Annotated in this window: 55 protein-coding genes, 1 tRNA gene and 1 pseudogene (1 of these 57 running past the window's edge); 17 read left to right on the forward strand and 40 right to left on the reverse strand. The window is 56.8% G+C overall.

The window, feature by feature from the left end; all coding sequences use genetic code 11:
- Positions 1–276 (forward strand): acyl-ACP thioesterase domain-containing protein (locus HEQ34_RS00410; protein WP_296195923.1); only part of this gene is annotated, 276 nt, incomplete at its 5' end.
- A gap of 139 nt (positions 277–415) precedes the next feature.
- Here HEQ34_RS00410 and HEQ34_RS00415 read toward each other — a convergent pair.
- Positions 416–580 (reverse strand): DUF1674 domain-containing protein, encoded by a 165-nt coding sequence (locus tag HEQ34_RS00415; RefSeq protein ID WP_296195926.1) that lies wholly within the window; start codon positions 578–580, stop codon positions 416–418.
- A gap of 138 nt (positions 581–718) precedes the next feature.
- Between HEQ34_RS00415 and HEQ34_RS00420 the strand changes: the two genes are divergently transcribed.
- The 5 genes from HEQ34_RS00420 to purH all read left to right on the forward strand — a co-directional run bounded on the left by HEQ34_RS00420 (position 719) and on the right by purH (position 6,578).
- Entirely contained in the window at positions 719–1,996 is a 1,278-nt protein-coding gene (locus HEQ34_RS00420) for a transcription antitermination factor NusB (RefSeq protein ID WP_296195929.1), read from the forward strand.
- Between the two features lie 16 nt (positions 1,997–2,012).
- Entirely contained in the window at positions 2,013–2,528 is a 516-nt protein-coding gene (locus HEQ34_RS00425) for a GNAT family N-acetyltransferase (protein ID WP_296195931.1), read from the forward strand.
- 78 nt (positions 2,529–2,606) lie between these two features.
- Positions 2,607–3,269 carry a ribulose-phosphate 3-epimerase gene (rpe, locus tag HEQ34_RS00430; protein WP_296195934.1) on the forward strand — a complete coding sequence of 221 codons (663 nt, stop codon included), beginning with the start codon at positions 2,607–2,609 and terminating at the stop codon, positions 3,267–3,269.
- On the forward strand, positions 3,266–4,984 hold the full coding sequence (locus HEQ34_RS00435) for a heparinase II/III family protein (protein ID WP_296195938.1): 1,719 nt from the start codon (positions 3,266–3,268) through the stop codon (positions 4,982–4,984). Before rpe ends, HEQ34_RS00435 begins: the two co-directional genes overlap by 4 nt.
- A gap of 4 nt (positions 4,985–4,988) precedes the next feature.
- Entirely contained in the window at positions 4,989–6,578 is a 1,590-nt protein-coding gene (gene purH, locus HEQ34_RS00440; protein ID WP_296195940.1) for a bifunctional phosphoribosylaminoimidazolecarboxamide formyltransferase/IMP cyclohydrolase, read from the forward strand.
- A 116-nt stretch (positions 6,579–6,694) separates the two neighbouring features.
- Here the strand turns inward: purH and HEQ34_RS00445 are convergent, their stop codons facing one another.
- The 17 genes from HEQ34_RS00445 to pyrE all read right to left on the reverse strand — a co-directional run bounded on the left by HEQ34_RS00445 (position 6,695) and on the right by pyrE (position 23,276).
- Positions 6,695–8,248 (reverse strand): DEAD/DEAH box helicase, encoded by a 1,554-nt coding sequence (locus HEQ34_RS00445; protein WP_296195943.1) that lies wholly within the window; start codon positions 8,246–8,248, stop codon positions 6,695–6,697.
- A gap of 306 nt (positions 8,249–8,554) precedes the next feature.
- Positions 8,555–9,310, reverse strand: a complete 756-nt coding sequence (locus HEQ34_RS00450) for an SDR family oxidoreductase (RefSeq protein ID WP_296195945.1) — start codon at positions 9,308–9,310, stop codon at positions 8,555–8,557.
- Positions 9,307–9,675, reverse strand: coding sequence for a dihydroneopterin aldolase (locus HEQ34_RS00455; RefSeq protein ID WP_296195948.1), 369 nt, complete (start codon positions 9,673–9,675; stop codon positions 9,307–9,309). The genes HEQ34_RS00450 and HEQ34_RS00455 overlap by 4 nt, the downstream gene beginning before the upstream one ends.
- Before the next feature lie 8 nt (positions 9,676–9,683).
- Entirely contained in the window at positions 9,684–10,562 is an 879-nt protein-coding gene (locus HEQ34_RS00460) for a class I SAM-dependent methyltransferase (RefSeq protein ID WP_296195950.1), read from the reverse strand.
- A 2-nt stretch (positions 10,563–10,564) separates the two neighbouring features.
- Positions 10,565–11,971 (reverse strand): threonine synthase, encoded by a 1,407-nt coding sequence (gene thrC, locus HEQ34_RS00465; protein ID WP_296195953.1) that lies wholly within the window; start codon positions 11,969–11,971, stop codon positions 10,565–10,567.
- Between the two features lie 41 nt (positions 11,972–12,012).
- On the reverse strand, positions 12,013–13,596 hold the full coding sequence (locus tag HEQ34_RS00470; RefSeq protein WP_296195955.1) for a GMC family oxidoreductase N-terminal domain-containing protein: 1,584 nt from the start codon (positions 13,594–13,596) through the stop codon (positions 12,013–12,015).
- 67 nt (positions 13,597–13,663) lie between these two features.
- The gene (locus HEQ34_RS00475; protein ID WP_296195958.1) at positions 13,664–14,575 is read right to left on the reverse strand and encodes a sterol desaturase family protein; all 912 of its coding nucleotides are present in this window, start codon (positions 14,573–14,575) and stop codon (positions 13,664–13,666) included.
- On the reverse strand, positions 14,568–14,984 hold the full coding sequence (locus tag HEQ34_RS00480; RefSeq protein ID WP_296195961.1) for a hypothetical protein: 417 nt from the start codon (positions 14,982–14,984) through the stop codon (positions 14,568–14,570). Before HEQ34_RS00480 ends, HEQ34_RS00475 begins: the two co-directional genes overlap by 8 nt.
- Positions 14,981–15,412: a TIGR01244 family sulfur transferase gene (locus HEQ34_RS00485; RefSeq protein ID WP_296195964.1), complete on the reverse strand. Its 432-nt coding sequence runs from the start codon at positions 15,410–15,412 to the stop codon at positions 14,981–14,983. Before HEQ34_RS00485 ends, HEQ34_RS00480 begins: the two co-directional genes overlap by 4 nt.
- A 106-nt stretch (positions 15,413–15,518) precedes the next feature.
- Positions 15,519–17,285: a DNA helicase RecQ gene (gene recQ, locus HEQ34_RS00490; protein WP_296195970.1), complete on the reverse strand. Its 1,767-nt coding sequence runs from the start codon at positions 17,283–17,285 to the stop codon at positions 15,519–15,521.
- An 82-nt stretch (positions 17,286–17,367) separates the two neighbouring features.
- A complete protein-coding gene (locus HEQ34_RS00495) occupies positions 17,368–19,179 on the reverse strand; it encodes an ABC transporter ATP-binding protein/permease (protein ID WP_296195973.1) in 1,812 nt (603 codons plus the stop codon).
- A gap of 41 nt (positions 19,180–19,220) precedes the next feature.
- On the reverse strand, positions 19,221–19,490 hold the full coding sequence (locus HEQ34_RS00500) for a hypothetical protein (protein ID WP_296195975.1): 270 nt from the start codon (positions 19,488–19,490) through the stop codon (positions 19,221–19,223).
- Entirely contained in the window at positions 19,487–20,494 is a 1,008-nt protein-coding gene (locus HEQ34_RS00505) for an AI-2E family transporter (RefSeq protein WP_296196558.1), read from the reverse strand. The genes HEQ34_RS00500 and HEQ34_RS00505 overlap by 4 nt, the downstream gene beginning before the upstream one ends.
- A gap of 112 nt (positions 20,495–20,606) precedes the next feature.
- On the reverse strand, positions 20,607–21,551 hold the full coding sequence (lepB, locus tag HEQ34_RS00510) for a signal peptidase I (protein WP_296195978.1): 945 nt from the start codon (positions 21,549–21,551) through the stop codon (positions 20,607–20,609).
- On the reverse strand, positions 21,548–21,958 hold the full coding sequence (gene acpS / locus HEQ34_RS00515) for a holo-ACP synthase (protein WP_296195980.1): 411 nt from the start codon (positions 21,956–21,958) through the stop codon (positions 21,548–21,550). Before acpS ends, lepB begins: the two co-directional genes overlap by 4 nt.
- Positions 21,955–22,698 carry a pyridoxine 5'-phosphate synthase gene (locus tag HEQ34_RS00520; protein ID WP_296195982.1) on the reverse strand — a complete coding sequence of 248 codons (744 nt, stop codon included), beginning with the start codon at positions 22,696–22,698 and terminating at the stop codon, positions 21,955–21,957. Before HEQ34_RS00520 ends, acpS begins: the two co-directional genes overlap by 4 nt.
- Positions 22,695–23,276 carry an orotate phosphoribosyltransferase gene (gene pyrE / locus HEQ34_RS00525; RefSeq protein WP_296195984.1) on the reverse strand — a complete coding sequence of 194 codons (582 nt, stop codon included), beginning with the start codon at positions 23,274–23,276 and terminating at the stop codon, positions 22,695–22,697. Before pyrE ends, HEQ34_RS00520 begins: the two co-directional genes overlap by 4 nt.
- 228 nt (positions 23,277–23,504) lie before the next feature.
- On the opposite strand from pyrE, the gene coxB reads away from it, so the two are divergent.
- From coxB to HEQ34_RS00565, 8 genes are all read left to right on the forward strand, one after another.
- Positions 23,505–24,602 carry a cytochrome c oxidase subunit II gene (gene coxB / locus HEQ34_RS00530; RefSeq protein WP_296195986.1) on the forward strand — a complete coding sequence of 366 codons (1,098 nt, stop codon included), beginning with the start codon at positions 23,505–23,507 and terminating at the stop codon, positions 24,600–24,602.
- A gap of 13 nt (positions 24,603–24,615) precedes the next feature.
- Entirely contained in the window at positions 24,616–26,283 is a 1,668-nt protein-coding gene (gene ctaD / locus HEQ34_RS00535) for a cytochrome c oxidase subunit I (RefSeq protein ID WP_296195990.1), read from the forward strand.
- Between the two features lie 48 nt (positions 26,284–26,331).
- Positions 26,332–27,237 (forward strand): heme o synthase, encoded by a 906-nt coding sequence (locus HEQ34_RS00540; RefSeq protein WP_296195992.1) that lies wholly within the window; start codon positions 26,332–26,334, stop codon positions 27,235–27,237.
- The gene (locus HEQ34_RS00545; protein ID WP_296195994.1) at positions 27,234–27,389 is read left to right on the forward strand and encodes a hypothetical protein; all 156 of its coding nucleotides are present in this window, start codon (positions 27,234–27,236) and stop codon (positions 27,387–27,389) included. The genes HEQ34_RS00540 and HEQ34_RS00545 overlap by 4 nt, the downstream gene beginning before the upstream one ends.
- Positions 27,389–27,955 (forward strand): cytochrome c oxidase assembly protein, encoded by a 567-nt coding sequence (locus tag HEQ34_RS00550; RefSeq protein ID WP_296195997.1) that lies wholly within the window; start codon positions 27,389–27,391, stop codon positions 27,953–27,955. Before HEQ34_RS00545 ends, HEQ34_RS00550 begins: the two co-directional genes overlap by 1 nt.
- A gap of 37 nt (positions 27,956–27,992) precedes the next feature.
- Positions 27,993–28,880 carry a cytochrome c oxidase subunit 3 gene (locus HEQ34_RS00555; protein WP_296196000.1) on the forward strand — a complete coding sequence of 296 codons (888 nt, stop codon included), beginning with the start codon at positions 27,993–27,995 and terminating at the stop codon, positions 28,878–28,880.
- 87 nt (positions 28,881–28,967) lie between these two features.
- Positions 28,968–29,267 (forward strand): DUF983 domain-containing protein, encoded by a 300-nt coding sequence (locus tag HEQ34_RS00560; protein ID WP_366934828.1) that lies wholly within the window; start codon positions 28,968–28,970, stop codon positions 29,265–29,267.
- Entirely contained in the window at positions 29,264–29,845 is a 582-nt protein-coding gene (locus HEQ34_RS00565; protein ID WP_296196006.1) for an SURF1 family protein, read from the forward strand. The genes HEQ34_RS00560 and HEQ34_RS00565 overlap by 4 nt, the downstream gene beginning before the upstream one ends.
- 74 nt (positions 29,846–29,919) lie before the next feature.
- Here the strand turns inward: HEQ34_RS00565 and infC are convergent, their stop codons facing one another.
- From infC to HEQ34_RS00615, 10 genes are all read right to left on the reverse strand, one after another.
- A complete protein-coding gene (gene infC, locus HEQ34_RS00570) occupies positions 29,920–30,438 on the reverse strand; it encodes a translation initiation factor IF-3 (RefSeq protein WP_295496558.1) in 519 nt (172 codons plus the stop codon).
- A 179-nt stretch (positions 30,439–30,617) separates the two neighbouring features.
- Entirely contained in the window at positions 30,618–32,732 is a 2,115-nt protein-coding gene (locus HEQ34_RS00575) for a thioredoxin family protein (protein WP_296196009.1), read from the reverse strand.
- A 42-nt stretch (positions 32,733–32,774) separates the two neighbouring features.
- Positions 32,775–34,184: an MATE family efflux transporter gene (locus HEQ34_RS00580; protein WP_296196013.1), complete on the reverse strand. Its 1,410-nt coding sequence runs from the start codon at positions 34,182–34,184 to the stop codon at positions 32,775–32,777.
- Positions 34,185–34,413: 229 nt separating this feature from the next.
- Entirely contained in the window at positions 34,414–37,296 is a 2,883-nt protein-coding gene (locus tag HEQ34_RS00585) for a valine--tRNA ligase (RefSeq protein ID WP_296196015.1), read from the reverse strand.
- A gap of 111 nt (positions 37,297–37,407) precedes the next feature.
- The gene (locus HEQ34_RS00590) at positions 37,408–38,790 is read right to left on the reverse strand and encodes an amino acid permease (protein WP_296196018.1); all 1,383 of its coding nucleotides are present in this window, start codon (positions 38,788–38,790) and stop codon (positions 37,408–37,410) included.
- 142 nt (positions 38,791–38,932) lie between these two features.
- Positions 38,933–40,996, reverse strand: coding sequence for a S9 family peptidase (locus HEQ34_RS00595; RefSeq protein ID WP_296196021.1), 2,064 nt, complete (start codon positions 40,994–40,996; stop codon positions 38,933–38,935).
- Positions 40,997–41,060: 64 nt separating this feature from the next.
- Positions 41,061–42,371, reverse strand: coding sequence for an amidohydrolase family protein (locus HEQ34_RS00600; protein WP_296196023.1), 1,311 nt, complete (start codon positions 42,369–42,371; stop codon positions 41,061–41,063).
- Positions 42,368–42,784, reverse strand: a complete 417-nt coding sequence (locus HEQ34_RS00605) for a DUF2497 domain-containing protein (RefSeq protein ID WP_296196025.1) — start codon at positions 42,782–42,784, stop codon at positions 42,368–42,370. Before HEQ34_RS00605 ends, HEQ34_RS00600 begins: the two co-directional genes overlap by 4 nt.
- A gap of 20 nt (positions 42,785–42,804) precedes the next feature.
- Positions 42,805–44,271 (reverse strand): TolC family outer membrane protein, encoded by a 1,467-nt coding sequence (locus HEQ34_RS00610; RefSeq protein ID WP_296196029.1) that lies wholly within the window; start codon positions 44,269–44,271, stop codon positions 42,805–42,807.
- Positions 44,268–44,852 (reverse strand): protein-L-isoaspartate O-methyltransferase, encoded by a 585-nt coding sequence (locus tag HEQ34_RS00615; RefSeq protein WP_296196034.1) that lies wholly within the window; start codon positions 44,850–44,852, stop codon positions 44,268–44,270. Before HEQ34_RS00615 ends, HEQ34_RS00610 begins: the two co-directional genes overlap by 4 nt.
- A gap of 273 nt (positions 44,853–45,125) precedes the next feature.
- On the opposite strand from HEQ34_RS00615, the gene HEQ34_RS00620 reads away from it, so the two are divergent.
- A tRNA-Cys gene (locus HEQ34_RS00620) sits at positions 45,126–45,199 on the forward strand.
- Between the two features lie 38 nt (positions 45,200–45,237).
- Here HEQ34_RS00620 and HEQ34_RS00625 read toward each other — a convergent pair.
- Positions 45,238–45,944: pseudogene (locus tag HEQ34_RS00625) on the reverse strand (IS5 family transposase).
- Positions 45,945–46,671: 727 nt separating this feature from the next.
- A complete protein-coding gene (locus tag HEQ34_RS00630) occupies positions 46,672–47,547 on the reverse strand; it encodes an alpha/beta hydrolase (protein ID WP_296196037.1) in 876 nt (291 codons plus the stop codon).
- A 73-nt stretch (positions 47,548–47,620) separates the two neighbouring features.
- Between HEQ34_RS00630 and HEQ34_RS00635 the strand changes: the two genes are divergently transcribed.
- On the forward strand, positions 47,621–48,160 hold the full coding sequence (locus HEQ34_RS00635) for a TetR/AcrR family transcriptional regulator (protein WP_296196039.1): 540 nt from the start codon (positions 47,621–47,623) through the stop codon (positions 48,158–48,160).
- Positions 48,161–48,414: 254 nt separating this feature from the next.
- Here the strand turns inward: HEQ34_RS00635 and HEQ34_RS00640 are convergent, their stop codons facing one another.
- From HEQ34_RS00640 to HEQ34_RS00650, 3 genes are all read right to left on the reverse strand, one after another.
- Positions 48,415–49,155 (reverse strand): methyltransferase, encoded by a 741-nt coding sequence (locus tag HEQ34_RS00640; RefSeq protein WP_296196041.1) that lies wholly within the window; start codon positions 49,153–49,155, stop codon positions 48,415–48,417.
- 46 nt (positions 49,156–49,201) lie between these two features.
- Entirely contained in the window at positions 49,202–49,570 is a 369-nt protein-coding gene (locus HEQ34_RS00645; protein ID WP_296196043.1) for a DoxX family protein, read from the reverse strand.
- Between the two features lie 296 nt (positions 49,571–49,866).
- Entirely contained in the window at positions 49,867–50,271 is a 405-nt protein-coding gene (locus HEQ34_RS00650) for a beta-galactosidase (protein ID WP_296196045.1), read from the reverse strand.
- 97 nt (positions 50,272–50,368) lie between these two features.
- Here HEQ34_RS00650 and HEQ34_RS00655 point away from each other — a divergent pair, with 97 nt between their 5' ends.
- Positions 50,369–51,040, forward strand: a complete 672-nt coding sequence (locus tag HEQ34_RS00655) for a TetR/AcrR family transcriptional regulator (RefSeq protein WP_296196047.1) — start codon at positions 50,369–50,371, stop codon at positions 51,038–51,040.
- A gap of 26 nt (positions 51,041–51,066) precedes the next feature.
- Here HEQ34_RS00655 and HEQ34_RS00660 read toward each other — a convergent pair whose 3' ends face one another.
- The 7 genes from HEQ34_RS00660 to HEQ34_RS00690 form a co-directional block, all read right to left on the reverse strand.
- Entirely contained in the window at positions 51,067–51,804 is a 738-nt protein-coding gene (locus HEQ34_RS00660; RefSeq protein WP_296196050.1) for a Coq4 family protein, read from the reverse strand.
- A gap of 18 nt (positions 51,805–51,822) precedes the next feature.
- The gene (locus HEQ34_RS00665; RefSeq protein ID WP_296196053.1) at positions 51,823–52,587 is read right to left on the reverse strand and encodes an SDR family oxidoreductase; all 765 of its coding nucleotides are present in this window, start codon (positions 52,585–52,587) and stop codon (positions 51,823–51,825) included.
- Positions 52,584–53,525 (reverse strand): alpha/beta hydrolase, encoded by a 942-nt coding sequence (locus tag HEQ34_RS00670; protein WP_296196056.1) that lies wholly within the window; start codon positions 53,523–53,525, stop codon positions 52,584–52,586. Before HEQ34_RS00670 ends, HEQ34_RS00665 begins: the two co-directional genes overlap by 4 nt.
- Before the next feature lie 5 nt (positions 53,526–53,530).
- Positions 53,531–54,511 (reverse strand): VOC family protein, encoded by a 981-nt coding sequence (locus HEQ34_RS00675; RefSeq protein WP_296196059.1) that lies wholly within the window; start codon positions 54,509–54,511, stop codon positions 53,531–53,533.
- Positions 54,508–55,878, reverse strand: coding sequence for an MFS transporter (locus tag HEQ34_RS00680; RefSeq protein ID WP_366934829.1), 1,371 nt, complete (start codon positions 55,876–55,878; stop codon positions 54,508–54,510). Before HEQ34_RS00680 ends, HEQ34_RS00675 begins: the two co-directional genes overlap by 4 nt.
- A 92-nt stretch (positions 55,879–55,970) precedes the next feature.
- On the reverse strand, positions 55,971–56,747 hold the full coding sequence (locus HEQ34_RS00685; protein ID WP_296196061.1) for an SDR family oxidoreductase: 777 nt from the start codon (positions 56,745–56,747) through the stop codon (positions 55,971–55,973).
- On the reverse strand, positions 56,744–57,671 hold the 3' portion of the coding sequence (locus tag HEQ34_RS00690; RefSeq protein ID WP_296196064.1) for an alpha/beta hydrolase. Its footprint extends 356 nt past the window's final position; the window shows 928 of its 1,284 coding nt (coding positions 357–1,284); its start codon lies beyond the right edge, outside the window; the stop codon is at positions 56,744–56,746. The genes HEQ34_RS00685 and HEQ34_RS00690 overlap by 4 nt, the downstream gene beginning before the upstream one ends.

Genomic DNA, 57,671 nt, shown 5'->3' on the forward strand with positions numbered 1-57,671 from the left:
GCGGTTGCCGCGCCTGAACATATCGCGGCTTATCATTGGGTCGTGACGCGGCACGAGATTGACTATCGCGGTAATATTGCGGCGGGTGAAAGCGTTACGGCCCGCACGTGGATTGAGAGTGCACCCCAGGGTGCGCAGTTTGACCGGCGGGTCGATTTTGTTGATGCCAAGGGCAAGGTGATCGTGCGGGCGAATACAACCTGGGCGATGATTGATACAAAAACGGGGCGGCTGGTCCGTGTCCGGCCAGAGGTTTCTGCGCCGTTTATGGGGTGAGAGCATTGGCCCCATTGATGTGCGGGGAATTGGTTCGCACGAAGACACGAAGATGTTGGCAAATACCATCATGCTGAAACAAGTTCATTGTGACGGGTTCTTTTTGACGCCTCAAGGATTAAAGCAAGTGGCCCTAACCCTAAAAATCAATCGCAACGCCCTTTAATTCCCAATCGCCATAGCGGACGGGATCTGGTCGTTCGGCGTCGGGTTCAGGCGCGCGGCCGACCTCTTTGGCTTGCGGGATTGGCGGGCTTTTGGAAAGATATTCCGGCGCTTTGACATGTGGTGGACGTGTGCCCATGTTTCGAATTTCCTTGAGCGAAATGGCTTGTATGAAATATCGGCTTTCATCGCAGCATTTGCAAGGTCTGGCGTCGCAAGTTGGACCGCGCAGAACCGCTCTTCACTTGTGTGCCGCAGACGCCTAGTGCTTTTTTCTATGACTGAAGAAATTTCTGGCTTGCCCACTCGCCGCGCTGCCTTGCGGTTGCTTGATACCGTGATGCGCATGGGCACGCCGATGGACCAAGCCACCGCCAATGCGACCAAGGGCCTTTCGCCACCGGATCGCGCCTTGGCGATTGCCATCGCGCAAGAAACTTTGCGCTGGTCGGTGGATCTGGATACTCTCATCGACAGCAAGACCAAACAAGTTCTGCCAGATGACTCCAAGGCGCGGATGGTGCTGCGCCTTGCACTGGCGCAGATTTTGCGCTTGGGCACGCCTGCCCATGCGGCCATCGCAACGGCATTACCCTTGGTCGATGGCGGCCCAAGGCGGCTGGTGCATGGCGTGCTGGGATCATTGTTACGCGCCGAAGTCGCTTTGCCCGAATTGCCGTCGCTGCCTGAGGCGGTGATGATGCGCTGGCACCCGGCATGGGGCGACGACATGATCGCGGGCGCACAAAAGGCGTTGTCCGAACCGCCGCCATTGGACCTTGCCCTGCGCACGCCAGCAGAGACAAATGCGTGGGCCGAGCGGCTAAATGGGGTTAGCCTGATGCCCGGCCATGTGCGTTTGCCGCGTGGTACGGCGGTCGAAGAACTGGACGGCTATGATGCAGGCGCTTGGTGGGTTCAGGATCTCGCCGCCAGCCTGCCCGCACGGCTTTTGGGCGATGGCACGGGTAAGCGCGCACTTGACCTATGCGCTGCGCCGGGGGGTAAGACGATGCAACTGTCGGCGGCTGGTTTTGCGGTCACGGCGCTTGATAACAGCGCGCGGCGCATGGACCGGCTGATGTCCAATTTGGAACGCACGCAGTTGAATGCGGAGCGGGTAAACGCCGATGTCATGGATTGGAAACCATCGCAGCCGTTCGATGCGATTCTATTGGACGCACCTTGCAGCGCCACGGGCACGATGCGGCGCCACCCCGATGTGTTGCAGCGTATCGACATGAAAGCGATCAATAATTTGGCCGCGATTCAAAGCGCGATGTTGGACCGTGCGGCGGGATGGGTGAAGCCCGGCGGCACTTTGGTATTTGCCACCTGCTCGCTCGAACCGCATGAGGGCGAGGCGCAGGCAGAGGCATTTCTGGCGCGGCATCCCGAATATGCAACGATGCCCGTGACCGCCGACGAGTTGCCCGCTGGAGTTGTCCCCAATGCTCAGGGGCATGTCCGCACTATGCCGCCAATGCTGGCTGAGCAGGGCGGTTTGGACGGGTTCTTTGTGGCGCGGTTTGCCCGCCGGGCTACGGTAAAGTGAGGCGACGGGGGGATATATGAAAACCACGGCCCCCACGCTCACGACCGAACGCTTATCCATCGAGCCGATATCGCTTGATCATTGGGAGGATTATGCCGCGGCATGGGCCGACCCGCGCATGACCGCGTTCATTGGCGGCGAACCACGCAGCCGCAACGTCAGTTGGGGCAAAATGCTTCAGGGCATCGGCATGTGGCCGTTGCTTGGCTATGGCTATTGGTCATTTGTGGAACGGGCCAGCGGGCGCTTTGTCGGCAATGGCGGGCTGGCGCAGTTTGAACGCGGCATAGAGGAGCTGGAAGGCTTTCCAGAGGCCGGGTGGGCATTTATTCCCGACGCATGGGGCAAAGGCTATGCTACAGAGGCCATGACCGCGATATTATTATGGGCGGACGGGCAAGGACTGGGCGAAATACGGTGCATCATTGAACCCGGCAACACGGCATCACGCAATGTCGCGGGCAAGCTTGGTTTCACCAAATGTGCAGAATCGCATGATGTCATGGGCGACATGTTTATCTATCGGCGCTAACCGCGTTTATTGCGATAAGCTGTGTATAACGCCCGCCGCCGCCTTGCCCGCGCGGAGCCTAGCGTCTAAGCGCGTCATATGTCCAACGCCGTCCGCATTGCGCCATCAATCTTGTCCGCCGATTTTGCGCGGCTGGGTGAAGAAGTGCGCGCCATTGATGCCGCTGGATGCGACTGGATTCATGTCGATGTCATGGACGGGCATTTTGTCCCCAATATCACCATCGGCCCCGCGGTCGTAAAGGCGCTCCGCCCGCATAGCGATAAGCCATTCGACGTGCATTTGATGATCGCGCCGGTTGACCAATATATTCAGGATTTTGCCGACGCTGGCGCGGATATCATCTCGTTTCATCCCGAGGCTGGGCCGCACCCGCATCGCACGGTGCAGTTGATCAAGTCATTTGGCAAAATGGCGGGCATCGTGCTCAATCCGCATACGCCTGCGAAGATGCTCGATTACCTTATCGACGACATTGACCTTGTCTTGGTGATGAGCGTGAACCCCGGCTTTGGTGGGCAGAGTTTTATCTCAAGCCAGTTGCGCAAAATCGAAGCCATTCGCAAGATGATCGAGAAAACGGGGCGCGATATCCGGCTTGAAGTCGATGGCGGCATTACGACCGACACGGCACCGCTCGCAATATCGGCTGGCGCGGACACGCTGGTGGCCGGCACTGCCACATTCAAGGGCGGCGAGAGCCATTATGCCGCAAATATCCGGGCGCTGAGGGGTGAATGACCGGTAATTTTGAGGACGGTACGGATCAACGGCAGACGGCCTTAATCGTCAGGCCCAAGGGCGCGGGCCAAAATATTCTCGAGCGCCTCGCTCTCGAATTCTACAAGCTGACATGGCGCACGCCGCTGCACAATGGGCGGTTGAAGGGCAAGGTGCCTTTGCGCCTTCTGGCGGTGCCGAAGGACCCTTTGGAGGGCGATTCTGCACGTGGCCAAGCACTGCGAATGGGCAAATTCCATTATCAGGGCTTACAACAAGCGTTTGATGCGCTGGATTATGACCAGCTTGATCTATCGCCATCGCTGACCGATTATATCCACCGTTTTGACTGGCTGCGCGATCTTTCGGCCGCAACCAATCGCGGGGAAGGCGCGCCTGTCGCGGCGCGTATCGCCGATGCCTGGTTGCTGGCCAATGGCATGAAGACGCGCGAGCCGGCTTGGCGCGTCGACAATTGTGCTTGGCGGCTGTTGAACATGGCCGCTGGATCGCCGTTTTTGCTGAGCAGTTCGGACCCGATTTACCGTTCGCGCGTCATCAACCATTTTGCGCGGGTGGCACGCCACCTGGACCAGTCCGCACCCAGGGCGCAAAGCCATTTTGCCAAGACCATGGGTTGGGCGGGCGTCGTTGCCGCGTCGTTATTATTGCCCGAAGGCAAAATCCGCCGCGCAGTGGGTGAAGACGGATTGGCCGAATCCTTGCGCGCCACAATTTTCCCCGATGGCGGCGTTGTGTCGCGCTCGCCCATCCAGTTGATGGAGCTTATCGGCTTATTGAGCCTGTTGAAGCAATGCTATGTTGCGCAAGGCGAGCTGGTGCCGGATTTCCTCATAGAGGCGCTGGGCCGTGCGGTGCCTGCCTTGTTGGGGCTGACACATTCCGATGGCGGCCTTGGTGCGTGGCAGGGGTCGGCGCATATGACCGCCGACCGGATTGACGCGCTTGTTACCGCCAGCGAAGTTCGCGCCCGCCCGCATCGCCAAGCACTTGATTGGGGCTATCAGCGTGTGTCGGCTGGCAAATCCGTGCTTTTGCTGGATGCGGGGCCGCCGCCGCTCGCGCGCCAGTCGGCGTCGGGCTGCGCTTCGACCCTAGCGTTCGAATTGTCGCATAATGGGCAGCGGATCATCGTCAATTGTGGCGGTGCGGCACTTGTCGGCGCGACCATATCGGCGGCGCTTGCACGCGGCCTGAGGACCACGGCGGCGCATTCAACGCTTTGCCTGAATGACACCAATTCGACGGCAATTCTGCCGGGCGGTCAGTTGGGCAAGGGCGTGACTGAAGTCGGCCTTGAACGCCGCGATATTGATCAGGCGACACGGATTGAGGCAAGCCATGATGGCTATGCGAAAAGCTTTGGCTATAATCACGCCCGCCTGCTCATCTTGCGGTCCGACGGCATGGAATTGCGGGGCGAAGATACGCTGTTGCCGCAGGAAAAGCCGAGGGACGATGTGGCAGCGCATGTCCGCTTTCATCTGGGGCCAGATATTGAGATCGCACCCACAGACCAACCGCAGACCGCTTTGCTGCGCATGGCCGACGGCAGCAACTGGGCGTTTATCACCTCCGGTGGCCTATTGTCGGTCGATGATAGCTTATGGGTTGACCAAAATGGTCGGCCGCACCCGACCCAACAACTTGTGATCGCCGCTGATACGGGTAAAGGCGCTCTCCACATTAGCTGGCAACTGCGCCATTTAGGATGAAATTATGCACGACGTCGTCATTAAACGGGCCCTATTGTCAGTATCTGACAAGGCTGGATTGGTGGAGCTTGGCCATGCGCTGGCGGCGCGGCATGTTGAATTGGTGTCGACGGGCGGGACGGCCAAAACGCTGCGCGCCGCTGGCCTTATGGTGAAGGACATTAGCGAGCTGACGGGCTTTCCCGAGATGATGGACGGCCGCGTTAAGACGTTGCACCCGATGGTGCATGGCGGCCTGCTCGCGGTGCGCGATAATCCCGAACATGCCGCCGCGATGGCCGAGCACCATATTGGCGCAATCGACCTTGTGGTGGTCAACCTCTATCCCTTTGCGCAGACGGTGGCCAAAGGCGCGACGCGCGACGAGATCATTGAGAATATTGATATTGGCGGACCATCAATGGTGCGCAGCGCGGCCAAAAACCATGCCTTTGTGACGATCCTGACCGATCCAGCCGATTATGATGACTTGATTGCCGAGCTTGAGGAAAGCGACGGTAAAACCAGCTATGACTTCCGCCGCAAATGCGCGGCGAAAGCCTATTCGGCGACCGCTGCTTATGACAGCATGATCAGCCAGTGGTTTGCCTTTGCCGACCAGCAGCAACCGTTTCCGGACATGCTTGCCGTCAATGGCAACCGCACGGCCGAATTGCGCTATGGCGAAAACCCACATCAGCGTGCGGCGCTGTATGTGCCTGTGGCGCCGCATATTGCGGGCATCGCCCAGGCCGAGCAAGTGCAGGGTAAGGAATTGTCCTATAACAATTACAATGACGCGGATGCCGCGCTTGAGCTGGTCGCTGAGTTTCGCGATGGCCCGCCGACGGTCGTTATCGTCAAGCACGCCAACCCATGCGGCGTTGCAACGGGGGCGACATTGATCGACGCCTATCGCGCAGCGCTGGAATGCGACAGCGTCTCGGCCTTTGGCGGTATCGTTGCCGTCAACCGCCCGCTGGATGCAGCGACGGCAGAAGCGATTACCGAGATTTTTACCGAAGTCGTGGCTGCCCCGTCCGCCGATGATGCGGCCAAGGCGGTATTTGCCAAGAAGAAGAATTTGCGATTGTTGCTAACCGGCGATTTGCCCGACCCAAAACGCGGTGGCCTGTCGATCAAACCGATTACAGGCGGGTTGCTCGTGCAGTCACGTGACAATGGCCATGTTGCCGATGATGCATTCACTGTCGTTACAAAACGTAGCCCGAGCGCGCAGGAACTGGCGGATTGCCGCTTTGCATGGACGATCGCCAAGCATGTGAAGTCCAATGCGATTGTCTATGCCAAGGATGGCGCAACCGCTGGCATTGGCGCCGGTCAAATGAACCGGCGTGACAGCGCGCGTATCGCCGCGCTTAAGGCGAAGGAGGCCGCTGAAACCTATGGTTGGGCCGCCCCGCGCACCTTGGGTTCCGCCGTTGCCTCCGACGCGTTTTTCCCCTTCGCTGACGGTTTACTCGCCGCCGCCGAAGCTGGCGCAACTGCGGTCATTCAACCGGGCGGGTCGATGCGCGACGACGAAGTGATTGCCGCCGCCGATGACGCTGGCCTCGCCATGGTCTTCACCGGCATGCGGCATTTCAGGCATTGATAGCTCCCCTCCCGCAAGCGGGAGGGGCTGGGGGTGGGCAGCGACGGCGCGTGGAAAAGCGAGCCTGCGGCTCGACCCTCCCCTGACCCCTCCCGTAAACGGGAGGGGAATTAGATTTACCCAGCCCGCTTCACCGTGCCCTTATAGTTGCCATTTTCGCCCTTTTTCGGACCGTAATTGCGGGCAGGTGCGCCGGGGTCGCGGCGGTTTTCGCTGCGCGCGGCAAATGCGCGGTCGGCGGTGGGGCGACGATCACCGGCAGGGGCATTGTCGTTGCGTGGACGTGCGTCCCGGCTGCCTTCACGGCTGCCTTCACGGCTGCCGTCGCGTGGACCAATGGCGGGTTGCCAGCCACCTTGCGGCGCGTGCGTGCGGTTACGGCTCTCGCCGTTCAAGCCAGTGCCGCCATTATTGCCGCCAAGCTTCTTGCCAGCATAATTGGTGCGTCCGCCGCCGGGTTGACCACCACCGCGACCGCCACGTGCCTGTTGCGGCTTCTTATCGGCAACAGGGGGCGGCAGTGCTGCGACTGCGGCACGGAAACCTTCGGGAAGGCCAAGCGTCATGGCGCGGATGCCAGTTAAACGCTCGATGTCTTTCATATAGCCACGCTCATCGCCCGCAACAAAGCTCATGGCGATACCTTCACGGCCTGCGCGCGCGGTGCGGCCAATGCGGTGGACATATTGTTCTGGCACATTGGGCAATTCGAAGTTGAACACATGGCTGACGCCGGGGACGTCAATGCCGCGCGCCGCAATGTCGGTCGCCACGAGTATTTTGATCTTGCCATCGCGGAATGCTTGCAGCGCAGCCGTACGCTGGCCCTGCGATTTGTTGCCATGGATCGCGGCGGATTGGATACCGGCTCCCGCAAGCCCACGCACAACGCGGTCGGCGCCATGCTTTGTGCGGGTGAAGACCAACGCCCGGTCAATCTCTTCGCTTTGCAATTTGAGCGTCAGCAATGTCTGCTTTTCGCGCTGCTCGACAAAGGTCACGAATTGTTCAACGCGCTCTGCTGTGGTCGCGGCGGGCGCAACCGAAACACGCACAGGGTTGTTCAGAAAACGGTTGCCAAGCTCGGCAATCGCCTTTGGCATGGTCGCCGAAAAGAACAATGTCTGACGCTGTTTTGGCAATAATTGGTCGATACGCTTCAACGCGTGAATAAAGCCCAAGTCCATCATCTGGTCGGCTTCATCAAGGACGAAGATTTCAACGTCCTTCAACGTGACCGCGCGTTGCTCAATCAGGTCGATCAAGCGGCCCGGCGTAGCGACAAGAATATCGACGCCACCGGCAAGACGCTTTTTCTGGCTGAAAATCGGCATGCCGCCGAACACGCAATCGACCTTCAGGCCCAAAAACTTGCCATAAGTGCGGAAGCTGTCGGCGATTTGCGCCGCGAGTTCGCGCGTTGGCGACAGGACAAGCATCCGGCAGCTATATTGCTGACGCGCCTTTGGCTTTGTGGCGAAATGGTGCAGGGACGGCAACGCAAATGCAGCAGTCTTGCCCGTTCCGGTCTGCGCAATACCGCATAGATCGCGGCCTTCAAGCAAGGGTGGAATGGCCTGTTGCTGAATGGGTGTTGGCGTATCATAGCCAGCCGCCTCAAGCGCCTTAAGGATAGGTTGGGCAAGGCCCAGGTCTTGGAAAAAAGACATATTTATACTTTCAAAATAGTCGTCGCGGCCCACGAAGCGTATCCTTTCATCAGGACCGCACAGGCGCAACAGCAGGTGTTCGGGAGCAGCTTATGCTGACCCGTTGGAAACAACCCTGCGTGATATGGGAAGCCTCTAAGCTTACGCATCTTGTTCGTTTGGCGGAGCCGTTATTTGGGCCCTCACGCTGCCAAAACTGCGGCGGAATTGTCCGCTCGCCTCATGCGCTTGGGATGCCTATGGCGAAACCATCGTCAAAACGCAAGTTATTTGTGCGTCGGCGCAATAATCGGTCGCAGACGCGCGCTAAAGATGCATGAAGTCGCGGTCGAAACTTTTGAGATGCGCGCCGCCGTCGACGAAAATGACTTGCCCGGTAACATCCTGCGCTTGGGCGAGATAGACTACAGCGTCCGCCACAGCCGATGGCGATGGCAATGCGCCCAAGGGCATCCTATCGGCCAGCCGCGTTTCTTGCTGTGCGGTATAATCATCGGTTGCAATGACCAAGCCAGGCGCGACGCCATTGTAACGGGCACGACCAGCAAAGGATGCCGCCATGGAGCGCACCGATGCCGCGAGCGCCTGTTTAGACAAGGTGTAGCTCATCTGGTCACGGTGTGGATTGACCACGCGTTGATCGAGGATATTGACGATGGCGGGGCGCGCCTGTGCGCCAGAGGTTTGGACAAGGGCCTTTGCAAGCAATAATGGCGCAAACAGGTTCAAACGAAAATGCGCCTCCAGCGTTTCCAGCGTCATCGTCTGCCAGTCGTCTTGCCCGAACATGGCCGCATTGTTCACCAATAGGTCGGGCGTGCGACCAAAATGGGCGGTGATCATGTCCAGTAGTCTGGCGGGATCGCCGGTGCTGAGGTCGAAGGTGAATGCGTGCCATTCGCGCGCGTTCGCCTGCAGCGCCGCTGCCAGAGCAGCCTCCGGCGGGGTATCCATATGGCTAACCAACGCCAGCGCATAGCCTGCGCCTGCAAGTTTCGCCGCAATCGCTGCGCCCAGCCTGCGTTTGCCACCTGTCACAATTGCAAGCGGCTTAGCGGTCACGTGCGGCCCCGCGACATGGTGATGCCAATCGCCTCATTATCCTCGGCAATCGCCAGCTTGACGATCTTGACGACGATGTTGCTGATACGTGGGTCGTCGGCGAACAGAGTGTCCATGATATGATCGGCCACCGCCTCAATCAGCGTGAAGTGCACGCCCTCAGGCAATTTTGTCGCCGCTTCTTTCAACGTCATATAATTTTTGGAAGCCGACAATGGTGTATCCGGCGCGTAATGCGGGGCCATATCGAGCGTGGTGCTGATCGATATGCGCAGCGGTTGCGGCAGATGCGTTTCCTGGCTGTAAATCCCCGTCAGGACATTGACGACAAGATCGTGCACTTCAAGAATTAAACTGTCGCTCATATCACTCCTTAACGCGACCAGCGGGCGAAAATGGCGGTGGGCAAAAGCATGCCCCTGCCTTGTTCGCGTACCGCCAGCTCGCCAAATTCAACCTTGCCACCAAGGTCCGCAAATTGCGATTCCAATAGCCCGCCCAATGCCAGCGCGGACATGCGCACGGCGTAGACGGTTAAAAACAAAAATTTCGATTCCGCATCCAACAGCTTGCGGCAATTGGCGATCAGTTCAGGCAAGTCTTCCTCAAGCCGCCACACTTCGCCTTCGGGGCCACGGCCATATTTGGGAGGGTCCAACAATATGCCGTCATAGCGTTTTTCGCGGCGTACTTCGCGGGCAACGAATTTGGCGGCGTCATCGACGATCCAGCGGATGGGGCGGTCTGCCATGCCCGACATTTCGGCATTGGCCCGCGCTTGCCCAACCGATTTCTTTGACGCATCAACATGCACCATCTGCGCGCCTGCCGCAGACAAAGCGAGCGTGCCAACGCCGGTATAGCCGAACAGGTTCATAGCAACCGGGTCGGCAACGCCCGCCAATTGCTCCCGCATCCAGCGCCACACCGGGTCCATATCTGGGAAGAAGCCCAAATGGCGAAACGGTGTGCAGGACGCGGTAAAATGCACTTCGTCATTCCACGACAGTGGCCATCCATCCATGGGGACGGGTTTGTTGTTATACCAACGACCGCCGCCATCATCGTCTGATCCGGGAACAAATTCGGCGTCAGCGGGCCATTCGTCTAATGCCGGGGCCCACATCGCTTGCGGTTCAGGCCGGATGAAGCGGCGGTCGCCATAGGATTCATATTTGCGCCCATGACCTGAATCGATCAGCGTATAATCGCTGCGCGGTTCGCTGATCAGGGTGACGAAATCCGGTTCCATATTCAACGCGTGGCGCGCGCCAACACATAATCACGCACCGCATCATATTCACCGGGCAGAACATCAAAGCGTTCTTCGCGGTCAAATAATTGCGATACCCGCGCAGGCAAAGCGGGGCGCACGCCGGTGGCATTTTCAACGGCGTCGGGGAATTTGGCGGGATGCGCTGTCGCCAATGTTACCACCGGCACCTCGGGGCGAATACCAGCATTGCGCGCAGCATGCAAAGCGATCGCGGTGTGCGGGTCGATGATTTGATCGGTCGCGCCATAGGCCCAACGCATGGCGGCCGACATCTGTTCGGCATCGGTGCGTGCGCTGGTGAGTAACGTCGCCTTTTTACGCATTTCGGGCGACAGCACCATCTTGCCCATTTTTTCGAACCACTTCATCCGCGCGCCCGTGGTGGTGCCATCACGGCCCTCCAGATCGAACAATAAGCGTTCAAAATTGCTCGACACCTGAATATCCATAGATGGCGATGCCGTCGGGGTCACGCCAAGCACCGAATAGTCCCCTTTTGACAAGGCGCGGTGCAAAATATCGTTGATGTTGGTGGCAACAATCAGGCGCTCAATGGGAAGACCCATTTGCGCGGCAACATAGCCAGCAAACACATCGCCAAAATTTCCGGTAGGTACCGAAAATGCGACCTTGCGCTCGGGGCCGCCCAAGCGAAGCGCGGCGTAGAAATAATAGACCACTTGCGCCATCAGGCGGGCCCAATTGATCGAATTGACCGCAGATAAGGTTAGCGGACCGTTGACATCGCTGTCGTTGAACATCCGCTTCACCATCGCTTGGGCGTCATCAAAGCTGCCACCAATGGCGATGTTATGGACATTTGGCGCAAGGATGGTTGTCATCTGCCGCCGCTGCACATCGGACACGCGGTTGTGCGGATGCAACATGAAAATCTCAATCTGCGCACGTCCGGCAACGGCATCAATCGCGGCTGAGCCGGTGTCACCAGAGGTTGCGCCGACAATCGTCAGTTTTGTGTCAGTACCCGACAGAAAGCGCACAAAAAACTGCCCCAGCAATTGCAGCGCCACATCCTTGAACGCCAAGGTCGGGCCGTGGAACAGCTCAAGTAACCAATGCTGGCCATCCAACTGCACCAAAGGCGTAACCGCTGTATGGGCAAAGGAGCCATAAGCCTTGGCGCACAGGCCCTTCAGCTCCGCCTCGTCCAATACGCCCACGGTAAAAGGTGCCATGACACGCGCGGCGAGATCCACATAAGACAGCCCGCGCATCGCGGCGATTTCTTGCGATGAAAATTGCGGCCAGTGCCGGGGCACATATAGCCCGCCGTCGCTTGCCAGCCCTGTCAGCGTGACGCCTGCAAAATCAAGATTGTCTGCGTTGCCGCGCGTGCTGATATATTCTGTTCTATTAATCGCCATAACGCGCACGCGGTTAACCGCAGCGCCGCATTTACGCAAGATTATTGCAAGTCAGCGCGGACGAATTCGGCACATCTTTCCCCAATCATGATGCTTGGCGCATTGGTGTTTCCAGAAACAAGACGGGGCATGATGCTGGCATCGGCCACATATAACCCTTCTATGCCCCGATATTTCAGGCACGAGTCAACAACATCATCGGCATTCGGCCCCATGCGGCAGGTGCCAACCGGGTGGTATACGGTGTCGGCGCGGCTGCGGATCAGGTCGTCCAAGGCCGCGTCGTCATTGATATCAACCGGATGCCGGTTCTTACCATTATAAGCGGCAAGCGCAGGCGCTTCGAATATACGATGCATCGCGCGCACACCGGCGCGCAGTGTTGCCATGTCGCGGTCATCGCTTAAAAAGGCCGGGTCAATAACCGGAGCGACTTTGGCGTCCGCTGATGCCAAACGCACGGTCCCACGGCTTTCAGGGCGCAGAACGCAGGCATGGCAGCTAAAGCCATGGCCTTTCACTTTGGAACGGCCATGGTCTTCCAGCATGGCGGGCACGAAATGATATTGGATGTCGGGCGCGGGCAAGCTTGGGTCCGAACGCCAAAATCCGCCTGCCTCGGCAAAGCAGGTGGTCATCACGCCCGTGCGCTTGCGGCGATGTTCGATGATAGCCATGACCATCTTGGCCGTGCCAGCCAGCGAATCGCCGAAGAAATCATCCTTGGATTGGGTTTCAAAGCTGGAGACATAATCGATATGGTCTTGCAGGTCGGAACCAATTGCGGCCTTGTCATCAACAACGTCGATGCCACGCTCTCGCAAATGTTCGGCTGGTCCCATTCCGGATAGCATCAGGATCTGCGGCGAACCAAATGCGCCTGCCGATAATATGACGGCCCCGCGCGCCTTGATCGTCCGGCGTTTGCGGCCCTGACGGATGACAACGCCCGTCGCGCGGCCATTTTCGACGATGATCTTTTCGGTCAGTGCGCCAGTCAGCACCGCCATACGGTCACGCGCCGGCTCAACATAAGCGCGCGCAGCGGTCCAGCGTTCGCCGCCCTTTTGCGTGACTTGATACAGGCCAAAGCCGTCCTGCGTCGCGCCGTTGAAATCCGCATTTACGGGCAATTGCAATTCGGCTGCGGCTTCAACAAAGGCAAGGCTGCCCGCTTGGGGCCAGCGTTGATTGGAAACCGAAAGTGGCCCGCCCGATCCGTGAAATGCGTCTGCGCCGCGTTCATTATCTTCACAGCGTTTAAAAAACGGCAACACATCGTCATAGGACCAACCATCGCAGCCCAAGGCGGCCCAATTGTCATAGTCATATTTATGGCCACGAATGTAGACCATCGCGTTGATCGCGCTCGACCCGCCAAGGCCCTTGCCGCGCGGTTGATAGCCTGTGCGGCCATTCAGGCCCTTTTGCGGAACGGTTTCATATTTATAATTGGACGCATTGCGGATGAACGGCATGAAGCCGGGCGTCTTGATCAACATATTATTGTTGGTGCCGCCTGCCTCAATCAAGCAGACCTTATATTTGCCACCTTCGGACAGCCGTCCGGCGGCTGCGCTGCCTGCGGAACCTCCGCCGATAACAATGATGTCGAATTCGTCCATATCGCCTGCTCCCTCTTAATGAGAGGGTTTAAGCGGACGATTAATTACTGGCAAGGGTGTAAATCGGCTATGCGTTTACGACCGGCTCAGCCTCGGCTTGCTGGCTCTCCAGCCATTGCGCACGAATGCTGTCCGATGTGTCCCGGCTGCCGTCATGGCTCCAGCCCGGAGGACGCCATATATAAGAAAATTTATGCCGCCATGGTGCGGACCATAGGTCCTGGGCGATGCCGATCCATTCATGAAACACGCTCCACAACAGGTTGAACGTGCCCAATTGCTTGACGATGCCATAGCGGATCTTTTCGCCTTCGACTTCCTCTGTAAAGGTGCCGAAGATGCGGTCCCAGATGATGAAGGTCCCTGCGTAATTCCGGTCCAGATAGCGCGGGTTGGTCGCATGGTGGACGCGGTGATGGCTTGGCGTGTTCATGACATATTCGACCCAGCGCGGGAATTTGTAAATTGCCTCGGTGTGGATCCAGAATTGATAAATGAGATTGAACGCGCCGACGAACAACAGCATCGCAGGATGAAAACCCAAAAATGCCAAAGGTATGCGAAAGATAAAGCCAAGCGCGATAAAGCCAGTCCATGTTTGGCGCAAAGCCGTCGATAGATTATAATGCTGGCTACTGTGATGGTTCACATGGCTTGCCCAGAACCAGCGCACGCGGTGCCCCGAACGATGCGCCCAATAATATGCAAGATCATCGAGTACAAAGCATAAGGGCCACGCCCACCAGACCCAGCCGATATCGAAAAAGCGTTGTTCGTATATCCACATGGCAAGGCTGAACACCAACGCGCCCGACAATGCGCCGGCAACGGTGCTGCCCGTGCCCAAGGCGAGCGATGTCAGCGTATCGCGCGGTTCATATTTCTCTGGCGCGCGGCGCCGCGCCCATAACATCTCTGCGACGATCAGGATGATGAACGCCGGAACCGCATAATCAATTGGGCTGAACAGTTCAGGCATATGGGCGTCCTATATTCAAATGGCGCAGGCCAGCCGCCCAATGCGACGCTTGCGCGCCCAGATTGAGTGTCACCGAGCCAAAGGTTTTTTCGCCTGTGCCGACGGTGAGGAAATTGTGGTCAAGCCGCGCTTCATTATGGTGGTCGAGAAGCCGCCCTACCCATTGCACGCCATGCCGCCGCACCAAAAGGTGCCGACCATCGGCATCGCGCATCAACGCGGCGATACCGGCCTTGTCGATGGCAATTTCGACGGGTTCGAACCCGCATAAAGACTCACGGGCAATCTCGCGCGCTTGTTCTTCGCTGCGGATGCGGACGTCGCCGCCGAGTTTCCAGAATCGCGCAAGCCAAGCGATGAACACAATTGCGGCGATGGACCCCGCTAGCTTGAGCAATTCTGCTGTCACGAAGCCCGCCCGCGCAGCATATCCATCATCGCGGTCACTGGCGTTACATCATAACCGGCATCCGCTGCCTTTTCGGCCAATACGGCAGGATGATCGCCCTTGGACGCCTGCGCCAAGGCCCATAACAAGGTCGAGCGCGTGCCGGATCGGCAATAGGCCAGCACTTTGCCGTCGGCCTTGTCCAATGCATCGGCCATTGCGCTGACTTGCCATTCGGCAAAGCCCGCATGCGTGACTGGAATGGCGACATAGTCCAACCCGGCGGCCCGCGCGGCGCATTCAATTTCTGCACCGGGCGTTTGATCGGCGGATTCATCTTCGGGGCGGTTGTTGATGATAAGCGTTACGCCCGCTTGCGCAGCGGCCATGACATCAGCGACGTCAATTTGCGGCGCTACCAGAATATGGTCAGTGAGTTTGCGAAACATTCAAAAAATCCCATCATATAATCGCCTTAGCCGACGACAATCAAACCGCCATATTTTAATCCGCAATCGATAACAAGGAAGGACAATGCCGCGATGTCCTTCGGTCCTAAAATTGCGCGATTACCGAGAGAAATTCTGCGCCATAAGCCTCTAGCTTACGCGCACCGACGCCGCTGATCCGGCCCAAGGCACGGATATCGGCTGGCCGGGTCAGCGCCATTTCGCGCAAGGTCGCGTCATGGAAAATGACATAAGGCGGTACGCCGACATTTTCGGCCAATGCCCGGCGTTTGGCGCGCAAGGCCTCAAATAACGGGTTGCCAATGGGGTTGTCGGGTCGGCCCGGGCGCCGTGTGTTGCCGGGTTTTACCACAGCGATCTCAATCTTTTGGTCGCCGCGCATGATGATGCGGGCATCGCCGCCTAGTTTCAGGCCGCCATGTTCGTTAGCGACCAACGCGCCGCGCGCCTGCAAGGCACGCGACAAGGGCTTCAGCATAGCTGCCTCGGTCCGGTTCACTATGCCAAACACCGAAAGCTGGTCATGCCCGAATTGCGTAATCCGCTCGTCTATATTCCCCAGCAGGACCTTTTCCAAATGGCCCATGCCGAATCTCTGACCCGTCCGATAGGCGGCGGACAGCAATTTGCGGGACAGCTCGGTCGCGTCGTGCACGTCGGGCGCATGCAAGCAATTGTCGCAATTGCCGCATGTTTCGGCCGGGCTTTCGCCAAAGTGGCGCAGCAACACCGCGCGGCGGCAGCCAGGGGTTTCCACCAAATGCGACAAGGCGGCAACGCGCGCCAATTCCGCTTCACGCCGCTCAGGTGGTAACTCGCTCAAGCGTCCACGCGCGCGGGTGAAGTCGCCTGCTGACCACAGCATATGCGCCACCGCCGGGTCCCCATCGCGCCCCGCCCGCCCGCTTTCCTGATAGTAAGATTCAATAGATTTCGGCAGGCCAGCATGCACGACAAAGCGGACATCGGGCTTGTCGATACCCATGCCGAAGGCGACCGTTGCGACCATGACCATGTCTTCGGAGGACACAAATTCGGCCTGTGCCCGGGCGCGCGTTTGTGGTTCCATGCCGGCATGATAAAATAAAGCCCTGCGGCCCGTCTCGGCAATCTGGGCTGCGATTTTTTCGGTGCGGTCGCGGGTTTGGGCGTAGACAATGCCTGCGCCCTGCAAGCCCTTGACCAATGACGCAATGCCGCTGTTCGGTGCGGCTTCGGCTATGTAGCGGATGTTGGGGCGGTCAAAACCCGCCACCATGACGCCATCTTTGGCTATGCCCAATTGTTCGGCAATATCGTCGCGTGTATGGGTGTCGGCAGTGGCGGTCAGCGCGAGGCGCGGCACATGCGCAAAGTCATCAAGCAATGGCCGCAACAAACGATAATCGGGCCGGAAATCATGGCCCCATTCGGACACGCAATGCGCCTCATCAATCGCAAAGAGGGATATCTTCGTTTCACGCAGCAGGCTGCGAAACTCCTGACCCGATGCTCGTTCCGGCGCGACATATAATAGGTCCAACTCGCCCGCACGGAATCGCTTTATGGTTTCGGCGCGATTGTCGTCGGCGGAGGTCAGTGTCGCGGCGCGAATGCCCACGGCATCGGCCGCGCGCATTTGGTCATGCATGAGCGCGATCAGCGGCGATATGACGATACAGGTGCCATCCATGATCACGGCGGGCAATTGATAGCAAAGCGACTTGCCCGCGCCCGTTGGCATGATCGCGAGCGTGCGCTGACCCGCCAGAACGCGCGTAACCACTTGTTCCTGTTGCCCGCGAAAGCCGGCAAAGCCGAACAAGCGGTGCAAAACATCGGCTGGCGTAGGGGAGGGAACGACGGAGGCCATCGGAACGCCCTAGCGTGACCGAAGTGCCAATGACAGAGCCGACATGTATTTGTTCTAAGTCGCTTGTGGATAGTGCGTGATTTTACGCGGCGGGAACGGCCTCTTCTTCGGCTTCGCTTTGCTGGCGCGCCCACATGTCGGCATACAGGCCATTTTTGCGCAGCAATTGCAGATGCGTTCCCTTCTCCGCCACACGCCCCGCCTCAAGCACGATAATCTGATCCGCGTTCACGACGGTCGAAAGCCGGTGTGCGATGATGATGGTGGTGCGGCGTTCCGAAATACGTTCGAGCGTTGCTTGAATTTCCGACTCAGTCCGGCTGTCCAAGGCGCTGGTGGCTTCATCGAGGATCAACACCGGCGGATTTTTGAGCAAAGTGCGGGCAATCGCCACGCGCTGCTTTTCACCGCCGGATAGTTTTAACCCGCGCTCGCCAACCTTGGCGGCATATTGGTCGGGCAGCGAATCGATGAAGCCGTGGATCGATGCGCCGCGCGCGGCCTCTTCGATTTCGGCTTGATTGGCACCTTCGCGGCCATAGCCGATATTATAGCCGATGGTGTCGTTGAACAAAACGGTATCCTGCGGAACGATACCGATTGCGCTGCGCAGGCTGGATTGCGTAACATCGCGCACATCCTGCCCATCAATGGTGATACGACCGCCGGTAATATCGTAAAAACGATAGAGCAGGCGCGCGATGGTCGACTTGCCCGCACCCGATGGGCCAACCACGGCGAGCGTATGGCCGGGCTTTATGTCGAAGCTGACGCCGTTTAATATTTGCCGCTCCGCGTCATAAGCGAAATATACATCGTCAAACACCAGCGCGCCGCCATGGACTACCAATGCGGGTGCGTTTGGTTTGTCGGTGATTTCGGCTTGGGTATCGATAAGCGCAAACATTGCGGCCATATCAGTCAGGCCTTGGCGTATTGTGCGATACACCATGCCCAGCATGTCCAAGGGCCGGAAAAGCTGCGCCAGCAAGGTATTCACCGTCACCACGTCGCCTGTGGTAAATTGCCCGCGTGACCAGCCCCAAACGACATAACCCATGGCCCCAGCCATCATGAGGTTGGTGATCAGCGATTGCCCAATGTTCAGCGCGGCGAGCGAGTTTTCAGATTTGACGGCGGCATTGGCATAATGTTGCACCACCTCGGCATAACGGCGGGTCTCGCGCTTTTCTGCGTTAAAATATTTGACCGTTTCGTAGTTCAAAAGGCTGTCGACGGACTTGGCAACGGTCTGCGTGTCGAGCTCGTTCATTTCCTCGCGCAATTTGTTGCGCCAGTTGGTGATTAGGGTCGTGTAAACAATGTAGCTGACGACCATGATCAGCGTGGCAATGACCATGCCCCAACCAAATGAAATCTTGAAATAAACGGAGACTAAAAACAGCTCTAGCAAGGTAGGCGCGATGTTGAACAAAAGGAAATAGAGCATGATGTCGATGCTCTTGGTCCCGCGTTCAATCACCTTGGTAACCGCGCCTGTCCGCCGGTTCATGTGGAACCGCATCGACAGATTATGCAAATGGCTGAAGACATTTTCAGCCAGACGCCGCGTTGCTTCTTGACCGACGCGTTCAAAGACGATGTTGCGCAAATTGTCGAATAATACCCCGCCGAAACGCGCACCGGCATAAGCGGCGACCAATGCGATGGCGATGGCGACGCTGTCTTCCATGCCCGGCACCATGCGGTCGATAGCCCGGCCGTAGAGCCATGCCATGCTGAGCTGGATGAGTTTTGAGACAACCACCAGCAGTAAGGCAAAGACAATGCGGACGCGCAAACCCGCTTCGTTCTTCGGCCATAAATACGGCAAGAATCGCCGCATGACGGCGAAATCTGGCTTAGTATCGTTGGTGGGAGTTAATGGTGGCACAAGGGCCATATAGGTATTTTAGCGCAAAGCACAAAGGCCCATCAGGCCTTGTTCGACAGCAGCAGCCAACTCGCAACGCCGTTTATGGCGGTGTAGGCGGCGTAGAGGAGCACTACCACCAAGGATTGCGCATTGGCCAACCACATGGCACCGATGAGCAAAGCCAGTTCAATAGCGTAGCTTCCATAAGGACCGAAATGCCGACCGAAATAGCGCTTTGTCTCTTCGACAAAAGGGTGCCCAGATTCCGCCACCGCTTTGTGCATACAAAAATTGGCGATGCCCAATATAAAGCAGACGGTTAGGGTCACGGCCCTTCGCGGATACCACGCGCTTCATTGCGCTCTGATTGCCGCTCCAGCGCGACCTTGATCATCGCGATGATTGGATCGGCCAGCGCAAGCCCCAAAATGCCGAAAAGCGCACCGAAAAGAATCTGCGCGCCGAGCACTAAAGCAGGTGCCAAATCGACCGCACGCTTTGCGACCATCGGGACGATCAAATAACCGTCCACCGTTTGCACGACAAAATACACGAAAATGGCGTAGAGTCCGACATCAACCCCGGCAGAAAACCCAACGAGGATGATAAGGGCCCCAGATACAATTGCGCCGATATTAGGCAAGAATGCCAGCAGGCCCGTGAGCACACCCAGCAACGCCGCCATCGGCACGCCGCCAAGGCTGAGCAGCACCCATGTGCCCACGCCTTCAACCGCCATGCCAAGCAGGCGACCCGCCATCAGACGGCGCAGGACGCTGCCCATTTTTTCGGCGGTGCCATAAAAATGCGCGCGCTCTGCCAAGGGCAGCATCCACGCGACACCGCGTTCATATAAGCGGGGCTCGGCTGCGATAAATATGCCGAGAACCAGCATCATCGCAAGGTTTGTGACGGTGCCCAAAACGGACGATACCGCTTCCGTGACGCGGCCCACAGAGTTCAACATCTGCGAACCAAGGCCCTTCACATCCTCAGCAGAAATGTTGAACCCTGCTGCTTCAATCCGATTGCCGATTGTTTCAATTTGCCTTTCGACAATGGCCTGAAGGCTTGCGGCTTGCGCGGCGAGTTCAGAGCCTGTGAAAACAAACGTCCAATAGATAAAACCAAACACGGCGAGCACGACAATGGTCAGGCGGAAGCCGCGCGGGATGGGCAGCACCCGGCCAAGAAGCCGCGCGCCGCCGTCGAACATCGCGGCAAGAACGATGCCGCCAATGATAAGAAGAATGGGCTGCGCAAGCCAGATGAATGCAACAACGAGGCTGGCCATGCCAATCCATACCGCAGCGCGCTTTATCTCTGAACGAATGAGGGGGTCGTAAAGCTCGGTTGGGCCGACCTCTTCGCGAAAGCTATCCTTTACCTGTGTTTCAGGTTTTTTCCGCGTCCGGCGCGGCTTGCGTGGCGCAAGGGGCGCGGCCTCACTCACCTTGGCTGACCTTTTTAGGACGCAAGCTGTCGCCAGCGCGATCACCGCGCAGCGAACTGAACCATGATGCAGGATTAAGGCTGGTGCTGCCATCAACCGAGAATGTGATAATTTCCGCGCGGCCGCCGATGCGATCCCATGATACAGGACCACCAAGGCCGCCAAACTCTTCCGCCACGCGGCTGTCGGAGCTGTTATCGCGGTTATCACCCATCAGGAAAACATGACCGGCAGGGATCTTCACTGGCGCCATGTCATCGGTATCGCGCTGACGCGCGTCAATCGTATCATATTGCACGCCATTGGGCAGGGTTTCGCGAATGATTGGCAAATGGCAGGTCAGCACGCCGTCATCACCGCGTGTCAATGCGCCTGGAAAGTCATAATCATTGCAAGGATTGTTGGCATCGACTGGTAAGATGAGGTTTGGCTGGGTTTCCTGCTTCACGGGCTTGCCGTTGAGGAAAATCTGCCCTGCGCGCAGTTCGATGGTGTCGCCGGGCAAGCCGATAACGCGCTTGATCCAATCCTGATATTTGCCCTTTGGCGTCAATATGACGATATCGCCACGTTCGGGCAGTGTGCCCCAGACGCGCGTGTTGCTCTCCGGCAAAGGCACGGCCAAGGCGTCTACCTCTTCGCGCAACACCAGCCAGCGAAATATCGCTACAGGATTCGGTATCGTCGGCGAAACATGGCTCCATCCATACGGATATTTGCTGACGAACAGCCGGTCACCCACCAATAAGGTCGGCATCATCGAAATAGACGGAATGTAAAAGGGCTTCGCAATGAAGCTGTGGAATACAAGCACGGCGAGCAGAAGCCAGAACATGCCTTTTAATTCGGCCCAAGCCGCTGCGGCCCAGCCCTTCTTTTCAGGTGCCGGCGCGGGCGGTGTTGCCTCGCTATTGTTGTCGGTGGTCAAACTGGTCATGCCTTTTGCGATCTCAACGCTTCTATAATGACAAATGCCTGTGCCCATGGGTGGTCATCCGTCAACGTCAAATGAATATGGGCTTCATAGCCCGAAGGAATCATTGCGTCGAGCCGCGCTTTTGCGCCGCCCGTAAGCGACAGGGTCGGCGCACCCGAAGGTGCATTGACGACGCCAATATCCTTCATAAATACGCCATGTTTGAAACCGGTTCCCACGGCCTTTGAAAAGGCTTCCTTGGCGGCAAAGCGCTTCGCATAGGTGCCCGCTTTGGTAAACGGTCGCTTCATTGCCTTGGCACGTTCCACGTCGGTGAAAACACGATTTTCAAATCGCGCGCCAAATCGCGCAATCGATTTGGCGATGCGTTCGATATTACACAGGTCAGAGCCAAGCCCGATGATCACCGGGCAAGGTCCATCAGTTCGCGCATTTTACGCACGCTTTCTTCCAAACCGATGAAGATGGCCTCACCGATCAGATAATGCCCGATGTTGAGTTCGGCAAATTGCGGAATGGCGGCAATGGGCTGAACATTATCAAAAGTAAGCCCATGGCCCGCATGGGGCTCGATCCCGTTCTTCGCCGCGAGAGCGGCGGCATCGGCAATCCGGCGCAGCTCGGTTTCGCGTTCCTCGCCTTGCGCATGGGCATATTTGCCCGTGTGAAATTCTACGATCGGCACGCGCAAGCGGATTGCGGCTTCGATCTGACGGGCATCGGGTTCAATAAACAGGCTGACGCGGATATTGGCGTCGGTGAGCCGCGTGACCATGGGCGCAAGATGATTGTGCTGCCCCGCCGCGTCCAATCCGCCCTCGGTCGTCCGCTCCTCGCGTCGTTCAGGGACGATGCACGCGGCATGCGGCTTGTGCCGCAAAGCGATCTCCAGCATCTCCTCGGTCGCTGCCATTTCAAGGTTCAGCGGCAAATTTGTCGCGGCCATGATACGTTCGATGTCGGCATCGCGAATATGACGCCGGTCCTCCCGCAGATGCGCCGTGATGCCGTCGCCACCGACCGCCGCCACAATCTGCGCCGCACGCACCGGGTCTGGATGACCACCGCCCCGCGCATTGCGAATGGTCGCGACATGGTCAATGTTAACGCCCAAACGCAAGCGGGGCGGCGCGGGCGCTTGCGTCATACCTTCCGGCTACCGGGCTTGACCGCTTGCGTCACGGCTAGCTCCGGCGGCAGTTCGTCGGGCGCGTAGGTCGGAAAGTTCAGCTGAATCAGCGGGAAAAAGGGAACGCCAAGCTCAGCGGTCCCCGCCGAACGATCGACCACAGCCGCCGCGGCGATAACAACGCCGCCAGCCGCTTCGATCGCGGCAATCGCTTCACGTGAAGATAGGCCGGTGGTCACGACATCTTCCACCATGAGGACTTTAGTGCCCGGCGTGAGTGTAAATCCCCGGCGCAACCCAAAAACACCTTCGGGGCGTTCCACAAACATGGCATCAACGCCAAGCGCGCGACCCATTTCGTGGCCGATGATTAGGCCACCCATGGCGGGCGAAATCACCGCCTGAACCTCAGTCCGCAGTTCGCGCGGCATTTTTTGACTGATCGCAAGCGCAATGCGTCCAGCGCGCTCTGGGTTCATCAACAGCCGAGCGCATTGCAAATAATAAGCGCTGTGACGGCCGGACGACAGCAGGAAATGCCCTTCAAGCAGCGCGTCGACGCTACGGAATTCGGACAGTATTTCATCTTCGGTCATGATGGGGAGAATGTTCCTTGTTAGCCAATGTCGTCTTTTGCATGTCCGGTTTAACGGATTGCAACGCAAATGGGTAGAAGAGTGGTGCATTTAAATGCTAAAAATAATAAATCGACCGCTTGAGGGTTCAGGTTAGCGCGACTATAGGTCGCGCAAGTCCGGCCACCTTGGGGTGAGCAAGACATGCGCAAAGTTCCTGCGCCGCACCAAGAACACGGGGCCAAGTAGATGAATATGTTGAAGAAATTACTGGTTGTCTTCGCTGCAATGGCCATGCCGTCATTGGTGATGGCGCAGTCAGCGAATCCCGCGCCGGCGCCAATGACGAAAGAAGTGGCCGCGCCTGTTGTTGCGACGCCTGCTGCGGCAACGACCGCTGCACCCGCCGCCGACACGGCCGCGCCAGCCGAAGCTGCGCCGAAGGCGATGGATGGTTCGTTACCCGGCTACACGCCAATGCGCCCCAATTATGAAGATAGCGTTGGCATGCCAAAGCCGAAGGAAGTGGATTTTCAGGAACAATTCACCGAAAATGGCCAATATGCAAAATGGATCAACAACGCGATCCTGTTGCCGATCATCACCATCATCTCGTTATTTGTCCTTGGCCTTCTGCTGTGGGTGATCGTGCGTTTCAACCGCCGCGCCAATCCAGTACCATCAAAGACGACGCACAATACTTTTATCGAAGTCGTATGGACTCTGATTCCTGTGCTCATCCTTTTGGGTATCGCTTATCCATCGCTTGATTTGTTGGCCAAGCAATTTAAGCCAGCACCAGCAGACGCCGTTACCATTAAGGCCACTGGTTATCAGTGGTATTGGGGCTACACTTATCCCGACCATGGCGGGTTCGAAGTTGTTTCAAACATGCTGAAAGAAGAAGGCGATGCCGCCAAGGGCGAGCGTTTCCGTACCGAAAACGACGGGCCAAAATTGTTGGCGGCCGACAATCGCATGGTTGTGCCTGCGGGCGTACCTTTGCGCATCCAAACGACTGCCGCGGACGTGATTCACGCATTTGCGGTGCCGTCGCTTTGGTTCAAGCTTGATGCGGTTCCCGGTCGTCTGAACGAAAAATCTGTCACGATCACCAAGCCCGGCGTGTATTTCGGGCAATGCTCCGAACTATGCGGGGCACGCCACGCGTTCATGCCAATCGTTGTGGAGGCACTTCCGCCAGCGCAATTTGCGGCTTGGGTAAAGGCGCAGGGCGGCACGATGCCTAGCGAAGAAAAGCCGGCACCTGCGGCCGCTGCGCCAGCCGCTGTAACCGCGACCCCCATAGACACACCTGCTGCACCTGCTGCGGCGCCAACTAAGTAAAAGGGCCAGACGGATGACAACCATTGCTGCCACAGGCACCGACCTTCACGCGCATGACCATCATGATGCGGACCACAAGCCGGGCTTTTTCGCCCGCTGGTTCATGTCGACCAACCATAAAGACATCGGAACATTGTATCTGATCTTTGCAATTTTCGCAGGGATTGTGGGCGGTGCGATTTCGGGCTTGATGCGCTTGGAGCTTGCTGCTCCGGGCATTCAATATCTGCAAGGCTGGGCATCGATGATGGCCGGCAAAGAAGCGTCGCTGGATGAAGCCTATCATATGTGGAACGTGCTGATTACGGCCCACGGCTTGATTATGGTGTTCTTCATGGTCATGCCCGCCATTATTGGCGGCTTTGGCAACTGGTTTGTGCCTTTGATGATCGGCGCGCCGGACATGGCGTTCCCGCGCATGAACAACATCAGCTTCTGGTTGACCGTTGTGGCGTTCATCATGTTGCTTGGGTCAAGCTTTGTACCGGGCGGTACGGGTCTTGGCGCAGGCACCGGCTGGACGGTCTATGCGCCGCTGTCGACTTCAGGCTCGGTTGGGCCCGCTGTCGACATGGCCATTTTCTCGCTTCACTTGGCGGGTGCAGCGTCGATCTTGGGTGCCATCAACTTCATCACCACCATTTTCAATATGCGTGCGCCGGGCATGACCTTGCACAAAATGCCGTTGTTCGTGTGGTCGGTGTTGGTCACGGCATTTTTGCTGTTGCTCGCGTTGCCGGTACTGGCGGCGGCGATCACCATGCTTTTGGTTGACCGTAACTTTGGCGGCGCATTTTTCGATGCGTCGGCCGGTGGTGACCCTGTATTGTATCAGCATCTCTTCTGGTTCTTCGGCCATCCCGAAGTGTATATCATGATCTTGCCCGGTTTCGGCATCATCAGCCAAATCGTCGCAACCTTCAGCCGCAAGCCAGTGTTCGGCTATCTCGGCATGGCTTATGCCATGGTCGCGATTGGTGTCGTCGGCTTTGTTGTCTGGGCGCACCACATGTTTACCACGGGCATGAGCGTCGACATGAAAATGTACTTTACGGCAGCAACGATGGTGATCGCGGTGCCAACCGGTATTAAGATCTTCAGCTGGATCGCAACCATGTGGGGCGGTTCGGTTAGCTTCAAGACGCCTATGGTATGGGCAATGGGCTTCATCTTCATGTTCACCGTTGGTGGCGTGACGGGTGTTGTGCTGGCCAATGGCGGTCTCGATGATAACCTGCACGATACATATTATGTTGTGGCCCATTTCCATTATGTGTTGTCGCTGGGTGCCGTATTCTCGCTCTTTGCCGGCTTCTATTACTGGTTTGGGAAAATGTCGGGTCGTCAATTGAATGAATTCCTTGGTCATTTGCACTTTTGGGTGTTCTTCGTTGGCGTGAACGTCCTGTTCTTCCCGATGCACTTCCTTGGAAACTCAGGCATGCCGCGTCGCTACCCTGATTATCCAGAGGCCTTTGCCTATTGGAATGGCGTGGCGTCCGTTGGCTATGCAATAATGGGCGTTGGCGTGCTCATTTTCTTCGTCAATGTCATCGGGTCGTTGGTCGCTGGCCGCCGTGCAGAAGACAATTATTGGGGTGAAGGTGCGACCACGCTTGAGTGGACGCTGACAAGCCCCCCACCATATCACCAGTTCGAAACGCTGCCGGTTATTAAGTAACCGGCGGCGGTTCGCCGCTTTGAACGTCTCGAACGTTTGGGAACAGGCATGACAACCGCAACGCGTGACATCATTTTGACAGCCGAGTGGCGCGATTTCTGGGCTTTGACCAAGCCTCGGGTCATGTCGCTTGTCGTGTTCACAGCGCTTTGCGGATTATTGGCGGCACCGGGTAGCATTCATCCGGTGATTGGGTTTACCGCGATACTCTGCCTTGCCTTGGGTGCGGGTGCCTGTGGTGCGCTCAACCAATATTTTGAAGCGGACATTGACGCCAAAATGGCACGGACTGCGGCCCGCCCGCTGCCTGCGGGCCGTATGGACCGGGCATCCGCGCTGAACTTTGGCATCGGCCTTGCCGCTTTTTCGGTGGGCATCATGGGCGTTGCGGTCAATTGGTTATGCGCTGGGTTGCTTGCTTTCTCGATCTTCTTTTACGCGATCGTCTACACCATCTGGTTGAAGCCCAATACGCCGCAAAACATCGTGATCGGTGGCGCAGCGGGGGCATTTCCGCCCGTCATTGGATGGGCGGCGGTAACGGGTGACGTTACGCTTATGCCCGTCCTCCTTTTTGCGATCATTTTCCTTTGGACACCGCCGCATTTCTGGGCGCTCGCCTTGTTTATGAAAACCGATTACGGCGCTGCCGGAATTCCCATGCTCCCCAATGTGAAGGGTCAGCGGGTCACGCGTAACCAGATATTCGGCTACAGCTTCCCCATGGCGGCGACGGCGATACTGCCTTTTGTTTTGGCCGAAACAGGGTGGGTCTATGGCGCAGCAGCGATTGTTCTTAACCTCCTGTTTTTGGCATTGGCCTTCCGGGTCTGGAAAAACGAGGCCACGGACGCCGCCGCGATGAAGCCGGAGAAGCAACTTTTTGCCTTCTCAATCCTTTACCTGTTTCTCCTTTTTGCAATTTTCGCCTTTGACCGGATGCTGATATCATGACCCAGAATGAGCCTTCCGCCTATACCGCCGAAGAAACGGCGATTATCCGCAAACGCCAAGCGGGCCGCTCGCGTGTCATGGGTGTTGCTTTGGTCGGGTTGTGCATCTTGTTCTTCTTAATCACTGTGGTGAAAGTGGGAGTCTGGGGCTGATGGCTATTTCTAACGCAAAAACCGGATTTTTGGCGGCGGCGCTTGCCGTATCAATGGTCGGTGTTGGCTTTGCTGCGGTGCCTTTGTATCGTTTATTCTGTCAGGTCACTGGCTTTGGCGGCACCACAATGCGCGTGGACGCCGCGCAGGCGGCTACTGTTGCAGTTTCCAACAAGACCATCGTCGTGCGCTTTGATGCCAACCATCGCGGCGACTTGCCTTGGGAATTCAAACCCGAGCGCCCGACCGACACTGTCAGCATCGGCGCGAAGGACATGTCGATCTATCTTGCGAAGAATCTCTCGAACGAGCCCGTTACGGGCACCGCCACGTTCAACGTGACACCAGCGCTTGCCGGTCAGTATTTCAACAAGATTCAGTGCTTCTGCTTTACCGAACAGACGCTGAAACCCGGTGAACAGGTCCGCATGCCTGTCTTATTCTATGTCGATCCCAAGATTATGACCGACCCTGAAACCAAAGACATTGAAGAAATCACACTTAGTTACACTTTCTATCCGGTCGAAAAGCCAAACATAGTGGACCAGACGGCGAACGGTGGCTAAGGCAATTGCTAATCGATAAGACTACAGGGAATTGACCATGGCGGGTGCCAAAAATCACGATTATCATATCTTGCCACCAAGCATCACACCGTTGCTGGGTTCATTTTCGGCGCTGACAATGTTCTTTGGTTTAGTGATGTGGATGCATCCCGAACAGTTCGCTTATGGCAGCCTGATCTTCGGCATTGGCCTGATCGGCGTGTTGTATACTTTCTATGCTTGGTGGTCCGATGTGGTGCATGAGGCGCAATCGGGTGACCATACCCCCGTTGTGCAATTGCACCTGCGTTACGGGATGATCATGTTCATTGCGTCCGAAGTCATGTTCTTCGTTGGCTGGTTCTGGGCTTGGTTTGATTATTCCTTGTTCCCCGTCCCGCTGGAAATCGTCATAGACGCAGAAACGCACGCGTTTACGGTCACTAACCTGATCGGCCAAGAGGGCGCTGCGGCGTTGATGCAATGGCCGCCAAAGGGTCTGGAAGTTCTCGATTCGATGAAGCTTCCGTTGTTGAACACGCTGATCCTGTTGTGCTCGGGCACCACTGTCACTTGGGCGCACCATGCGCTTATCCATGGCGACCGTGAAGGTCTGAAGAAAGGCCTGTGGCTCACCATATTGCTCGGTCTGCTGTTCAGCGCGATTCAGGCGTATGAATATGCCGTCGCGCCGTTTCCCTTTGGCGGATTGAATTATGGCACGGCCTTTTACATGGCGACGGGTTTCCATGGTTTCCACGTCATTGTGGGCACCATCTTCTTGGCCGTCTGCCTTGCGCGCACCTACAAGGGCCATTTCACGCCTAAGCAGCATTTCGGTTTTGAGGCCGCCGCGTGGTACTGGCATTTTGTAGATGTCGTCTGGCTCTTCCTCTTCATCACCATTTACATCTGGGGTGGCTGGGGCGCACCAGTGCACGCGTAAATGAAACCAGAACAATCCATAGAAGGGCAGCCCAGCATTGCTAAGGCTGCCCTTTTTGGTCTCTGCCCCCAATGTGGGCATAAAAGCTTGTTCGCTGGCCTGGGGCAGTTCGCCGACAGTTGCGCAAACTGCGGACTAGACTTTAGCAGCTATAATGTCGGCGATGGTCCGGCTGCGTTGCTCACTATGGGCATTGGCACGTTGATTATCGTACTGGCGTTGGGCGTTGATTCTGTGTTCCACCCGCCTTTTTGGGTACATGTCATCATTTGGGTGCCGTTTACGGCGGCGCTTACGGTGATAAGCTTGCGCATGGCGAAAGCCGCGCTGTTGGCGGCGGAGCACCGCAACCGTGCGCGCGAAGCCGGTAAGAGTGATCTTCTGTGAACCGCCTGCCCGTCATTCCAACCTTATTGGTTGCCCTTGCCGTTGCCACGATGATTGGCCTTGGCATCTGGCAGTTGCAACGCAAGGAACAGAAAGACGCATTGCTGTCGCGTTATGAATCGGCGGTGGGATTGCCAGCCGTGGCATGGCCAACGGTTCCCGACCCTGCGGCATTGCCATTGTTTCGCCGCTCCAGCCTCATATGCGTGCGTGTTGTTAAGATTGAGACCGTATCGGGTTCAAATGCCGCGGGCAAAGCAGGCTTTGCCCATGTCGCGTCTTGCCAGACTGGCGAAGCAGAGGGCCCCGATGCCAAAGTGGCCTTTGGCTGGTCCGAACGACCGCAATCACCCATATGGGACGGCGGCCGCGTTCAAGGCATTATCGCACCCTACGGAGCGCAGCGCATAAAGCTTGTTTCAACAGATGCGGTCGCTGGCTTGGAGTTATTGGCCGAGCCGTCCCCAAGCCAGATCCCGAACAACCATCTGCTATATGCCATTCAGTGGTTCATTTTTGCCACCGCAGCGACCATTATCTATATATTGGCGCTTCGAAAGCGCACCAAAGCCCTTTGACCCTGCCATCATCAATCGTTTGATGGTCATCATTGGGGCCGAACTGATTCGGCACGCCATCTGGTAACTGCGCCCTATTTGGGCGACAGCACCATCAGCATCTGGCGACCTTCCATCCGGGGATGGGCTTCGATTTTTGCGGTCTCGGTCGTATCGGCCTGAACCCGTTGAAGCAGTATCATACCCAATTGTTGGTGCGCCAATTCACGGCCACGGAAACGCAGCGTAATCTTGACCTTGTCACCTTCTTCGATGAATTCGGCGACCTTCTTCATCTTGACCATATAGTCATGGTCATCGATGTTCGGACGCATCTTGATTTCTTTGATTTCCTGCGTTTTCTGGCTCTTGCGTGCCAAATTAGCCTTTTTCTGGGCCTCATATTTGAACTTGCCGATGTCCAGAAATTTGCACACGGGGGGGTCAGCGTTCGGGGAGACTTCCACCAGATCGAGCCCAACTTCCGCAGCCTGCGCTATCGCCTCGCGGGTATACATGACACCCAGATTTTCGCCGTCATCATCAATGACCCGTACTTTTTCAACGGTGATTAGATTATTGTAGCGCGGTCCACTTTTAACAGGTGGGGTCATAGCGCGCCGGGTAGGCGGGGTGGCGATAGTCGATACTCCTTGTGATGTTCGGCAACGCTAATACAGCCAATTTGTCCGCAGATAAAGGCTTTAGCAGCGATACCCCTGCTTTTGTTGCCCTGTGTGGCGCTAAAGCCCATGCGAGGGGTTCAACTTGCGCAATTTTAAGGGGCGGCGTTTTATTCCGAAAGCGCCGTCAGGTCGTTCACCGTTAAGATCTGCGGCAACACACGCGCGTCGGCGTTCGGTGGATAATATAGATATAATGGCACGCCCGACCGCCCGTGCTTGGCCAGAAAGCGCGTGATATCCGGATCTCTGCGTGTGTAATCGCCCACCATCGTGCGTATCCCTGCTTTGGCAAAGGCCGTGCTGGTTTCTGCGCGGTCAATCGCAGCGTTCTCATTCACTTTGCATGTCACACACCAGTCGGCGGTGAAGTAGAGAAACACAGGCTTGCCCTCTGCGCGCAGTGCGGCCAGCCGTTCTTCATCAAATGCCAAGCTGCCGTTTTTCATCGGCTGCGGCGCAGGCGCGACGATGGCGGCCTTGTCCATGATGAGCAAAGCCGCGACGGTGACGCCCAATATAGCCGCAACGACCATCTTGTGCGGTGCCCCGCTTTTCTGTTTCCGCCCAAGTTCAAACAACCGCGACAATATGATCAACGCGGCCGCGCCGCCAATGAGCAAGCCGCTAAAGCCGGAAAGTTGATAAAGCAGCCACAGCAACGCCAATGAGGTGAGCGCCATCGGCACGGCCATCCACTGACGAAAACGCACCATCCATGCGCCAGGACGTGGCATGCGCTTGCGCAAAGGTGGGATGAAGGCAATGACAAGGAAGGGCAAAGCAAGTCCAAGACCAAGGCCTGCAAATATCAACAGTGCTAAACTTGCGGGCAACAGCAAGGCCGCACCCATTGCCGCCGCCATGAACGGGCCGGTGCACGGCGTTGCGACAACAGCCGCCAGTACGCCCGTCCAGAATGACCCTGACATGCCGCCCTTTCGGGTCAGCGTTTCGCCCGCGCCGATACCGCCGACTTCAAACAGGCCAGCCAGATTTGCGGTGACCGCAACCATGAGCAACAGCAGCAGCAACACAATCGCAGGGTCCTGCAACTGGAATGCCCAGCCTACCTCCTCGCCTGCGGCGCGCAGGGCCAACATGATGCCACCCAGCACAAGGCAGCTCAGGATGATGCCAACGGTGTAGGCAACGGCATCGCGCCGGGCCGCACCCTCATCACCACCCATTTTGGCAAGGCTCAAGGCCTTCAATCCCAATATCGGGAATACGCAAGGCATGAGGTTCAGGAGCAAGCCGCCAAGAACCGAAAGGGCGAGTATCCAGCCAAAGCCAAGTGGCGGTGTTTGCGCTGGCGTCGCTGCGCCTTTACCAAAAACGGATACCGCCGCGCCGCCTGCTGGGATACTGCCGGGTGTGGCGCGTATTCCAAGTCCCTGTGCATCATTGAAACGCAGTAGGCCGTCAATCTCTCCGGCAAATGGTTCCTTCACTTCACTGCTGATAATCAACCAATCGCCGTTGCGCCGCGCAGTTTGCGGGGCGGCGTAACGGAACAGATTTTCGCTCTGCGCAAAAAACCAGACTCGGCTTGCGTCGGCGCTACGCGGATAGGGGATGGCGATATCAATGCGGTTGCCATCAATGGCATAGTGCGCCTTGCGGTCCAGCGGCACTGGCAATGCGCTGCGCCACGCATCGAAACGTCTGCGGTCGGCATTGTCGATGGTTCCAGAACCAATGGTCATGGGCACCGACAATGTCGCGCTTTCCGGCACGCAGACCAGATCGGAGCAGGCCGACCAGCGCGCGTCGACCTTGATCGTCAGATTCTGCCCAACAATCGCATTTTGCGGGATTTTGAGATCAATCAGAAAAGCATGCTTTGTCTTGTAAACATGGTTCATGAAACCGCTGACAATCAAGGTTTCGGGCACGGGCGCACGGATGGGGCCCACACGTGCGCCAGCGGGCAATATCCACGCCAGCTCAAGTGGCGTTCCGGCATCACCGGGGTTCACCCAATAATCATGCCAGCCGGGTTTCGGGTCCATGACAATCGCGACCGTCACGATATCACCGGGGGCGGGGCTGCGCGTTTCGGCTGCCATCGACGCACGGACATATTGCGGCGCGGCAGGGGTGGGCACCTGCGCATGGGCCATGCCAGCCGCGACAAACAGGGCCAGCAGGAACTGACACATGCGCAAAATTATATGCTTGGGCGCATTAAATTCTCGGGGCAAGGTGACGTTGCGTTGCATGCGAAGCTCAATGGCACAATGCACTATGTATAGGACAGCGGATTATTCAGGCACCACGGGCACGGCGCGCGCACCCATGGATGGCATCACCTTTGCCCTTTTCCATCCGCCATGCAGATAATAGGCAATCGACAGGATGCAGGATGCAATCGCGGTCGCAACAAATGATCCCCAAATGGCATCTGCCCCGAAGCGGGCGTATAGGCCAAAGCCAATGCTGAAACGCACCAGCACAGCGCTGATTATCAGGATTAGGAGCGGCGCAACTACGGCGCCATTCGCACGCACCGCAAAGGTCACAACCACCGACACACCCATCAGGACGAAGGTCCACCCAATAACGTGGTTGACGTGAATCGCGATATCGATGGCTGGGCTGCCGCTTGGCAGGAACAGGCCAAGCAGTGGCGTCGCGAACAAGGTCATGAGTAAGATAAGCACACCTGCCAGCAGCAAGTTGATCCCAATGCCCGACCACACGATGCGGCCAATACGGTCCCATTTGTTCGCGCCAATATTTTGGGCGACCATGGCGCTGACGGCGCTGCCCACGGCGACCGCGGGCATTTGCACATAGCTCCAAAGCTGATTCATCACGCCAAATGCCGCGGTTGTGTTCACGCCTTCTCGATTGACAAGGCCAATCATCACAACGGCAGAGCCCGACATGATGATCATCGACAAGCCCATAGGCAGGCCCATACGCGCAATCGGTTTCAAGAACCGCGCATCTGGCCGAAGCCATTTCAGTTCATGCCCGCGCAGGCGGATGGTCAGGTCGCGCGCATAGACCTTGCGTAGCAATAGCCCGAGGCTGATGACCCCGGCAAGGATGGTCGCAAGCGCCGATCCAGCGATACCCATCGCGGGTATGGGGCCAAGGCCCAAGATAAAAATCGGGTTCAAGATGATGTCGAGAACCACGTTCAAAACCGTGTTCCAAAATGGCGTCACCGAATCCCCCACACCGCGCAGCGATGATGCAACAAGCACCATCACGAACGAGGTTGGCATCGACAGGAAGATGACGCGCAAATATGCCAGCGCCAGCGGATAGACCGTTTCCGGCGTTGCCATCAGGCGCAGCATGTGGGGCGCAAAGATCCAACCCGCCGCCGCCGTCACGAGGCCCGCCGCAAGGAAAATGCCGAATGCGGTGCCCATGATGCGGCGGACAGATTCCACGTCGCGGCGGCCCATATTCTGACCAATCAAAATGGTCGTCGCCATGGTGAAGCCGAACAAAGTGGAGAACATCAAAAACATGATGAGCCCCGCATTGGCCGATGCGGCAAGGGCCTCTTCGCCCAAGAATCTGCCGATCCACACCGAATTGACCGAATGGTTCAGCGACTGGAGAATGTTCACCCCAAGCGAGGGCAGAGCGAACAGGAACAAGGTCTTGGCCACTGGACCAATCGTCAGGTCGCGCTGATGGGCGGGGGTGGTCATGTTGGCGTCATGGCAAAGGCGGCGCGGTGTGCAAAGGTCTTTTTTTGCAAGCAGGTTGTCGAGGCCAATCTCCTCTCCCGTTGGGAGAGGATAAGAAGCCTTGGCCGAGAGGCCTAGGCGCAGTTGGTGAGGGGATGTGCGCTATTGAAAAGGCACGACCCCTCACCCAGCTACAGCTAAGCGACAAGTCGCCAAGCTTTCGCAACCCTCTCCCAACGGGAGAGGGGGTTCACCCCAACCGCTTTAGTGCCGCAGTCAACCGTTCGGCCTCCGCAGCCTTTTCGGCATGGTCGGCGCGCGCCTTTTCAACGGCCTCAGGCTTGGCCTTTTCCACAAAGGCGGCATTGGACAAGCGACCGGAAAGCGCATCGCGCTCTTTGGTTGCGGCTTCAATGGCCTTGGTGATCCGGCTGCGTTCGGCGTCGAGGTCGATGACGCCGTCAAGCGCGAAAACGATAGTGTCGTCGCCCACAACGATCTGCGCGACATTGTTGGTTTCAACGGGTGAATAGACAAAATCGTCAATGCGACCGAGGCGTGACAATGCCGCACCTTGGCGCGCGATTATCGCCATCGTGGCGGCCTGTGGGCCGGCAATATTGGCGGTCAGGCGCGTGCCCGGCGCTATGTTCAACTCCGCCTTGAACGAACGGGTTTTGCTAATCGTGTCGATGACCCAATTTATCTCGGCAACTGCCTCTGCATCTACCGTGGCATTCGGCTCCGGCCATTGGGCGTGAATGATGTCATAGGCACGAGGATATTCTGAGTCGGACAAGGCATGCCATAATTCTTCGGTAATGAACGGCATAAATGGATGCAGCATCACCAAGATTTGGTCGAGCGCCCAGCCAGCGACTTCGCGCGTCTCATCCGCATCTGCGTTCCCCAGCGTAGGCTGGGGTCCAGCCTCGACCGCATCTGGACCCCAGCCTTCGCCGGGGCGCACCTGAACCAATGGCTTGATCAGTTCCAGATACCAATCGCAAAACTGGTCAAAAACGAAATGATACAGCACATCAGCCATGCCGTCGAAACGATATTCGGCGAAGGCTTTGTTCAATTTGTCGACGGTCTCAACCACCTCACCAATGATCCAGCGGTTGACCGCCAATTCGGCCTTTGGCGCATGCACGCTGTGCGATCCGCTTATGCCGTTGGATTGCGCGAAGCGTGCGGCATTCCACAGCTTGGTTGCAAAGTTACGATAGCCTGCAACGCGGCTTTCATCCATTTTAATATCGCGGCCCTGGCTTTCCATGGCGGCCATGAAGAAGCGCAAGGCATCCGCGCCATATTGGTCAATCAGGCCAAGCGGATCGACTGTATTGCCCTTTGACTTCGACATTTTGCTGCCATCCGCCGCACGGACAAGGCCGTGCAGATAGAGCGTTTTCCAAGGCACTTCTTTCATGAAGTGAATACCCTGCATCGCCATCCGCGCATCCCAGAAAAACAATATGTCAAAACCGGAAATCAGCACGTCATTGGGATAATGGCGTTGGAGCAAGGATTCCTCCCCGGAACGGGGAGGGGGACCAGCCGCAGGCTGGCGGAGGGGCACGTTCAGAGATCGCCCGCCTTCACCGTCAGGGGACTCTGCCCGTGCCCCTCCCCCATGCTTCGCATGGTCCCCCTCCCCCGTTGGGGGAGGATTTTCTTCCGGCCAACCCAAAGTTCCAAACGGCCAAAGCGCAGACGAGAACCATGTGTCGAGAACGTCGGGGTCGCGCGTCAGCGCGACGCCCACGCCCGCAAGACCTTGCGCAGCCTCTTCGGTTTCGGCGACATAACATGTGCCGTCGGCGGTAAACCACGCAGGTATCTGATGCCCCCACCATAATTGGCGGCTTACACACCAAGGCTGGATATTCTCCATCCAATTGAAATAGGTTTTTTCCCAAGACTTTGGCACAATGTCGAAACCGCCATTGGCCTTGCCTTTGCGCGCGGCTTCGATGGCGGGCTTGGCGAGTGTTGCCGCATCGACATACCATTGGTCGGTCAGCCATGGCTCAATCACTTGGCCTGACCGGTCGCCAAAGGGGGTTTGGATGACGCGGTCTTCGACTTTTTCGAGCAAGTCCAAGGCGTCCATTGCTTCGACCACCATCTTGCGCGCGTTGGTCGGCTCGCCTTCAATGCCAAAGCGATACTGCCCGATATATTCCGCCGGAATAAGCCCATCGGCGGTCTGCACGACGCGGCCTTCGCCATCGAGCATGTTGAACATCTCGCTCGCCTTGAAACCGGCGCGTTTGCCGACCTCAAAGTCGTTGAAATCATGTCCCGGCGTGATTTTCACCGCGCCCGAACCCAATTCGGGGTCGGCATGTTCGTCGGTGACAATCGGGATCAAACGGCCGGTGATCGGCAGGCGGACATTTTTACCGACCAGATGCGCGTAACGTTCATCCGACGGGTTCACCGCAACCGCCATGTCGGCGAGCATCGTTTCCGGGCGGGTTGTGGCAACGCTTATGAAACCGCTGCCATCTTCCAACGGATATTTGAAATGCCAGAATTTGCCATTGATCTCGCGCGTTTCCACCTCAAGATCCGAAATCGCGGTTTTCAGGCCTGGGTCCCAGTTGACAAGACGCTTGTCGCGGTAGAGCAGCCCTTGGTTATACAGATCCACAAACACCTTGATGACGGCCTTTGAAAAGCCCTCATCCATGGTGAAGCGTTCATTCTCCCAATCCATTGAGCAGCCAAGACGACGCAACTGGCCGGTAATCTCGCCGCCGCTTTCCGCCTTCCATTCCCAAACCTTGGCAACAAATTCGTCGCGGGTGAAATCGGTGCGCTTTTGCCCTTGGGCATTGAGCTGCCGTTCGACGACCATCTGCGTGGCAATGCCGGCATGGTCCATGCCAACGACCCATAAGGCGTCCTTGCCCTGCAAACGCGCATGGCGGATGAGGATATCCTGCAGGGTGTTGTCGAGCGCATGGCCGATGTGCAGGCTGCCCGTCACATTGGGCGGCGGGTTCACGATTGTGTATGGTTCGGCATGGGGGCGATCGGGACGGAATGCGCCCGTGGATTCCCAATGCGCATACCATTTCGCCTCAATCGCGGCGGGGTCGAAAGTTTTATCGATAGTCATGGAAAGTGGCTTTGCCAGCGCGTGGGCAATTGGGCAAGGATTTCGCGGCGTGTCGGTGGCTTATCCTGTGGGTGTGAGAAGCTTTGCGTGCTAATATTCTCACCTACAGCGTTAGGTTACCCGCCGCCGGAAAACGAAAAATGCCGCCGCGAAGCCGCCCGCTACGAGCAGGCTCAACCACAATTCCTTCGACGCTGACGGATCAAGGCCCTTTGCGACCAAGATCACCAACATCGCCGCCATCGCGACAAATGTGCCATAGGGGTGGAACCACATTTTGATTTGTAGTCGGCTGGGGTCCTCCGCCTCATATTTACGGCGCAGCTTTAGCTGTGCGGCGGATGTCATGAGGTACAGCAAAAGCATGGTCACGCCGCAGCTATTGATCAGGAAACTGAATACCACATCGCGCGACACCGCGTCGGCGGCGAGCGCGACATAGCTGAACAGGCTGGCGATCAGGATGGCGCGCGCGGGCACTTTGCGGTGGTTGACCTGCACCAACCATAAAGGCGCGTCCTTATGCTTGGCCAGGCCGAACAACGCACGCGAGGTGACATATAGGCCGGAGTTCAAGCACGATAGCACTGCGACCAAAACCACCGCCTCCATAATCAACTGACCCGCTGGCAATCCCATATAGGCAAGCGTGGTGGCAAAGGGCGACACCTTGGGCACGATCTCGGTCCATGGCACCACAGACACGATGAGGAAGATGGAGAGCACGTAAAAGATAAGGATGCGCAAAGTGACCGATACGGTCATGCGGCCAATGACCTTCGAAGGCTCTTCGGATTCGGCCGCTGCGATGGTGGCGATTTCGGCCCCAACAAGGCTGAATATGGTCGAGGTTGCTGCCGCCAGCACGACGCCCCAGCCATTGGGGACAAAGCCGTCATGCGCCGTCAAATTCCCAAAGGTCGAGCCGCCGCCTGAGGTTAGGCCAAAGGCCCATGCGGCGCAGACCAGAATGAACACGATGATCGCGGCGACCTTGATAGACGAAAACCAGAATTCAAATTCACCATATGCCCGCGCCGACATCAGGTTTACTGCGGTCAAAATCGCCATCAGTGCAATGCCGATGCCAAGCTCAGGCACGGCAGGGAACCATCCATGCAGAATTTGCGCGCCAGCAATCGCCTCAATCGCGACAACGACAACCCAGAAATACCAATATAGCCAGCCGGACAAAAATCCCGCCAAATGGCCAAGGCCAGCACGGGCGAAGTCAGGGAAGGTCTGCACCCCGTCAACGGCTATCGCCATTTCGGACAGCATGCGCATGACCAGCAAAATGATGAACCCTGCAATGGCAAAAGAGAAGACGGCGGCGGGGCCAGCCTGGCTGATCGTGGTAGAAGAACCAACGAACAGCCCGGCACCAATAATGCCGCCAATCGCGATCATCGAGACATGGCGCGACTTCAAACTGCGCGACAGTTCCGCCCCGCCCGTGATTTCGGTCGCCACATTATGCGCAATATCGGTCATATTTTTCCCCCAAATACTTCGTCTGTACTCTATAAATTTTGCCACCCCCGACTTGATCGGGGGGTCCATGGCCTGAACCTTCCGCTTGCGCTGACTGATCAGACCATGGATTCCCGCTTTCGCGGGAATGACAAAATTGGACTTATTTACCCTTCAAATATTTGCCGACCCAATCAAACACCGTCCGGTGCCATTGGATTGAATTTTTTGGTTTCAACACCCAGTGATTTTCATCCGGAAATACGAGCAATTTCGATTCCACGCCCTGCTGCTGCAACGCGGTAAAGGCGGCCAGCGACTGCGCATAAGGGATGCGATAATCCTTCTCGCCATGGATCACCAAAGTTGGCGTCTTCCATTTGGCGACATGGTTGACCGGGTTCCATTTCTCCGCATCACTGCGCGTGGTCCATGGGCCTCCATTGTCCCATTGGTCGAACCATAATTCTTCGGTTTCATAGGCCATAGCGCGCAGGTCAAAGATACCGGCATGGTTGACAAGGCATTTGAAACGGTCGGGCCAGTTGCCCGAAATCCAGTTCATCATATAGCCGCCATAAGAGCCGCCCAATGCGCAGGCGTTGGCGGTATCGAGCTGCATATCGATCTTGCCGACCGCATCCATGCCCTTTTGCAAATCTTCGAGCGGCCAGCCGCCCCAGTTTTTGTTGATGCTGTCGGTGAATTTTTGACCGTAACCTGTGCTCCCGTGAAAATCGATGCTGACCACGGCATAGCCTTGTGACGCCATGACCGCCGGGTTCCATCTGTAGGACCAAGCATTGTTAAACGTCCCCTGCGGCCCGCCATGGACAAGTAACAGGACGGGCAGCTTGCCCGTTGTGCCCTGCGGCTTTACGATCTGTCCATAAACTTGGTCGCCATTGGCCCCGGCGAAATTGAACATTTGGTAATTGACCGGATTAAGCGTGGCGAGCGCATCGGCGTTAACATTTGTCAACCGGGTCGTTCTGCCTTTGTTATCCATATGGACAAGGTCGGACGGCCCGGCGATGCTGTTGATCGCATAGACCACGCCACCATTTTTGAGCGGCACGGCCTCCGCGATGTTGCCGCGCTCCGTCAGGCGCGTGACTTTGCCTTTCAGGTCGACGCGGAAAAGCGGGGTTTCCAAAACATCCTGCGCGGTAACGAGAAGGCTTTTGCTGTCGGCGGCCCATGCAAGCGAGCCGACCGAACGGTCCCATGCGTCGGTGAGCGCGGTAACCTTGCCGCTTTTCAAATCCATCAGCTTCACGACCAGCCGGTCAGCCTCATAGGTCGCACGCGCCATAGATGTCCATGCCAGATATTTGCCATCGGGGGATGCGGCAGGTGTGGTGTCCATACCGGCGTTGTCGGCGGTCAGATTGACTGGAGCGGCGGCACGCAGCGCCGAACGATAGATATCAAGATTGGTGGATTTGGCTTCATCGGCGTCGGCAAGACGCAAGGTGAATAGCACGGCGCTGCTGTCCGCGCTCCAGCTAATCTCCTCGCCGCCGCCAAAGGGCTTTGACGGCGCGTCACCGACAAGTTCGCCGTCCATTGCCTTGCCGAGTGTGCTCAGCTTGCCATCGGCCCCCAGCGCAACCGTAAAGACGCGGCTATAATTGCCCGGCGTTTCCCATTGGTCCCAATGGCGGACCATTAACTGATCATATTCGCGGCCGGTGCCGGGGCCAGGTTTTGACGTGTCGCCATCTGTGTCGCAGCCAAATTCCATGCAATCGCGGGCAATGTCGCCCCACACGGCAAATGTCTGCCCATCGGGGGAGATTTTGAAACCGCTGACATCGGCCTTGAAATTGCTCACTTGTATGGTGGTCGTGGTAGCAATGTCGTAGCGCCAAATTTGGTCCGCCCCGCTTTGGTTGCTGATATAATATATGCTTTTGCCGTCGGGCGCGAAAGCGGGATCATGCTCATTTTTGTCAGGCTTTGACGCAAACATCACCGGCTGCGCGCCAGCGGTGGCGAGTTTCAGCATATACAGATCCGTCTTGCCTTTATTCGCCGCCAAATCGGTCTCACGCAATTGATAGGCGATCATATTGCCGTCGGGCGATGCCGTAACAGCCGACAGCCGTTTCATCATCACGAGATCGGTTTCAGTCATGGGCCGGGCCATGGCGTCTGAGGAGAGGATGCCAAGCGAGATGGCAGACGTGCCCAAAAGGGCGGCAAGCAAGAAGAGTTTTTTCATGCGCCGCACGCTAGTCAGCGCACAGCGGGCAAGCAAGAAGATTACAGCGGCAAGCGCATGGGATTTAGCGGACGGTATTTCCACCCTTCATAACATGCGCAACATTTTCCAGTGCCGTGATATCGTTCAACGGGTTGCCCGCAACCGCCACAAGATCGGCAAAGCGCCCCGGCGCGATGCTGCCGAGTTCGTCGTCCTTACCCAATAACTCTGCCGCGCGGATTGTTGCGCTTTGGATCGCCTGCATCGGGGTCATGCCGTAGCGGACCATATAGGCAAATTGCTTGGCGTTTTGCCCGTGCGGATAGACACCGCTGTCCGTGCCATAAGCAAGCTTCACGCCCATTTTGACGGCCTTAGTAAAGCCGATACGCTGCACATCGGTGGTCTCGCGGTTTTTGCGGAGATATTCTTCAGGCCATTTCTCGCGCGTCCCTATGTCGTCAATATAATCGCCATTATAAATATCCATCACCAGCCAACTGCCGCTGGCTTTCGCCATGGCCAGCGCTTCATCATCAATCAGGCTGGCATGTTCGATGGAACGGACGCCAGCGCGGATCGCGTTTTTAATGCCAACTGCGCCATGGGCATGTGCGGTGACGAATTTGCCCTTTGCCTGTGCGGTTTGCACGACCGCGCGCAGTTGCGCTTCGGTAAGCTCCGGCTCACCAGGTTCCGTGCCGATGGCAAGCACCGCGCCGGTGGCGATGGTTTTTATAAAGTCAGCGCCTTGTTCGATGAGGAACGCAGTCTTCGTTGCGGCTTCTTGCGGCGTGCTGGCAATGCCAAGCCGCATGTCAGCAGGCAGTTCTTCATTGGGCACCACACCGTTCAATTCACCGCCACCCTTGGGCAGGGTGATATAGGCACCGGCAACGAACATGCGTGGCCCCGGAACATGCCCGTCGTTGATCGCATCACGCAACGCGATATCGGTTAACCCGCGATAGGTGCCGACATCGCGGACCGTGGTGAAACCAGCCTCTAACGTCAGCCGGGCATTATGCGCGCCAATCAAGGCAGTTGCCGCAGGCGACGTTTTGATGGGCAGCGCAAGGTCCGCGCTCTGTCCTGCGTCCGCCAAATGGGTGTGCAGGTCAATCAAGCCGGGAAGAACGGTGAAAGCGGACCAGTCGATATGTGCCTTGCCCGGCATCCGCGCCAGGAAAGCAGCTCTTGTGCAAGGAGCAATCTCGCTGATCTTGGCTTCGTCAATAAAGATACATTGATCATGCAGAACCGTGCCAGCAGTTACATCGACTATCTTGCCAGCCCGAACGATTGTCGGAAATTCAGGTAACAGGATATCGGCCTTTCCGGCTGAAGCGAAAAAAAGCGCAGTGCAACCGAACAATGCTGCCCGGCGCTTCATCCCTTTTTGGTGATGCGCGTGATTTCGCGTTCGACCATCGCTTCGACGATGGGTGGCAAATGGGTGTCGAGCCAATCTTTCAGCATGGGCCGAAGCAGATCGCGCGTCAGCCCTTCAAGCGACGTTTCGCCTGACCGAACAATCTGCGGTGCTGCGCCAGGCTCGGCCAAGGTCTGCAGCGCGGAAAAGCTGTGACGCAGGCTCTGCGCCTTGTTGTTGTCCAGCAGCACTTCGCCAACGCCTGCATTTTGATCTGCGTCGGTTAGCTCAAGGACTTCGTCGTGCGCGACATCCGGCACGGCAGGCTTCGCTGCGCGCTTGGTGGCGGGGCGGTTGCTGTCATCTTCAGCGATGATGCGCTTGATCGAGGATAAGATTTCATCCATCGAAGGTTCGTTCCGGCCATCAGCCATATTTTCAGCCCTTGCGTAAATTACCGGCTTCTTCCGTCGGTAACAATTGGCTCTATCTCTGCCTTTTGCGCAGCCGTGTCAACGGTCCGGGTTGATTTGGCCACTGGGTCCGGCTGTGATGACCAGTCGTTCCACGCGCCGTCAACCTTTTGATAGTCCGCGACGGGATCGTATAATGCGCCGCCTTCAAGGCCCAAATCACGCGCTTCGGCCTTGCCCATTGCGGCCAACAAAGTGAAGCCGGCGACATAAGCGTTGCGGCGTGCGGTGACGAGCTGAACCTTGCTGTTCAGCAATTCTTGCTCTGCGTTCAATATGTCCAATATGGTGCGGTTACCAACGCCATTTTCGGCGCGCGTCCCTTCGAGCGATAATTCATTTGCCGACACGGCACGTTCGGAGGCGGCGATGACATCCAGCGCTGCTCGCCAGCTCGCGTAAGAGGCACGGGTCTGGGCAATCACTTCACGCTCGGCAGCGATTTCGAGTTCCTGCGCTTGGCCAAGCCGCGCTTGCGCCTGACGAATTTGCGCGGCGGGCTGCCCACCTTGATACAAGGGTAAGGTCGCACGGACGCCCGCTTGTGCATTTAACGTGCTGTTGTCCGCCACGAAGCCCGGAATATTCGATGAGATCGAATTCAAAGCGTTGGAGTAAGATTGGGACGTAAAGACGCTTATTGTGGGCAGACGCGATGCATTTGCCGCACGGCGGTCAAAACGGGCGGCCTCACGGCTTTCGCGCGCCGCGATCAAATCCGGGTTGCTGTCCAATGCCACGGTCACTGCGCTATCTGGCGTTAATGGCAAATTGGGCAAGGGCGGCGGCGCCTGCAGCTGCCCGGGTTCGCGCCCGACCAACTGGATATAAATCTCTTTAGAACGGATCAGATTGGCGCGCGCAGTTTCCATATTGCTGGTCGCCAGCGCAAGTCGTGCCTCGGACTGGGCAACATCGGTGCGGGTCAAGTCCCCGATTTCGAAACGGTCACGCGTGGCATCCAGATTGACCGACAGAACGCCAACCTGCGCGCGGTTCAAATCGACAATCGATTCATCGCGAATGACATCCATATATGCGCCGACCACCGCCGAGAAGATGGCGCTTTCGGTGCCACGCAGATTGGCAAAGCCGGCCTCAACCCGGTTTTCCGCCGCGCGCACCGCATTTTTAATGCCGCCGCCTGCATATAAGGGCGCTGAAATCGTGCCGTTGATGCTGATGCTGCGGGCCTGAGCCACGGATCCGCCATTTTCCTGAAGGACATTTTCGACATAGCTTGGCTGGACCGTGATATCAGGACGGCCATTGGCCTTGGCCAAAGGAACGGCTTCGTTGGTTGCGCGCTGTCCCTGACGTGCTGCGCTTAGGTTGGGGTTGGTTTCATAAGCGGACACCAAGGCGTCACGCAAAGTGTCCGCGCTGGCAGGCGCGGCCAATCCGGTAGATGCCAGCAAAGCGGCTAGGAGCAGACGGCGCGCAATCAAAATACGAACTCCGGTTTGCGGGCAAAGGCCGGCAACGGAGCAATCTCGCTATCCGCAAACGATTTCAACGCAATTTTCCCCTTGTGGACAAAGCCCTTGGCCAAGCGCGTTACCGCGCCTTCGATGATACCCGTCACCAATCGCGCGCCATCGGCGGCGATATGCACCAATGCGGTGGGTAACTCTTCTGCCGCGCCGTCAATGATGATCACCGAATATGGAGCCGCCGATTGGGCTGCTGACATATTATTCGCTGTTACAGAAAAGAGAGCGTTGACGCGTGTGCGCAAAATCGCGGCGACATACCCATCAGGCTTGCCAACCAACAAAACATGATCGTCGGCGCGCACATCCGCCGCCTGCAGCAGCAACGCAGTAGAGACGGCAGGGTTGAGGACAGTTCCATCATCCAGCGCAATCGACCGGTCCATATACGCCGTGGATCGATGCGTGAGCGGCACAAAATCCTCACGCGGGATGCTACCCATCGCGGCCAGCACCCATAAGTCGGTTACGCCACTTGTGCGTAGCTGGCTATCCACCATGGACCGCCGCATCTCTTCAAAATTCACTGATTCCATCGGAATAATTCCATTAACCTAATGGCCATGTGGCATAACTGTATTGCAAACACAACACAGCCTTTGATTCTGGTTCTAGCCAGCCTTGTCCCTTACGCCAAGCGGGATTCAGACAAACACCCTATTTCGGGATGCAAATAACAACTTTTTCCGCAGCTTGTGGCGCACGGGGCACAAGGCGTCAGATTGCCGGTTGCATTGAATTGGTCAAGCCGCTAAACGCGCGCCTTCACCACATAATGGCATTGCTGATCAGGCAAGTTATTGTTCAGGGGCCCGATGGCGGAGTGGTGACGCAGAGGACTGCAAATCCTTGCACGCCGGTTCGATTCCGGCTCGGGCCTCCAACTATCTTGTGCCTATATCGTTGCTTCTGGTCACTGACCTAGGCCACAGACTCATTATGTCTCAACCAGATCCGGATTGATGCGAGTTGGACAGAGGCGAGATAATTATCGTCTCTTTGATCGTATCGCGTGGCAACTGCTCTGAAATGCTTGAGTTTATTAAAGAAGCGCTCGACGAGGTTGCGTTGCTTATAGAGGAAGTGACTAAATGCCGGTTTGATCACGCGTTGCGGCATGGCGCGGATATTGGCCCTGGCACCGCGCGCCTCCATTTCGGCGCGCAACGCATCGGAGTCATAAGCCCGGTCGGCGAGCAGGATATCCCCTTTGCCGACGGTATCGAACATGTCTGCTGCACTGCGACCATCGGCGGCTTGCCCTTCGGTCAGCTTGAGCATGATCGGCATGCCCATCGCATCGACCAGTGCATGTATCTTGGTGGTCAGGCCGCCACGCGAGTGACCCATGCAACGGGATCGCTGGTCTTTTTTTTACCATTGGCTCCATGTTGATGAACCCGGATCGAAGACGAGTCGATCATCTGGATATTGCCTTCGTAAGCCACGGAAACTGCATCCAATATATGCTTCCACACACCGGCTCTGCGCCAGCGGTTGAACCGGTTCACACAGGTCGTATACGGACCGTATCGCGCCGGAATATCCGCCCAAGGCGCGCCAGTGCGTAACCGCCAGAATATCCCGTTCAAAACCCGCCGATCATCAACCCGCTTCACGCCACGCACCTTGGTCGGCAACAAAGGCTGGATCACCAACCACTCGAAATCTGTCAAATCAAACCGTGCCATCAGCTTCTCCCTTCCAGAAAAAGCATTGAATCAGATATCAATCACTTTGGGAATCCAATTTATGAGTATGTGACCTAGGGTCAGGACCACTTAAATCCACCTTCGCGGTTTGAGGCCATATTGTTCAGTGCAAGGCGGCAAGCGCAGGACTTAGTGGTTCTAAGTCCAAGCTTGCCAACGTGGCAATGGACAATATGGGTCAAATCCGAAGGACGCCAAAATGGCTGCGATCTCAAAGCAAAATGCCCTTGCAGGCAGAATAACTGCCTGCGGCGGACATTTTCCTTCGATATCTTTGCCATTTTGACGCCGCGAAGGCGGATTTAAGTGGTCCTGACCCTGAAGGCCCTTCCCAATTTCTGCGCGTTTCAATCGCGACTGAATTGCGGTGGCAAATGCATTAAGCCCACAATTGATATTCATCGGAGTTTCGTTAACCCGTTATTATTGAACGTGTATTCGTCACGGTTGATCCGGGGGCTTCGCATCATGTTACGCAGCAAGACAAGAGTGGCCGCAAAGCAAAGCTATTTCGGGGATGACGGACGAGTTGGCGTAATCTCGTAATCTGATCTGGGACAGGGCGCCGTGGCGTGGATCAATCGGTTGCTAGGACTGCGGTGGATCGCATATTAGATTTCGAATTCGTGTTTGATGCTGCGTATCACGGCGTAACCTCTCCTACAAAAGAGAGGAACGCCCTATTGAACGCCTCGGGATCTTCGAGAAACGACGAATGACCGCCGCAGAACATTTGCATTTCGCACCTTGGGATCGAAGCTACGGCGGCTTTGCTGCGCGACCAGGCGACGATTTTGTCCTGCTTGGCCCAGGCAAATAGCGTGGGCACGGCTAGCGTCTGAGCGCGCGCGCGCAAGTCGGCATCGGGCTGACGGAAGCTGTCCCAAGCCTGTTTGAGCAGCGGTGCCATGTCGGGACCGGCGGCAACAATGCGCTCGCGCTGAACCGCTGCTGGTTTACCCGGCAGCACCAACCGGTAATAGGCGGCAAAGGTTCGCGGAAACCAGCGTGCACGGCGTTCACCCGCAGCGAAGAACTTGACCATCCCAGCGATCACGGCTTTGGCCAGTGCGTTCAACGGCGCCAGCCCGCCGGGATTGCACAGGACCAATGCTCTGACGCGGCTCGGATGGCGCAGCGCAAACGACAATGCGGCCGCCCCGCCGATCGAATTGCCAAGCAAAATCGGACGGACGTCGCCGCACAAAGCAGGGACCAGCTCCGTAAGCAGTTCGGCATATCGTTCGGCACTGACGCGGCGGCCGGTCGCATCGGGAGGGCTCGCCCCATGCCCAGGCCAGTCGACCACGAACACCGAGTAGCCACTATGCGCCATTGCATCTGCGAACGCGGCATAATCGCGGCCGCCATGGCCAGTTGCGTGGAGGCAGACAATGGGCTCGCCAGCTCCGTATTGCGCAACCGCGACTTTGGTCCCTACGGCGTCATGCAGTGCAAAAGGCTGCTGTACCCCCACCGCACTGCGCATCGATTCTGCTATGATTGATGGCGTGACCATTGACTCTAAGTGATGTACAAATCACTAAGAGTCAATGAGTCGATTTTTCTGACCGGAAGAGTAATGTGAACCTATGACAAAGCGTGGACAAGGCCGAGGAAACCTGATCGAAGCGGCGCAGGCTGAATTTGAAGAGCATGGTTACGATGGTACCAACAGCAATGCCATTGCCAAGCGCGCGGGCTATGCGCCACAGACATTTTACCGGCACTTCGAGGACAAGCGCGCCATCTTTCTTGCCGTCTACCAGCAATGGGCCGCCGTCGAAGTTCGCGATGTGTCAGTCGCAGGAACGCCAGAGGCGATAGCGACCGCGCTGGTTCACCATCACCGGACGCACCGCGTGTTCCGGCAATCCCTGCGTGCCTTGACGATAAGCGATGCCGAGGTGAGCAAAGCGCGTGCGCGCGCACGCCTCGATCAGGTGGCAACCTTAGCCACACGACTGGGTCACTCCGATACTGCCCAATTGCTGGCGGCAATTTTGCAGATCGAACGCTTGTGCGATGCTTTAGTAGATGGCGAGTTCGAGGCCTGCGGGATCAGTGAGGACCGTGTCCGCGATGAGCTGGTGCGCGCGATCCGACATTTGTTTTCGGACAGGACACAATGATACTGCGTAACCAGGGCGCGTCTGTATAACTATTCATGCGCGATGCGTACCTGCACAAGTGCGGTTCACGGCAGTTACCAACTGGATGACGACATCCATCTGCAGAATTGCCGAACGGGCGATATGCCGCATGTCCCGCGTTCGCCCACATAGAGAGTTGGCTTTCGCCTGGCGCAGAGAACCCGGTTCCGGACCAATGTTGTGGTCGCAAAGATCCGGAGGGTATGGCCAAAAGCATCAAACTTGGCGTTCTGCTACATTTTCGGTTTGACGAACCGATAGATGAACTGATCGGTATTGCCGCGAATGGCGGGATCAAAAACGATTTTCGAATGGTCATCCGCTGGGTTGGCAAGTACAGTGCTCTCCCCGGCAAACTCAAATCCGACCGAAGTCACCTCTGCTATGACCAAGGCACCATCAATCCGGTGCAGCGTATCGACGTCGCGCGCACCCGATCCCTTGGCGGCACTGTGATCCACGACGACGTAGGTCCCGCCGGGTTTGAGTGCGGCAAAGACTGCGCGGTTGATGCCGGTAATCGTGTTGGGCGGCAGTTTCGCACTGCGCAGATCGTGGTAATTCTGGGCAGTCCAAACCATGTCGATGCTATTGGGAGCGCCAATATTTCCAAGGCTCCGAACCGCAGGCTCGACGTTTGCGTAAGCTGGTTCGCTTGCGAGGGCTTGGATGACCGCAGCGGTTTCAGGTCGGCGTGCCGCCATTTGATCGGAAACCAAAGCGATCACTTTGCCGTTCGGTCCGACCGCTTGAGCGAAGATGCGCGTAAAATACCCGCCACCTGGCAGAATATCAACGACCGTCTGGCCCGCCTTGATCTTAGCGAATGCAACCATTGCGGATGGGTTGCGGGAAGCGTCGCGCGCAACGTCTTCGGGTGGACGGACGCTATTATTTATTGCAAACGGCGCGGCTGCCGCAACGCAGATGGCCGCTCCGATGATCGCTGCCATGGGTTTTAAAACTCTGTTCATTCGCTTGGTCCTTTTTTGCTAACTGCTAGGTCGTGACCCTAGATTCTTACTTCCCGGTTGCACCGATGCGAGAGTGAGACTGCGCGAGCAGCATCAGACCTCCGGCAATTGCGATATTCTTGAGCATCATCGTGAGCTGCACTTTGTCTGCTAAGTCGCGGTGAAAGAACACCGCGGCGACAAGGGTGAACCCGGCAAGGGCAAAGGCGACCTCACGCAGCCTAAAACCAGCTATCAAAGCAAGCGCAGCGCCGATTTCAAACGCGATGGTTGGCCATACAAGCAAGGGCGGAATGCTGTGTTCGGCCATGTAACGCATCGCCACAGCAGGGGCAGTCAGTTTGCCAACTGCGGAAAGCAGAAACAAAATAGCTATCATTGATCGAGCGGTTACTCCGATGACTTTGTCGTTCATTTTCAATCCCCCAAATTACGCCCCATGTCCGAGCGTGCATCGCTCCTTCGATCCAAAAATAACCGACCAGCTGACCTTCGGCCTTACGGCCAAAGCTTCAGGATCGGCATTTACTTCACCGTTCACCTTTTGTGATATAAAAATCACTTCGAGTCAACCTGCCTTAACGTGCTCTGACCTGATCCCGTCAAATCGGTTCATTTTTTGAGAGAAAATCTTGGAAATTACGGAAATTAAGGTGACCGCGAATTACGGTCGGAACTCCGGTGAAGGTGCATTAAGCCCAAAATTGATATTCATCGGAATTTCGTTAAACCGTTATGATCGAACGTGTTTTCTCCACGGTTGATCCGGGGATGACGCACCTGCCAGCGTAATTCCAAAATAATAGGAACAGCTGCCATGTCAGGCACGGCATTTATCAGCGACTTTGTCGGCGTAGCAGTCGGGGTGCCCAGAATGACCTGGAGACTGGTAGCATGGAGCGTTTCACGTGCTTGGTCGAGCGATGCCCAGGTGAACTGGCCCGGTTCGGGTTCGATCCGGCTCCACGCAAACTGTCCTATTCGCACCTGCGAAAGGCAGGTTTCAGCCATGAGGTGGGCGTCTTTGGTCCGGAGATTTGCCAGCCAATGTTCGGGATAGTAACACACGCCTAACTTCATAGTCGGCGGATTGAGCGATTGCGTTGAAACTGACATATATCTAGCCTTGCTCTTCGCGCCGGTGGCGGGCAAACCATCTAGCGGAGATACCTAAAGATATGGGTTCCCACCGTCCGGTTTTCCGGGCGCGAAAATGAGTAAAGGTTACAACGTGATATCAGACGCCACAGAAAGTGCTCTGCCGAAGTCTCAGAAACGGGTCCGTCTCGCTCCAAGCGAACGGCAGGCCCTTATCCTTGATCATGTTGCCGAGATTGTGGCTCGGGAAGGTGTTTCGGCCTTGTCGATGGATCGCATTGGACGTGAGGCGGGCATTAGCAAGTCGCTGGTCTACAATTATTTTCCTAATATCACTGAGTTGCTGAGACTTCTTCTGCAACGTGAATGGCGACGCTTGCGGCGACAACAGGTCGAGGCCGCGCAAAAAGCTAATACTTTCGAGGATTTGGTTCGTTCGGTTACCCATGTTTACCTCAAATATATTGATGAGCGGGGTATGTTGATCGAACGATTGCAAGCCGAACCCTCAGTTTCCGCTATTCACGACCCCACAGAGTTCGGTCGAGACACCGCCGTTAGCTATCTGGCCGAAATTGTGAGCGAACATTTCGATTTGCCTCCCGATATCGCCAGAGCAGCAACAGACATCAGCTTTGGTTTACCGGCCGCTGCGGGTGCATATTTGTTGCAACGCAAGCTCAGTCGAGAGGCGCTTGAAGACTTAACCGTCACCATGATCCTAGGGACGCTAAATGAGATCAAGCGTGAGCATACAAATCGGCACCAGCCGATCCGGCGTAAGTAACCGGCGTCAATCTGCGCTTTCAACTGCTACTTAAGCAGCTCGGGCGTGCGCTCGGGCCGCGTGTCCGCGTGCGCAACGGCATCGCGCTGCAACCCAAATTCGGCGCGAATGTCATCCAAGGGTTCACCGAGACGATGCTCAAACTTCACGAACTGGACGCTGCGGGCGTGCCGGCCAAGGGCCCAACCATCGGTGATTGCATCCATCCCCGGCTTGATTAGGTAGGGATCGACCAACGTCATATGACTGGTCACAACGGCAATCCACATGGCAGCATAAGGATAGTCCATCTGGGCCAGTTGGAATGCCTGAATTGCAAGCTCACCCAGTGGTGTAGCCGGATAGCCGGTCAGGACATGATGAAGATCATGTGTCTGAAAGCCACGTAACACCTTATAAGCTAATGCGGGTGGCATGCGATCAATTTTACCGCTTTGCAGCAATTCCTCATGCCTAGCGTGGTAACCAGCCGCCAAATGTTCAACCAGTTTATTGTCGACCATGAAAGCGCGGTAAGCATGGCCCAAAGTGCCTGGACCATAGCTGTCGAGCGAACCAATTCGAAAATCCGGTGCAAGCCATCCTTCCCGAGCCAGCGGTCCATGGTCCGGGTGATCGAGGATCGCTGCTTCGTACTTCGCAATCACGTCAGCCGGAGCTGTTTCCCACCATTCGTTGAACAACCAGTCGATTCCGTAGGTGTAGAAATTGTCGATGCTTTTGAGGAATTTTTCCCCGAAACCGCGTTCGATCTGCGAAACCATGTCAGCCTCCTTTTCGGGTTATTTGGCCAAGGTGCCGCCATCGACCGGAACAAGAGCACCGGTCATGAAAGCAGCGGCATCGCTGACCAGAAACGCGAGGACCTCGGCCACTTCCTCTGGCGTGCCATAACGCGCCATGGGGATACCCTGTGCCAGTTGCGGCCGGGCCGCCTCTGGGTTGTCGGGCGAAAGGCGGCGCTCGAGTTGAAACATCATTTCGGTTGCCGTCGGACTGGGGCAGATCGCCAGCACACGCACCCCGTGCGGCGCCAGCGCAATGGCAGCGGACTTGGTCATTCCGTTCACCGCATGCTTGCTGGCAGTGTACCCAAAGATGCTGCCGCTGCCGCCAAAGCCCGACACCGAGGATGTGTTGACGATCACACCGTGGCGATTGGTCAGCATGTGATGGCCGACATACTTTAACCCCAGAAAGACCCCTTTGACGTTCACCGCCATAATCCGGTCAAATTCTTCTTCTGGATAGTCGAGCGCATTGGCTATCGCACCCGATATCCCTGCGTTGTTGAACAGGATATCAACCCGCTCACCCAGCGTGAGTCCAACGTCGATCGCCCGTTGCCAATCGGCAGCATTCACGACATCACCGGCCAGACTGGCAACGCGACCAGCGGACAAGGCAGTGCTAAAATCGGCCTCTGGCCGATCAAACGCGACCACGCTCGCACCGCCGGCGCACAGGCGATGTACGGCGGCAAGGCCTATCCCGCGGGCCGCACCGGTGACGATGGCAACGCGGCCTGCAAGGGTTTGTTCTGTCATGCGGTAACTTCCTTTGAGATCGACCGGATTGGGTGTTGAGCGAGGAATTTAGTGATCAATGCTGCGCAACGTTCAGGGGCATCGCGGTGCGGGACATGTCCAGCCGCGGGCAGTCGCGTGAGGATAGCCTCCGGGCAGGCATGGACGATGGCGTCCGCCATGGCTGGCACAAAAACGGTATCCTGATCGCCCCAGATGATCTGGACGGGGCACTCGATGTGGAATTCATTCAGACAGTCGTTGCCAAATTCTGCATCGGTGTCCGGCACATCAAAAGGCGCTGCACGATACCAAGCCAACATCGCCTGCCACACACCTTTTCGAGTCCAGGCATGCCGATAGGCCGCGATGTCAGCATCATTCAGCAATCCCCGGCGATAAGGTTGCGCCAAGAAACGCGCGATCAAAGCATCGACATTGGCTTCGTTGAACAGTGCATTGGCCTGTGCGGAACGCAGCATGGTGATATATTGGGATGCAAGGCGCTGGTTGGGGTCATTCCAGATCATGCTTTGCAGCACTGCAGGCGGCGGCGCGTTAAAGACGGTAAGGCTGGCTGCTTTATGCGGATGTTTTTCCGCAAAGGCGAACGCCAGAACGCCACCCCAATCATGTCCACATAGATGCACCATCGGCAAATCAAGCGCGTCAATCAAGGCCGCGACATCTTCGATCAAATGCTCAAGCCGGTAGCTTTCAATCTCCGGCGGGCATGAGGTCAAACCATAGCCACGCAGATCCGGCGCAATCAGCCTGAATTCCGGTGCGAGACGTTCTGCAAGGGGGCGCCATGCGGCCGCGTGGTCGGGGAAGCCGTGCAAGAAGAGAATTGGCTCACCGTGCCCCTGCTCCAAATAATGAAAATCCAGTCCATTGGCTTCGACATAGCGGCTCATCGGGGAAGCGGAGGCGACAGCAGAACCCAAGGTGAAGGACATCGAGGTTAGGCCTCTGTAACCGTCGCGGCCAATCCATCGCGATATGCGGTTCGCGCAGCATCGACCTTATGACCATTGGCTTCTTGCAACATTGCAGCGACGGTCAGTTGTTTGTCGGTGCTGGGCTGGAGCACTTCAAAAACATTACCATCAGGATCGCGTCCGAAAAATAGTCTCGCATTTCCAAACGCATGGGGCGGCCCGTGCAACTCGACGCCATGGGCCATCAGCCGAGCATAATCGGCTTCGATATTGTCGCTTTCAAAACATATATGGTTCCAACCTGGCGCTGCCAGATTGCGCCTGTCTCGTGGCAAGGTTGGCGGATGCGCATAGCACCAGAACTCGAGCTCGGCATTGGCGAGCCGCGACCAAGCGCCAGTGAAACATATATCCGAAAGTCCGGCCACATGATCGAATTTAGGACTGGGGCCAAAACTGCCTTGGCGATGAATTTCGATACCGGTCAGCAGCGCATAAAAATCAGTCAGCTTGCTGATATCTGGAGTGACCAGCGCAACGTGCGCAAACCAGGGGCGGTGTACATCCGCCGGTGCCCAAGGTGTTCCCTCAAGTTCCAGAAGATTGCCTTCGGGATCACGGATATAGACATAGCTGTTGCCCGTTCCCAACCCCGCGGGTCGTGCATGCGAAGTTGCGCCAGCGGCAACCAGTCCATCATACAACCGGTCAGAAATTTCGCTTTGCAGGCAAATATGACGGATTCCAGCCGAATAGACCGCCTTATCTTCTGGAATTATTTCAGTTCTGCAGGCATATTCGAACAGTTCCAGACATCCCAAACTACCCTGCAGAAATGCGCCTCGAGCAGAGGCATTATCGAGTTGCAGTATTGCGCGATTGCTAGCGCTGTCTTCTACGTCAAATAGGTAGGAGAGATTATAGGCGTGTTGGCTGGTATAGAAGTCGATTGCGGCATCCAGATTGAGCACAGAAAGTCCGATATGATGCAGCCCTGTGATCACGCTATTCTCTCTCCAGAAGATGCGTCCGCCATTCGTGCATCGATTTCGGCGCGGATGTCGCGATGGCGGGCCTCTGTCAAAGTATAATGCCAAGCCATGTACGCGGCAATCAGCACCAAGACCGCTGGAATAACGCTATAGCTGATCGTCAAGGCTAGCAGCGGTTCGGCTCTACTCTCACCTGCAGACACATAACCGACACTGCCAAGTAACAACAAAGGCAGACCTGAACCGGCGGCATAGCCCATTTTCTGGACCATAGCTGTCACTGCATAAAACAAGCCTTGCTGCCGATCTAGTGTGTCAGCGGTGTCGATATCTGCGGTATCCGCGATCATCGCGTGCGGTAGCATGAGCACGGCACCATAACATGCACCCTTCAAGATGAAGAGGGCGGTAAAGACATACACCCCGCCTTTTGGCACAAAGAACATCAACGCATTGGTTGCCGCCACGATGACGAGCGCCAAGGCAAGGGCGCGGTGTTTTTCGATCCGCTTGGCGAGCCACACCCAACCGGGCACAACGAGCAGCGCTGCGAGGAAATAGAGGAAGTATATGACGCCGATATTGGGAACGCCGACAACATCGCGCGCAAAAAACACGGTGATCGTCTGACGGAAAACTTCGCCCACCGTTGCCACCAGCACCAACACAGTTACCTGCAAGAAAGCGCGGTTGGAACCAAGCATTTTCAACGCCTTGGTTATGCTGAACGGGGCCTTGCGGATTGGAGCTTCAGGCTCTGGAACAAAAAAGAAGGCAAGCGCGGCGCATAGCGGCAGCAAAGTTATGATAACGACGCTTAATGCCGACATGACATCTGCGCTGGTCATTCCAGGCTGCATTTGTACATAGGCAGGGATGAGTGTCGATGTGATCAGGCCGGCGATGCTGAATGCCTGTGAAACCGAACTTATTCGGGTTCGAACATGATAATCTTCTGAAAGCTCCGCCGCCCATGCATGATAGGGTAGCAATAGCATCGTGTAGCCCAGATAAACCAGCGCCACCGCGGCAAGGAAATAGGTGATATCAATACCCGGCGAGGGCCTGAATAGCAGATAGACTCCTGCCATCATCGTCACTGATCCAAAAATCAGCCACACCCGTCTGCGCCCGATTTTGGGGCGCCAGCGATCGGAAATGATTCCGATCATCGGATCAGTTATGAAATCGGATAGTCGTGCCAGGATTAATGAAATCCCGATGAGCTGCAGAGCCAATTGCATCTGCCCAGAATAGAGCGGAGCGAGATATATTGCGATCGGTAGCCCGATCATCCCAAGGGGCAATTGCACAGACCCGAAGGCAAGAATTCGCCACAAGCTTATGTGTTGCTCTTCACGGCCCGATGCTGATGCCACTTATGCCCTCTCCCAAATTTGCCTGTGCAAACCGTTTCTTGACCGGTTTGCGCGATCGTCTCCCTTAAAATCCGATGGTATACCGGGTCCAATCATAAAGGAAAAATCGAATGGCCGCCGTCAAGCACCAGCGCTTGACCGGTCATGAAATTGCTTTGCTTGGATGCAAGGTAAACCGCGATACCTTCCATGTCCGATAATTGTCCAATCTTGCCGGACGCTGCCCGACGGCGACAACCGTCTTGAAAGGCTTTGGGCGTGTTCAGCGACATTTCGGTCTCGATGAACCCGGGCAGGATTGCGTTAACTTGGATATCGCTGCGCCCCAGTTCGATTGCAAGTGACCGGACGAGCCCTGTCACGGCCGATTTGGTCAGGCAGTAACCAGCGGAATTGGGTAGCCCAAGTAGCGCCGCCACCGAAGATGTGACAATCAACTTGCCCCCCGCTTTGCGCTCTTGCCAGTGGCGCGTTGCAAGCTGAAACGTGTCGATCACGCTAAGGATATTGAGCTCGTTCGTATCGAGCCAGGCCTGCCGATCCAAATCGACGAACGCACCTCTGGCGCCCGCGCCACCTGCGTTGGCAAAACAGCTGTCGATTTTTCCGAAAGCATTAATAGTGCGATCAAATGCCGCAGCGGTAGACGCCGGGTCAGTCACGTCAGCTTCGAAGCTCTGGGCGCGGCCACCCATCGCAACCAGTTCAGAAACCGCCTTAGCATTCTTGGCCTCGTTCCGTCCCCACACCGCGATTTGCGCACCCGCCTTGACTAGGCCTTGTGCCATGGCAAGGCCAAGTCCGCCATTGCCGCCTGTTACCAGGGCGACGTGGCCGTTAAGATCGAAAAAATTGTGTATGTTATTCATTTACCTGCCGATTTGTGATGAAGTTCTAACCCACGCGCCCAACGACGCTGAAATCCGCGCCAGTAACCTGGCTGGTCATTGCCCGCCGTGATGCCGCCCCATGTCTGACCAAATCTGCTGGGCCACTGACCTTGGTTGGCGAATGGTGTTGGTACTTCGAGATATAGACGCTTACTTTCTTCGGCCTTCAATTCAAGGTCAAGGAATGCGCCGATGAAATGCGCGTTTATCATTTCGATCCGTTCCTTGCGCCACACAGGATCGGTAAGGAACTCGATCGTTGGAAAGTCAGCATCTGGCGCGATTGTTACAGGATTTCCGGCAATATTATGCGCGGCCTCGCGATAGACGAGAAGGTAACGGTCTGTGCCTTGCGCGGCATGGAAAAGCCGTTTTACCCCGCGCTCGTAATCGACAACATCGTCTTGATCGCCCGCCACAAGGAGCAGCGGCATACGCAGGCTGGCAAGCGCAGCATCCTGCCAGACCGCTGCGCCGGGTTGGCCACCCCAAGGGGCAAGCGCAACCACAGCCTTAATTTTCGATGCTAGGGCCGGATCCGGAATAGGAAGCTTGGCGCGCATAGCTGGCGATAACTGGGCAAAGGCAGGGGCTGCTGGATCAAGTGCCGCGCCGGCTGTGGTCAAGCTGCCATAGCCGCCCATGGAGAAACCGAGGAGGCCGATGGCATTCGGATTAACCTGTTCAGCGACCTGTGGCGCCAATTTGGCGCCGAGAATAGCATTCAGAACCGCTCGTTGGTCCCGTGTCCTGTTCATTAGAACCCCACCGAAAGAAGCTGCAAATGAACCCATATCCGTGAAAGGTTGGTCACGGTGATCGATTGAGGCAACCACATAGCCCCGTGATGCAAGCGTCTCTCCAAGGCGGCTCATATGTTCTGCCCAGCCGCCATAGCCGTGA

The sequence above is a fragment of the Sphingorhabdus sp. genome (assembly GCF_023910635.1).
Lineage (GTDB): Bacteria > Pseudomonadota > Alphaproteobacteria > Sphingomonadales > Sphingomonadaceae > Sphingorhabdus_B.

Bases quoted from the DNA above. Each gene is read 5' to 3' on its own strand.
- HEQ34_RS00590 (WP_296196018.1), bottom strand. From the start codon at position 38,790: ATGACCGATATTGCGCATAATGTGGCGACCGAAATCACGGGCGGGGCG.
- HEQ34_RS00555 (WP_296196000.1), top strand. From the start codon at position 27,993: ATGGCGGGTGCCAAAAATCACGATTATCATATCTTGCCACCAAGCATC.
- HEQ34_RS00470 (WP_296195955.1), bottom strand. From the start codon at position 13,596: ATGGACGAATTCGACATCATTGTTATCGGCGGAGGTTCCGCAGGCAGC.
- HEQ34_RS00605 (WP_296196025.1), bottom strand. From the start codon at position 42,784: ATGGCTGATGGCCGGAACGAACCTTCGATGGATGAAATCTTATCCTCG.
- HEQ34_RS00595 (WP_296196021.1), bottom strand. From the start codon at position 40,996: ATGAAAAAACTCTTCTTGCTTGCCGCCCTTTTGGGCACGTCTGCCATC.
- HEQ34_RS00670 (WP_296196056.1), bottom strand. From the start codon at position 53,525: ATGTCCTTCACCTTGGGTTCTGCTGTCGCCTCCGCTTCCCCGATGAGC.
- HEQ34_RS00475 (WP_296195958.1), bottom strand. From the start codon at position 14,575: ATGCCTGAACTGTTCAGCCCAATTGATTATGCGGTTCCGGCGTTCATC.
- HEQ34_RS00415 (WP_296195926.1), bottom strand. From the start codon at position 580: ATGGGCACACGTCCACCACATGTCAAAGCGCCGGAATATCTTTCCAAA.
- HEQ34_RS00550 (WP_296195997.1), top strand. From the start codon at position 27,389: ATGGCTATTTCTAACGCAAAAACCGGATTTTTGGCGGCGGCGCTTGCC.
- HEQ34_RS00645 (WP_296196043.1), bottom strand. From the start codon at position 49,570: ATGAACGACAAAGTCATCGGAGTAACCGCTCGATCAATGATAGCTATT.
- HEQ34_RS00445 (WP_296195943.1), bottom strand. From the start codon at position 8,248: ATGTCTTTTTTCCAAGACCTGGGCCTTGCCCAACCTATCCTTAAGGCG.
- HEQ34_RS00660 (WP_296196050.1), bottom strand. From the start codon at position 51,804: ATGGTTTCGCAGATCGAACGCGGTTTCGGGGAAAAATTCCTCAAAAGC.
- HEQ34_RS00655 (WP_296196047.1), top strand. From the start codon at position 50,369: ATGAGTAAAGGTTACAACGTGATATCAGACGCCACAGAAAGTGCTCTG.
- thrC (WP_296195953.1), bottom strand. From the start codon at position 11,971: ATGGCGATTAATAGAACAGAATATATCAGCACGCGCGGCAACGCAGAC.
- HEQ34_RS00485 (WP_296195964.1), bottom strand. From the start codon at position 15,412: ATGTTTCGCAAACTCACTGACCATATTCTGGTAGCGCCGCAAATTGAC.
- HEQ34_RS00650 (WP_296196045.1), bottom strand. From the start codon at position 50,271: ATGTCAGTTTCAACGCAATCGCTCAATCCGCCGACTATGAAGTTAGGC.
- HEQ34_RS00575 (WP_296196009.1), bottom strand. From the start codon at position 32,732: ATGCAACGCAACGTCACCTTGCCCCGAGAATTTAATGCGCCCAAGCAT.
- HEQ34_RS00545 (WP_296195994.1), top strand. From the start codon at position 27,234: ATGACCCAGAATGAGCCTTCCGCCTATACCGCCGAAGAAACGGCGATT.
- HEQ34_RS00630 (WP_296196037.1), bottom strand. From the start codon at position 47,547: ATGGTCACGCCATCAATCATAGCAGAATCGATGCGCAGTGCGGTGGGG.
- HEQ34_RS00425 (WP_296195931.1), top strand. From the start codon at position 2,013: ATGAAAACCACGGCCCCCACGCTCACGACCGAACGCTTATCCATCGAG.
- rpe (WP_296195934.1), top strand. From the start codon at position 2,607: ATGTCCAACGCCGTCCGCATTGCGCCATCAATCTTGTCCGCCGATTTT.
- HEQ34_RS00580 (WP_296196013.1), bottom strand. From the start codon at position 34,184: ATGACCACCCCCGCCCATCAGCGCGACCTGACGATTGGTCCAGTGGCC.
- HEQ34_RS00540 (WP_296195992.1), top strand. From the start codon at position 26,332: ATGACAACCGCAACGCGTGACATCATTTTGACAGCCGAGTGGCGCGAT.
- infC (WP_295496558.1), bottom strand. From the start codon at position 30,438: ATGACCCCACCTGTTAAAAGTGGACCGCGCTACAATAATCTAATCACC.
- recQ (WP_296195970.1), bottom strand. From the start codon at position 17,285: ATGGCCTCCGTCGTTCCCTCCCCTACGCCAGCCGATGTTTTGCACCGC.
- HEQ34_RS00685 (WP_296196061.1), bottom strand. From the start codon at position 56,747: ATGAATAACATACACAATTTTTTCGATCTTAACGGCCACGTCGCCCTG.
- HEQ34_RS00455 (WP_296195948.1), bottom strand. From the start codon at position 9,675: ATGAGCGACAGTTTAATTCTTGAAGTGCACGATCTTGTCGTCAATGTC.
- HEQ34_RS00435 (WP_296195938.1), top strand. From the start codon at position 3,266: ATGACCGGTAATTTTGAGGACGGTACGGATCAACGGCAGACGGCCTTA.
- HEQ34_RS00585 (WP_296196015.1), bottom strand. From the start codon at position 37,296: ATGACTATCGATAAAACTTTCGACCCCGCCGCGATTGAGGCGAAATGG.
- lepB (WP_296195978.1), bottom strand. From the start codon at position 21,551: ATGACCAGTTTGACCACCGACAACAATAGCGAGGCAACACCGCCCGCG.
- ctaD (WP_296195990.1), top strand. From the start codon at position 24,616: ATGACAACCATTGCTGCCACAGGCACCGACCTTCACGCGCATGACCAT.
- HEQ34_RS00635 (WP_296196039.1), top strand. From the start codon at position 47,621: ATGACAAAGCGTGGACAAGGCCGAGGAAACCTGATCGAAGCGGCGCAG.
- HEQ34_RS00615 (WP_296196034.1), bottom strand. From the start codon at position 44,852: ATGGAATCAGTGAATTTTGAAGAGATGCGGCGGTCCATGGTGGATAGC.
- HEQ34_RS00460 (WP_296195950.1), bottom strand. From the start codon at position 10,562: ATGGAACCGGATTTCGTCACCCTGATCAGCGAACCGCGCAGCGATTAT.
- HEQ34_RS00520 (WP_296195982.1), bottom strand. From the start codon at position 22,698: ATGACGCAAGCGCCCGCGCCGCCCCGCTTGCGTTTGGGCGTTAACATT.
- HEQ34_RS00665 (WP_296196053.1), bottom strand. From the start codon at position 52,587: ATGACAGAACAAACCCTTGCAGGCCGCGTTGCCATCGTCACCGGTGCG.
- coxB (WP_296195986.1), top strand. From the start codon at position 23,505: ATGAATATGTTGAAGAAATTACTGGTTGTCTTCGCTGCAATGGCCATG.
- HEQ34_RS00600 (WP_296196023.1), bottom strand. From the start codon at position 42,371: ATGAAGCGCCGGGCAGCATTGTTCGGTTGCACTGCGCTTTTTTTCGCT.
- purH (WP_296195940.1), top strand. From the start codon at position 4,989: ATGCACGACGTCGTCATTAAACGGGCCCTATTGTCAGTATCTGACAAG.
- HEQ34_RS00420 (WP_296195929.1), top strand. From the start codon at position 719: ATGACTGAAGAAATTTCTGGCTTGCCCACTCGCCGCGCTGCCTTGCGG.
- pyrE (WP_296195984.1), bottom strand. From the start codon at position 23,276: ATGACCGAAGATGAAATACTGTCCGAATTCCGTAGCGTCGACGCGCTG.
- HEQ34_RS00640 (WP_296196041.1), bottom strand. From the start codon at position 49,155: ATGAACAGAGTTTTAAAACCCATGGCAGCGATCATCGGAGCGGCCATC.